45 protein-coding genes, 1 pseudogene and 1 riboswitch (2 of these 47 only partly in view) are annotated in these 57,671 nt (G+C 65.6%); of the genes and pseudogenes, 22 read left to right on the forward strand and 24 right to left on the reverse strand.

Annotation, left to right across the window (positions count from 1 at the left end):
• Positions 1–372, reverse strand: partial view of a sodium/proline symporter PutP gene (putP, locus tag ACFZCE_RS03265; RefSeq protein WP_390936017.1) — the 5' end (the start) only. The gene continues 1,119 nt to the left of window position 1, outside the view; only the first 372 of its 1,491 coding nucleotides appear in the window; its start codon is at positions 370–372; the stop codon falls past the left edge of the window.
• A gap of 306 nt (positions 373–678) precedes the next feature.
• On the opposite strand from putP, the gene putA reads away from it, so the two are divergent.
• The 7 genes from putA to ACFZCE_RS03300 all read left to right on the forward strand — a co-directional run bounded on the left by putA (position 679) and on the right by ACFZCE_RS03300 (position 16,921).
• The gene (gene putA / locus ACFZCE_RS03270; RefSeq protein WP_390936019.1) at positions 679–4,629 is read left to right on the forward strand and encodes a trifunctional transcriptional regulator/proline dehydrogenase/L-glutamate gamma-semialdehyde dehydrogenase; all 3,951 of its coding nucleotides are present in this window, start codon (positions 679–681) and stop codon (positions 4,627–4,629) included.
• Positions 4,630–4,829: 200 nt separating this feature from the next.
• Positions 4,830–7,382 carry a dermonecrotic toxin domain-containing protein gene (locus ACFZCE_RS03275; protein WP_390936021.1) on the forward strand — a complete coding sequence of 851 codons (2,553 nt, stop codon included), beginning with the start codon at positions 4,830–4,832 and terminating at the stop codon, positions 7,380–7,382.
• A gap of 70 nt (positions 7,383–7,452) precedes the next feature.
• Positions 7,453–9,195 carry a potassium/proton antiporter gene (locus ACFZCE_RS03280; RefSeq protein WP_390936023.1) on the forward strand — a complete coding sequence of 581 codons (1,743 nt, stop codon included), beginning with the start codon at positions 7,453–7,455 and terminating at the stop codon, positions 9,193–9,195.
• Positions 9,196–9,230: 35 nt separating this feature from the next.
• A complete protein-coding gene (mscK, locus tag ACFZCE_RS03285; protein ID WP_390936025.1) occupies positions 9,231–12,560 on the forward strand; it encodes a mechanosensitive channel MscK in 3,330 nt (1,109 codons plus the stop codon).
• Positions 12,557–14,020, forward strand: coding sequence for a protein adenylyltransferase SelO (selO, locus tag ACFZCE_RS03290; protein ID WP_390936027.1), 1,464 nt, complete (start codon positions 12,557–12,559; stop codon positions 14,018–14,020). The genes mscK and selO overlap by 4 nt, the downstream gene beginning before the upstream one ends.
• 81 nt (positions 14,021–14,101) lie before the next feature.
• On the forward strand, positions 14,102–16,300 hold the full coding sequence (gene yccS / locus ACFZCE_RS03295) for a YccS family putative transporter (protein WP_390936029.1): 2,199 nt from the start codon (positions 14,102–14,104) through the stop codon (positions 16,298–16,300).
• 75 nt (positions 16,301–16,375) lie between these two features.
• Positions 16,376–16,921 (forward strand): sce7726 family protein, encoded by a 546-nt coding sequence (locus ACFZCE_RS03300; RefSeq protein ID WP_390936031.1) that lies wholly within the window; start codon positions 16,376–16,378, stop codon positions 16,919–16,921.
• Here the strand turns inward: ACFZCE_RS03300 and ACFZCE_RS03305 are convergent.
• The 5 genes from ACFZCE_RS03305 to ACFZCE_RS03325 all read right to left on the reverse strand — a co-directional run bounded on the left by ACFZCE_RS03305 (position 16,918) and on the right by ACFZCE_RS03325 (position 22,279).
• Entirely contained in the window at positions 16,918–17,985 is a 1,068-nt protein-coding gene (locus ACFZCE_RS03305; RefSeq protein WP_390936033.1) for a hypothetical protein, read from the reverse strand. The two genes, ACFZCE_RS03300 and ACFZCE_RS03305, sit on opposite strands and share 4 nt — an antisense overlap.
• 454 nt (positions 17,986–18,439) lie before the next feature.
• The gene (locus tag ACFZCE_RS03310; RefSeq protein ID WP_390936034.1) at positions 18,440–19,195 is read right to left on the reverse strand and encodes a transporter substrate-binding domain-containing protein; all 756 of its coding nucleotides are present in this window, start codon (positions 19,193–19,195) and stop codon (positions 18,440–18,442) included.
• 87 nt (positions 19,196–19,282) lie between these two features.
• Positions 19,283–19,597 (reverse strand): helix-turn-helix domain-containing protein, encoded by a 315-nt coding sequence (locus ACFZCE_RS03315; protein WP_390936036.1) that lies wholly within the window; start codon positions 19,595–19,597, stop codon positions 19,283–19,285.
• Positions 19,598–19,610: 13 nt separating this feature from the next.
• Positions 19,611–20,114 (reverse strand): YgjP-like metallopeptidase domain-containing protein, encoded by a 504-nt coding sequence (locus ACFZCE_RS03320; protein WP_390936037.1) that lies wholly within the window; start codon positions 20,112–20,114, stop codon positions 19,611–19,613.
• A 29-nt stretch (positions 20,115–20,143) separates the two neighbouring features.
• Positions 20,144–22,279, reverse strand: coding sequence for an EAL domain-containing protein (locus ACFZCE_RS03325; protein ID WP_390936445.1), 2,136 nt, complete (start codon positions 22,277–22,279; stop codon positions 20,144–20,146).
• A 311-nt stretch (positions 22,280–22,590) separates the two neighbouring features.
• Between ACFZCE_RS03325 and ACFZCE_RS03330 the strand changes: the two genes are divergently transcribed.
• A complete protein-coding gene (locus ACFZCE_RS03330) occupies positions 22,591–23,280 on the forward strand; it encodes a polysaccharide lyase family 7 protein (protein WP_390936039.1) in 690 nt (229 codons plus the stop codon).
• Between the two features lie 111 nt (positions 23,281–23,391).
• Here ACFZCE_RS03330 and fba read toward each other — a convergent pair whose 3' ends face one another.
• The 7 genes and pseudogenes from fba to tkt form a co-directional block, all read right to left on the reverse strand.
• Complete coding sequence (gene fba, locus ACFZCE_RS03335) at positions 23,392–24,456, reverse strand: class II fructose-bisphosphate aldolase (protein ID WP_390936040.1); 1,065 nt, start codon at positions 24,454–24,456, stop codon at positions 23,392–23,394.
• Positions 24,457–24,566: 110 nt separating this feature from the next.
• Positions 24,567–24,896, reverse strand: a complete 330-nt coding sequence (locus tag ACFZCE_RS03340) for an MliC family protein (protein ID WP_390936042.1) — start codon at positions 24,894–24,896, stop codon at positions 24,567–24,569.
• A gap of 58 nt (positions 24,897–24,954) precedes the next feature.
• A complete protein-coding gene (locus ACFZCE_RS03345) occupies positions 24,955–25,170 on the reverse strand; it encodes a hypothetical protein (RefSeq protein ID WP_390936044.1) in 216 nt (71 codons plus the stop codon).
• A gap of 65 nt (positions 25,171–25,235) precedes the next feature.
• Positions 25,236–25,469, reverse strand: coding sequence for a hypothetical protein (locus ACFZCE_RS03350; protein WP_390936046.1), 234 nt, complete (start codon positions 25,467–25,469; stop codon positions 25,236–25,238).
• A gap of 5 nt (positions 25,470–25,474) precedes the next feature.
• A complete protein-coding gene (locus ACFZCE_RS03355; RefSeq protein ID WP_390936048.1) occupies positions 25,475–26,638 on the reverse strand; it encodes a phosphoglycerate kinase in 1,164 nt (387 codons plus the stop codon).
• Between the two features lie 3 nt (positions 26,639–26,641).
• A pseudogene (gene epd, locus ACFZCE_RS03360) lies at positions 26,642–27,707 on the reverse strand (erythrose-4-phosphate dehydrogenase).
• A gap of 61 nt (positions 27,708–27,768) precedes the next feature.
• Entirely contained in the window at positions 27,769–29,766 is a 1,998-nt protein-coding gene (gene tkt, locus ACFZCE_RS03365) for a transketolase (RefSeq protein WP_390936050.1), read from the reverse strand.
• A gap of 220 nt (positions 29,767–29,986) precedes the next feature.
• Between tkt and ACFZCE_RS03370 the strand changes: the two genes are divergently transcribed.
• The 5 genes from ACFZCE_RS03370 to ACFZCE_RS03390 all read left to right on the forward strand — a co-directional run bounded on the left by ACFZCE_RS03370 (position 29,987) and on the right by ACFZCE_RS03390 (position 34,757).
• The gene (locus ACFZCE_RS03370) at positions 29,987–31,003 is read left to right on the forward strand and encodes a metalloregulator ArsR/SmtB family transcription factor (protein WP_390936052.1); all 1,017 of its coding nucleotides are present in this window, start codon (positions 29,987–29,989) and stop codon (positions 31,001–31,003) included.
• The gene (gene metK, locus ACFZCE_RS03375) at positions 31,000–32,190 is read left to right on the forward strand and encodes a methionine adenosyltransferase (RefSeq protein WP_390936053.1); all 1,191 of its coding nucleotides are present in this window, start codon (positions 31,000–31,002) and stop codon (positions 32,188–32,190) included. The genes ACFZCE_RS03370 and metK overlap by 4 nt, the downstream gene beginning before the upstream one ends.
• Before the next feature lie 97 nt (positions 32,191–32,287).
• Complete coding sequence (gene ligB / locus ACFZCE_RS03380; protein WP_390936055.1) at positions 32,288–33,958, forward strand: NAD-dependent DNA ligase LigB; 1,671 nt, start codon at positions 32,288–32,290, stop codon at positions 33,956–33,958.
• 61 nt (positions 33,959–34,019) lie between these two features.
• The gene (locus ACFZCE_RS03385) at positions 34,020–34,376 is read left to right on the forward strand and encodes a DUF1090 family protein (protein WP_390936056.1); all 357 of its coding nucleotides are present in this window, start codon (positions 34,020–34,022) and stop codon (positions 34,374–34,376) included.
• 66 nt (positions 34,377–34,442) lie between these two features.
• On the forward strand, positions 34,443–34,757 hold the full coding sequence (locus ACFZCE_RS03390; RefSeq protein ID WP_390936058.1) for a DUF1090 family protein: 315 nt from the start codon (positions 34,443–34,445) through the stop codon (positions 34,755–34,757).
• Between the two features lies 1 nt (position 34,758).
• On the opposite strand, the gene ACFZCE_RS03395 is transcribed toward ACFZCE_RS03390, so the two are convergent.
• Positions 34,759–35,145, reverse strand: coding sequence for an MAPEG family protein (locus ACFZCE_RS03395; RefSeq protein ID WP_390936061.1), 387 nt, complete (start codon positions 35,143–35,145; stop codon positions 34,759–34,761).
• A 170-nt stretch (positions 35,146–35,315) separates the two neighbouring features.
• Between ACFZCE_RS03395 and ACFZCE_RS03400 the strand changes: the two genes are divergently transcribed.
• On the forward strand, positions 35,316–36,542 hold the full coding sequence (locus ACFZCE_RS03400; protein WP_390936063.1) for a cation:proton antiporter: 1,227 nt from the start codon (positions 35,316–35,318) through the stop codon (positions 36,540–36,542).
• Positions 36,543–36,740: 198 nt separating this feature from the next.
• Here the strand turns inward: ACFZCE_RS03400 and ACFZCE_RS03405 are convergent, their stop codons facing one another.
• The gene (locus ACFZCE_RS03405; protein WP_390936065.1) at positions 36,741–37,142 is read right to left on the reverse strand and encodes a hotdog domain-containing protein; all 402 of its coding nucleotides are present in this window, start codon (positions 37,140–37,142) and stop codon (positions 36,741–36,743) included.
• A 178-nt stretch (positions 37,143–37,320) separates the two neighbouring features.
• A riboswitch (S-adenosyl-L-homocysteine riboswitch) is annotated at positions 37,321–37,419 on the forward strand.
• A 22-nt stretch (positions 37,420–37,441) separates the two neighbouring features.
• On the opposite strand from ACFZCE_RS03405, the gene ahcY reads away from it, so the two are divergent.
• From ahcY to ACFZCE_RS03425, 4 genes are all read left to right on the forward strand, one after another.
• A complete protein-coding gene (gene ahcY / locus ACFZCE_RS03410; protein ID WP_390936067.1) occupies positions 37,442–38,851 on the forward strand; it encodes an adenosylhomocysteinase in 1,410 nt (469 codons plus the stop codon).
• 101 nt (positions 38,852–38,952) lie between these two features.
• On the forward strand, positions 38,953–39,798 hold the full coding sequence (gene metF, locus ACFZCE_RS03415; protein WP_390936069.1) for a methylenetetrahydrofolate reductase [NAD(P)H]: 846 nt from the start codon (positions 38,953–38,955) through the stop codon (positions 39,796–39,798).
• Between the two features lie 99 nt (positions 39,799–39,897).
• The gene (locus ACFZCE_RS03420; protein WP_390936071.1) at positions 39,898–40,641 is read left to right on the forward strand and encodes a transporter substrate-binding domain-containing protein; all 744 of its coding nucleotides are present in this window, start codon (positions 39,898–39,900) and stop codon (positions 40,639–40,641) included.
• Positions 40,642–40,896: 255 nt separating this feature from the next.
• The gene (locus tag ACFZCE_RS03425; RefSeq protein ID WP_390936072.1) at positions 40,897–42,822 is read left to right on the forward strand and encodes a DEAD/DEAH box helicase; all 1,926 of its coding nucleotides are present in this window, start codon (positions 40,897–40,899) and stop codon (positions 42,820–42,822) included.
• A 68-nt stretch (positions 42,823–42,890) separates the two neighbouring features.
• Here ACFZCE_RS03425 and ACFZCE_RS03430 read toward each other — a convergent pair whose 3' ends face one another.
• Positions 42,891–43,496 carry a YceI family protein gene (locus ACFZCE_RS03430; RefSeq protein WP_390936074.1) on the reverse strand — a complete coding sequence of 202 codons (606 nt, stop codon included), beginning with the start codon at positions 43,494–43,496 and terminating at the stop codon, positions 42,891–42,893.
• A gap of 37 nt (positions 43,497–43,533) precedes the next feature.
• Positions 43,534–44,085, reverse strand: a complete 552-nt coding sequence (locus ACFZCE_RS03435) for a cytochrome b/b6 domain-containing protein (protein ID WP_390936076.1) — start codon at positions 44,083–44,085, stop codon at positions 43,534–43,536.
• A gap of 215 nt (positions 44,086–44,300) precedes the next feature.
• Here ACFZCE_RS03435 and ACFZCE_RS03440 point away from each other — a divergent pair, with 215 nt between their 5' ends.
• Positions 44,301–45,707 (forward strand): adenosylmethionine--8-amino-7-oxononanoate transaminase, encoded by a 1,407-nt coding sequence (locus ACFZCE_RS03440; protein ID WP_390936078.1) that lies wholly within the window; start codon positions 44,301–44,303, stop codon positions 45,705–45,707.
• Positions 45,708–45,719: 12 nt separating this feature from the next.
• Complete coding sequence (locus ACFZCE_RS03445) at positions 45,720–46,439, forward strand: 16S rRNA (uracil(1498)-N(3))-methyltransferase (RefSeq protein ID WP_390936079.1); 720 nt, start codon at positions 45,720–45,722, stop codon at positions 46,437–46,439.
• A 226-nt stretch (positions 46,440–46,665) separates the two neighbouring features.
• Here ACFZCE_RS03445 and ACFZCE_RS03450 read toward each other — a convergent pair whose 3' ends face one another.
• Genes ACFZCE_RS03450 through ACFZCE_RS03480 form a run of 7 tightly spaced genes read right to left on the reverse strand, consistent with a single transcriptional unit; the run spans position 46,666 to position 56,183 of the window.
• A complete protein-coding gene (locus ACFZCE_RS03450; RefSeq protein WP_390936081.1) occupies positions 46,666–47,283 on the reverse strand; it encodes a hemolysin III family protein in 618 nt (205 codons plus the stop codon).
• A 53-nt stretch (positions 47,284–47,336) separates the two neighbouring features.
• Positions 47,337–47,813 carry a chemotaxis protein CheW gene (locus ACFZCE_RS03455; RefSeq protein ID WP_390936083.1) on the reverse strand — a complete coding sequence of 159 codons (477 nt, stop codon included), beginning with the start codon at positions 47,811–47,813 and terminating at the stop codon, positions 47,337–47,339.
• Entirely contained in the window at positions 47,806–52,710 is a 4,905-nt protein-coding gene (locus tag ACFZCE_RS03460; RefSeq protein ID WP_390936085.1) for a response regulator, read from the reverse strand. Before ACFZCE_RS03460 ends, ACFZCE_RS03455 begins: the two co-directional genes overlap by 8 nt.
• On the reverse strand, positions 52,707–54,767 hold the full coding sequence (locus tag ACFZCE_RS03465) for a methyl-accepting chemotaxis protein (protein ID WP_390936087.1): 2,061 nt from the start codon (positions 54,765–54,767) through the stop codon (positions 52,707–52,709). The genes ACFZCE_RS03460 and ACFZCE_RS03465 overlap by 4 nt, the downstream gene beginning before the upstream one ends.
• Before the next feature lie 27 nt (positions 54,768–54,794).
• On the reverse strand, positions 54,795–55,334 hold the full coding sequence (locus ACFZCE_RS03470) for a chemotaxis protein CheW (RefSeq protein WP_390936089.1): 540 nt from the start codon (positions 55,332–55,334) through the stop codon (positions 54,795–54,797).
• A 10-nt stretch (positions 55,335–55,344) separates the two neighbouring features.
• A complete protein-coding gene (pilH, locus tag ACFZCE_RS03475) occupies positions 55,345–55,710 on the reverse strand; it encodes a twitching motility response regulator PilH (protein WP_390936091.1) in 366 nt (121 codons plus the stop codon).
• Between the two features lie 35 nt (positions 55,711–55,745).
• Positions 55,746–56,183, reverse strand: a complete 438-nt coding sequence (locus ACFZCE_RS03480) for a response regulator (protein ID WP_390936093.1) — start codon at positions 56,181–56,183, stop codon at positions 55,746–55,748.
• A gap of 183 nt (positions 56,184–56,366) precedes the next feature.
• Between ACFZCE_RS03480 and gshB the strand changes: the two genes are divergently transcribed.
• Both gshB and ACFZCE_RS03490 read left to right on the forward strand, forming a co-directional pair.
• Positions 56,367–57,329 (forward strand): glutathione synthase, encoded by a 963-nt coding sequence (gshB, locus tag ACFZCE_RS03485; protein WP_390936095.1) that lies wholly within the window; start codon positions 56,367–56,369, stop codon positions 57,327–57,329.
• Between the two features lie 162 nt (positions 57,330–57,491).
• On the forward strand, positions 57,492–57,671 hold the start of the coding sequence (locus ACFZCE_RS03490; RefSeq protein ID WP_390936097.1) for a TonB family protein. It continues 723 nt past the right edge of the window; the window shows 180 of its 903 coding nt (coding positions 1–180); the start codon lies at positions 57,492–57,494; its stop codon lies beyond the right edge, outside the window.

Consider the following 57,671-nt stretch of genomic DNA (forward strand, 5'->3'; position numbering starts at 1 on the left):
CAGCCCACTGTGGTCATTGAAGCGCGCGGCGAAGTAATCCGGCAGGGTCAGCGCGTCGCCATGGTATTCGGTGTGCATCCGCAACCGCCCGGCCACCACGCGCCAGTTCAGGTAGGCGCCGATGATCAGGCCGATGGCGATCCATGCTTCGGACAACCCCGACAGGTAAATAGCCCCCGGCAGGCCCATGAGCAGCCAGCCGCTCATGTCTGACGCACCGGCCGACAGCGCGGTAACCAGGCTGCCGAGGCGGCGGCCGCCGAGGATGTAGTCCGCCAGGTTGCGGGTATGGCGGTATGCCGCCAAGCCGATCAGCACCATCAGGGTGATGTAGGCCAGGAAAGTGATGAAGGTGGGGTTGCTCAAATGCATGGGGGGCACCTTGTTGTTATGGGGAACGCTGCGACCGGGGTTGCACCGCCGGCGGTGATCCTAGGCCGCCGCCCCCGTTCGGCTCAACCAGGCAACAGAGGTTTACGCCGCTTCCCACGCATGTTTCAGACGTTTCCTACAAGAAAATGCCATTTTTTAGGAGAATCGCACAACTTCATGGGCAGCGGGTGCCCACAAACAACCCGATGAAACATCACATTATTTGGGTTGCACCTGGTTGCACCCGGACCATTACCCCGCTAATCTCTGGCGATTAGCCCGCGTATGCCGATAGAGGAACAACCCATGGCAACCACCACTCTCGGGGTCAAGCTCGACGACCCTACCCGCGAACGCCTCAAGGCGGCCGCGCAGTCGATCGACCGCACCCCGCATTGGTTGATCAAACAGGCGATCTTCAGCTACCTGGAGCGCCTTGAGAGTGGTGCCAGCCTGGCCGAGCTGGGCAATGGCCTGGCAGGGGCCGGCGATGACGCCGGCGAAGCCCCGGGCGACAGCGGCCACCAGGCCTTCCTTGAGTTCGCCGAGAGCATCCTGCCGCAGTCGGTGCTGCGTGCGGCGATCACCGCCGCCTACCGGCGCCCCGAGCAGGAGGTGGTGCCCATGCTGCTGGAGCAGGCCCGCCTGCCCCAGGCCACCGCCCAGGCTGCCAACAAAATGGCCGCAGGCCTGGCTGAGAAGCTGCGCAACCAGAAGAGCGCTGGCGGCCGCGCCGGGCTGGTGCAAGGCTTGCTGCAGGAGTTCTCGCTGTCGTCTCAGGAAGGCGTGGCGTTGATGTGCCTGGCCGAGGCACTGCTGCGCATTCCCGACAAAGCCACCCGCGACGCGCTGATCCGCGACAAGGTCAGCAACGGCAACTGGAAGCAGCACCTGGGCCAAAGCCCGTCGATGTTCGTCAACGCCGCGTCCTGGGGCTTGCTGATCACCGGCAAGCTGGTGTCGACCCACAGCGAAGCCACCCTGACCACCTCGCTCAGCCGCCTGATCGGCAAAAGCGGCGAGCCGGTGATCCGCAAGGGTGTAGACATGGCCATGCGCCTGATGGGCGAGCAGTTCGTTACCGGCGAAACCATCGGCGAAGCCCTGGCCAACGCTGCGCGCTTCGAGAGCAAGGGCTTCCGCTACTCCTACGACATGCTCGGCGAAGCCGCCCTGACCGAGGCCGACGCGCAGAAGTACCTGGCCTCCTACGAGCAGGCGATCCACTCGATCGGCAAAGCCTCCCATGGCCGCGGCATCTACGAGGGCCCGGGCATCTCGATCAAGCTGTCGGCGCTGCACCCGCGCTACAGCCGCGCCCAGTACGAGCGGGTGATGGATGAACTCTACCCGCGCCTGCTGGCGCTCACCCTGCTGGCCAAGCAGTACGACATCGGCCTGAACATCGACGCCGAAGAAGCCGACCGCCTGGAACTGTCGCTCGACCTGCTCGAGCGGCTGTGCTTCGAGCCGGCGCTGGCCGGCTGGAACGGCATCGGTTTTGTGATTCAGGCCTACCAGAAACGCTGCCCGTACGTGATCGACTACGTCATCGACCTGGCACGCCGCAGCCGCCACCGCTTGATGATCCGCCTGGTCAAGGGCGCCTACTGGGACAGCGAAATCAAGCGCGCCCAGGTCGAGGGCCTGGAGGGCTACCCGGTGTACACGCGCAAGGTGTACACCGACGTGTCTTACATTGCCTGCGCGCGCAAGCTGCTGGCCGTGCCGGAAGTGATCTACCCGCAATTCGCCACCCACAACGCCCACACGCTGTCGGCCATCTACCAGATCGCCGGGCAGAACTACTACCCCGGCCAGTACGAGTTCCAATGCCTGCACGGCATGGGTGAGCCGCTGTACGAGCAAGTGGTGGGCAAGGTCAGCGATGGCAAGCTGGGCCGCCCGTGCCGGGTATACGCCCCGGTCGGCACCCATGAAACCCTGCTCGCCTACCTGGTGCGCCGCCTGCTTGAAAACGGCGCCAACACCTCGTTCGTCAACCGCGTGGCAGACACCACGCTGTCGATCCAGGAACTGGTCGAAGACCCGGTCGTGGCCATCGAGCGCCAGAGTGCCCGCGAAGGCGCCATCGGCCTGCCGCACCCGCGCATCCCGCAACCGCGCGAGCTGTACGGCGAGCAGCGGCCGAACTCGGCCGGCATCGACATGGCCAACGAACACCGCCTGGCGTCGCTCTCCAGCGCCCTGCTGGCCACTGCGCATACCGCCTGGCAAGCCGGCCCGCTGCTCGGCTGCGAGGTCGCCGCCGGGGCTACCGCGCCGGTGCTGAACCCATCGGACCACCGTGACGTGGTCGGCCAGGTGCAGGAAGCCACCCTGGAAGACGTGAGCAACGCCCTGCAGTGCGCGCAGATCCACGGCGCCATGTGGCAAGCCACGCCGCCCGCCGAGCGCGCGGCGATCCTCGACCGCGCCGCCGACCAGATGGAAGCGCAGATCCAGCCGCTGATGGGCCTGCTGGTGCGCGAGGCCGGTAAAACCTTCGCCAACGCCATCGCCGAGGTGCGCGAGGCGGTGGACTTCCTGCGTTACTACGCCGCCCAGGTGCGCCACGACTTCGCCAACGAGAGCCACCGCCCGGTGGGCCCGGTGGTGTGCATCAGCCCGTGGAACTTCCCGCTGGCGATCTTCTCCGGCCAGGTGGCCGCGGCACTCGCCGCCGGCAACCCAGTGCTGGCCAAGCCGGCCGAACAAACCCCGCTGATTGCCGCCCAGGCGGTGCGCATCCTGCTCGACGCGGGCATTCCCGAGGGCGTGCTGCAACTGCTGCCCGGCCGCGGTGAAACCGTCGGCGCCGCGCTGGTGGGCGATGACCGGGTCAAGGGGGTGATGTTCACCGGCTCCACCGAAGTGGCGCGGCTGCTGCAACGCAACCTGGCCGGGCGCCTCGACGCCCAGGGCCGGCCGATCCCGCTGATCGCCGAAACCGGCGGCCAGAACGCGATGATCGTCGACTCCTCGGCGCTCACCGAGCAGGTGGTGATCGACGTGGTGTCTTCGGCCTTCGACAGCGCCGGCCAGCGTTGCTCGGCCCTGCGCGTGCTGTGCCTGCAGGAAGACAGCGCCGACCGGGTGATCGAAATGCTCAAGGGCGCCATGGCCGAGGCCCGCCTGGGCAACCCGGAAAGCCTCGCCGTCGACATCGGCCCGGTGATCGACGGCGAGGCCAAGGCCGGCATCGAGAAGCACATCCAGGCGATGCGCGACAAAGGCCGCAAGGTGTACCAGGTGGCACGCGTACAGGGTAACGAAGCCCAGCGCGGCACCTTCGTGACCCCCACCCTGATCGAGCTCGACAGCCTCGGCGAGCTGGGCCGGGAAATCTTCGGCCCGGTGCTGCACGTGGTGCGCTATGCCCGCAAGGACCTCGACAAACTGATTGGCCAGATCAACGCCACTGGCTACGGCCTGACCCTCGGCGTGCACACCCGCATCGACGAAACCATCACCAAGGTGGTGGAAAACGTCAACGCCGGTAACTGCTACGTGAACCGCAACATCGTCGGCGCGGTGGTCGGCGTGCAGCCGTTCGGCGGCGAAGGGTTGTCGGGCACCGGCCCGAAAGCCGGCGGCCCGCTGTACCTGTACCGCCTGCTCGCCACCTGCCCGAGCGACGCCGTCGCCCAAGGCATGGCCCGGCAAAACGCCGGCGAGCCGGACCGCCGCGTGCAGGCTGAACTGCAAAAGCCGCTGCAGGCGCTGAAGGCCTGGGCCCAGGGCAACCAGAACAGCGCGCTGGCCGAGCTGTGCGAGGCCTTTGCCGGGCAGTCGCAAAGCGGCCTGGCGCGGCTGCTGCCGGGCCCGACCGGCGAGCGCAACAGCTACACCGTGCTGCCACGCGAACAGGTACTGTGCCTGGCCGAGCAAGAAGCCGACCTGCTGACCCAACTGGCCGCGGTATTGGCCGTGGGCAGCCACGCGCTGTGGCCGAACACCGAGCTGGCCACCGCGCTGCGCGGCCGCCTGCCGAAAGAGGTAGTAGCGCGCATCCACAGCACCAGCGACTGGAAGCAGGACAGCGCGGCGTTCGACGCGGTGCTGCACCACGGTGACTCCGACCAACTGCGCCAGGTATGCCAGCAGGTGGCCCAGCGTGGCGGCGCGATCGTCGGCGTGCAGGGCTTGTCGCAAGGGGAAACCCACGTAGCGCTGGAGCGCCTGGTGATCGAACGGGCGCTGAGCGTGAACACCGCAGCGGCGGGGGGCAATGCGAGCCTGATGACCATCGGCTAACGCGCCACCGGCCCTTCGCCCGGCACAGCCGGCCTCCCACGGGTTCTGTGTTGCCTTGCAAATCAAGCGCTTACACATATCTGGTGGGAGGCCGGCTGTGCCGGGCGAAGGGCCCTCCCCCCCTTGGCAACGACATAACTACCACCCCCCTCCCCCTCAACCATCGCTCAATGCCCGCCCCTTGAAACGGAGCATTACCGATGGCCCTAGACCTCCAACGCATGGAACACAGCCTGGCTTCGCTCGCCGACGCCCGTGCCGTGATGCACATCGCCCAACGTTACCTGGCCGCCTGGCCAGACCTGCACCAGCTCGCCCGGCAAAAAGCCAGCGACTTCCTGTTCAAGCACACCGAACAACGGCCTAACCCGGACAAAGTCTGGTGGCACCGCTTTGACACCGCCAGCAGCAGCCCACGCGCCTTCACTGGCTGGGCGCACAGCGGGCACCCTGCGCAGTCACTGACCCTCAGCGAACTGGTCGTGCAGCGTTTCGATGAGGCGTCCCAAGCCGCCCCAGACACCCTCGACAACTACAGCGGGTTCTACTCGCAAGGCCCCGGCGCGCCTTTTTACGATGAGCGCAACGAGATCAAGCTGCTGCCCACCGCGCTGCTCGACGACTTCTGGGAAGAAGACTTCGCCGTTTCGGTGCGCACCCAGACCGCCCAGTTCTGGCAGCAGCACAGCGGCGATTTCACCCTGCTGTCGCGCCTGCACCTGCTGGCAAACATCAGCCGCAGCCTGGCGCAGGGCCTGCTCACCGAGGCCGACCAGGCCCACCTGCTCGGCTACATCGGCCTGGCGCCCGGGCAGCCAATAACCCTCGCCGCCCTGCAGGCGCCCCTGCCCACCAGCACGCTGGTGGTGACCCGCTACACCCTGAGCCGCCACACCCCGCTGTTCACCCTGCAAGCCGAAGATGGCCGGCTGATGCTGTTCACCCCCACCGCCACCCCAGCCCTGCGGGGTTTCAGCGATGCCGAGAACCTCAACCGTGCCGTCGCCGCGCAGTTGTCTTCCGCGGGGGGCGAAGCCTGGTTCAACGAGCTGTTTCGCGCCGATGCCACCAGCACCCCGGAAAGCCAACGAGCGGCACTGGCCGCGCTGCTCGATCAAATCGGCACCCCCGACGCGCCCCTCTGGCCGTTTGGCGACGGCACCCCACTCAGCCAACACCTGCTCGCCGACCTGCTGCAGCAGGCCCAGAGCGACTTGCAAGCCAGCCATCACGATCTGGTCAGCAACGGGGAATTGCACAAAGAATTGTGGCGCGGCTACCTGGGGGCGTTTCTGCATGTGTTCGGCGGCTTTGCCCTCGCCGGCTGGCCCCTGAGCCTGATCGTCGCCGGCGCCGGCATCGCCCGGCTGGGGCTGGACATCGACGCGGCGAACCGCGCGCGCTCGCCAGCGATATTCAAGAACGCCTTGGTCAGCGCCATCGCCGACTCGGTGCTGGTGGCGTTTTCACTGATCGACGTGGGCCTGGGCGTGCGGGCACTGCGCTTTCAGGCGCCGCCTCACGAAACCAGCGCCAGCCTGGGCACGTGGCAGCCTGAGCAATGGCCGGCGGGGTTTCTCGGCGACATCGAGATGCAGCCGCTGCCGGCCGCGCCCGCCGGTACCGAGGGCCGGCTGCAGGGGGTGCGCCTCACCGACAACGGCATCGCCTGGATCGAGCTGGGCGGGGCACCGTACCGGGTGCGCTACAGCGCCGAGTTGCACACCTGGCTGGTGGTACGCCCGCGTGCGCCGTTCAGCCTGGCGCCACTGCGCCCGGTACGCCTGAATGAAAACCAGCAATGGGAATGGCTGGTGCCGCCGCGCCTGTTGGGCGGCGACGGCGCCGAGCAAGACTCGCTCACCGAGGCGTTCTGGGACCCTTACATCAAAGGCGATGCCGCAGCCAACCGGGCGATGTACAGCGCCGCCCTGGAGCGCCAGACCGCCCTCTATGATCGGCAGCGCCTGCCGCAGTTGGCCGACGGCGCTGCCGCGACGGCCGACGAGCACGGTTACCTGTACGCCGCCGACGGCGACACCCGCCACTACACCTTTCGCCAGCAGAATTTCTACCGCAACGACCTGGTTGCGATCTACACCAACCCCATGCACTTCCCCAACCACCTGTTCCGCCTGGGCCGCAGCCAGGATTTCGAAGCCGCCGACGGCGACCTCTACGCTTACCTGAACACCCTTTTCGACAGCCTGGCGCCGCTACCGCGCAACAGCCGGGTGCCGCTGTGGCGGGGCGGCAGCGCCGGGCGCAACACCTCCGGGGAGTACCTGCGCCAGGGCAACGTGGTGGTCGGCGACATCCTGGTGAACACCGACATCACCTCGTTCAGCGAAAACCCCTTCGCCTTGAAACCCTTCATCGCCCCGCGCGTGCAGGGCAGCGACGGCACGTTCAGCAATGTGTTCGACCCGGGCTCGGTGGTGTACGAGCTGCCCGCCGGCGGCTACAGCAGCGCCACCCCGATCAGCCCGTTGTCGTTGATCGAGAGCGAAGCGGAGTCGGTGTTCACCCCTGGGCACTGTTTCAGGCTGGAGGCGATCAAGCCGATCGAAACCAGCACCTACAAGTTCGTCCTGGCGCGCCTGCGCGAGGTGCCCAAGCCGGCGAGCGGGCGCTTCTTCGACCTGCGCACCGGCGAGCCCTTCGACCGCGCGGCGTTCGCCGCGAAGGTCAACAACGATGCCCTGACCGAACGTTTGTTCCCCATTGCGCAGTGGGGTGAGCAAGGCCTTTGACAGATGCGGCAACACACGGGTTAGAATCGGTTGGCACGATCCATGCTGTCTAACCCAGGAGTATTGCCCTTTGACCGCCACCGCCATCAACAGCCTGTTTCTGATCGGTGCGTTGCTGGTGGGTGCGAGCATCCTGGTCAGCTCGCTCTCCTCACGCCTGGGCATTCCGATCCTGGTCATCATCCTCGCCGTCGGCATGGCCGCCGGCGTGGACGGCGGCGGGATCGTTTTCGATAACTTCCCCCAGGCCTACCTGGTCGGCAACCTCGCGCTGGCGGTCATCCTGCTCGACGGCGGCCTGCGCACCCGGGTGGCGAGCTTCCGCGTGGCGCTGTGGCCGGCGCTGTCGCTGGCCACGGTGGGGGTGATGATCACCACCGGCCTGACCGGCCTGCTGGCCGCCTGGCTGTTCGACCTGAACATCATCCAGGGCCTGCTGATCGGCGCCATCGTCGGTTCCACCGACGCCGCCGCGGTGTTTTCGCTGCTCGGCGGCAAGGGCCTGAACGAACGGGTCACCGCCACCCTGGAGATCGAGTCGGGCAGCAACGACCCCATGGCGGTGTTTCTCACCGTGACCCTGATCGACATGCTCGCCACGCACCAGACCGGCCTGCACTGGAGCCTGCTCGGGCACCTGCTGAGTGAATTCGGCATTGGCGCGGTGCTCGGCCTGGGCGGCGGCTGGGTGCTGTTGCAACTGGTGAACCGCATCAACCTGGCCCACGGGCTGTACCCGATCCTGGTGATCGCCGGCGGGCTGGTGGTGTTCGCCCTGACCAACGCCCTGCACGGCAGCGGCTTCCTGGCGGTGTACCTGGCCGGGCTGGTGCTGGGCAACCGGCCGATCCGCAGCCGCCACAGCATCCTGCACATGCTCGACGGCATGGCCTGGCTGGCACAGATCGGCATGTTCCTGGTGCTGGGCCTGCTGGTCACCCCCCACGACCTGCTGCCGATCGCGCTGCCGGCGCTGGGCCTGGCACTGTGGATGATCCTCATCGCCCGGCCGCTGTCGGTGTTCGCCGGGCTGTTGCCGTTCAAGGCCTTCCATGGCCGGGAAAAGGCGTTCATCTCCTGGGTGGGCCTGCGTGGGGCGGTACCGATCATTCTCGCGGTGTTCCCGCTGATGGCCGGGCTGCCCCATGCGCAGCTGTACTTCAACCTGGCGTTCTTCATCGTGCTGGTATCGCTGCTGGTGCAGGGCACCAGCCTGCCATGGATGGCCAAATGGCTGAAGGTCACCGTACCGCCAGACCCGGCGCCGATCTCCCGTTCGGCGCTGGAGGTGCACCACACCAGCGAGTGGGAGCTGTTCGTGTACCGCCTGGGCGCTGAAAAATGGTGCATCGGCGCCGCCCTGCGTGAATTGAAAATGCCCCAGGGCACCCGCATCGCCGCGCTGTTTCGCAACGAGCAACTGTTGCACCCGTCGGGCAGTACCGTGCTGGAAGTGGGCGACCTGCTCTGCGTGATCGGCCACGAGCATGACCTCTCCGCGCTGGGCAAGCTGTTCAGCCAGGCGCCGCAGCGCGGCCTCGATTTGCGCTTCTTTGGTGACTTCGTGCTCGAAGGCGACGCCGAACTGGGCGCGGTATCGGCGCTGTACGGGCTTCAGCTCGACGGTGTCGACCCGCAAACGCCGCTGGCGCGGTTCATTGCGCAGAAGGTCGGCGGCGCGCCGGTGGTGGGCGACCAGATCGAGTGGAACAACACCGTTTGGACGGTCGCGGTCATGGACGGGAACAAGATCGCCAAGGTCGGCGTCAGATTCCCGGAAGGAACCCGCCCGGGCCCGGGCTTGTTCCTCTAATATCCACTGCTTCGAAGCTCTCTGCCGTTCATATCATGCCGACCTTGCGCCATTTGCTCGGCACAGCCCTGTTGGGGCTGTGCCTGATTTCCTACACCGCCCAGGCGGCCGACCCACCCAGCGCCGAGGCGGTTCAGCAGAGCCTCGACCACATTGCCGACCGCAAGCTCTCCGACCCCGATCAAAAGGCCCTGGAGCAGGTACTGGAGCAAACCCTCTCGTACCTGGGCAGCGCCGATGACTACGCCAAGCAGCTGCAAGCCACCAAGCAGCAGATCGCCGACGCGCCGCGCCAAACCAACGACAACCAGCGCGAGCTGGAACGCCTCAAGGCCAGCAAGGTGGTGCCGATCACCCAACGCTACGCCAACCAGAGCGTGCCGCAGCTCGAACAACTGCTGGCCGAACGCGGCGCCCAGCAGGGCGACCTGCAAAAGCAGCTGGCCGACGCCAACAGCCTGATCATCACCTCGCAAACCCGCCCTGAACGGGCGCAAACCGAGATCAGCAACGCGCAAAGCCGCATCGGCCAGATCAACGGCATCCTCAAAAGCGGCAAGGACGGCGCCAAAACCCTTTCGGCGGACCAACGCAACCAGTACCTGGCCGAGCAGGCCTCGATCAACGCCCAGGTGGCCCTGCGCCGCCAGGAACTGTCGGGCAACAGCCTGTTGCAGGATTTAGGCAACAGCCAGCACGACCTGCTGATCGAAAAGGTCGGGCGGGTGGCGCAAGAGCTGCAAGACCTCCAATCGCTGATCAACCAGAAACGCCTGGCGCAATCCCAGCAAACCGTCAACGAGCAGTCCGCCGAGGCGCAAAAGGCGGGCACCAGCAGCCTGCTGGCCACCGAGAGCGCGACCAACGTGCGCCTGAGTGACTACCTGCTGCGCAGCACCGACCGCCTCAACGAGCTGACCCAGCAGAACCTCAAGGTCAAGCAACAGCTCGACGCGCTGAACCAGACCGACCAGGCGCTGGACGAACAGATCAACGTGCTGCGCGGCAGTTTGCTGCTGTCGAAGATCCTCTACACCCAGAAGCAGGCCCTGCCGCACTTGAAGGTCGACCGCACGCTGGCCGACCAGATCGCCGACATCCGCCTGTACCAGTTCGACGTCAACCAGCAGCGCGAGGCGCTGAGCAGCCCCGGTGGCTACGTAGACAGCCTGATTACCAACCACCCGGACGAACAGCTCACGCCGAACCTGCGCAAAAGCCTGCTCGACCTCGCGGTGACCCGCGCTGACCTGCTTGAACGGCTGAACCGCGAGCTGGCGGCGCTGCTCAACGAGTCGATCAACCTGCAGCTGAACCAGAAGCAGCTGCTCGACACCGCACAAAGCCTGCGCACCACCCTCGATGAGCAGATGTTCTGGATCCCCAGCAACAAGCCGCTGGACTTCGAATGGCTGGGCGGCGTGCCCAAGCGCCTGGCGGCCCAGGTGGCCACCCTGCCGTGGCGCTCCAGCGTGGCCCAACTGGGCGATGGCCTGGCGCAACGGCCGTTGTTCTTCCTGCCGCTGTTGCTGCTGATCGGCGGCCTGCTGTGGCGGCGCAAGTACCTCTACGGCAAGCTCAACCAGGTGCACAAGGACGTCGGCCACTTCAAGCGCGACAGCCAGTGGCACACGCCGCTGGCGATCCTGGTGAACATCCTGCTGGCGATGCCGGTGGCATTGGCCCTGGCGCTGTGCGGCCTGGCGCTGCAGATCGACGCCCGCGGGCAAAACGCCAGCCTGGGCTCGGCCTTGCTGCAGATCGCCCAGGCCTGGATGGTGTTCTACACCGCCTACCGGATTCTGGCGCCGGGCGGTGTGGCCGAGTTGCACTTTCGCTGGGACCGCACCCAGGTGGCCTTCCTCCAGGGCTGGGTGCGGCGCCTGGGTTTCGTGGTGCTGGCGCTGGTGTCGGTGGTGGCGGTGGCCGAGCTGCAGCCCTCGGCGCTGGCCGATGACGTGATCGGCATCGGCGTGGTGCTGACCTGCTTCGCGCTGATGACCCTGCTGCTCAGCCGCCTGCTGTTGAGCAGCCCGGCCCACGGCAACACCTCGCTGTTCCGCCGGCTGGTGGGGCTGGCCTTTACCCTGTTGCCAGTGGCGCTGTTCCTCGGCGTGTGCTTTGGCTACTACTACACCGCCCTCAAGCTCACCGACCGGCTGATCGCCACGCTTTACCTGTTGATGATCTGGCTGGTGATCGAGGCGATGTTCGTGCGCGGCCTGAGCGTGGCGGCGCGCCGGCTGGCCTACCAGCGCGCGCTGAGCAAACGCCAGGCGGCGAAGGACAACGGCGACGGCGACCCGATCCCCGAAGAGCCACAACTCGACATCGAGCAGGTCAACCAGCAGTCGCTGCGGTTGATCCGCCTGGTGCTGATCGGCGCCTTCATCGGCGTGCTGTACTGGGTGTGGGCCGACCTGATCACGGTGTTCGCCTATCTCGACAACATCACCCTCTACGAATACAGCAGCGGTACCGGCACCAGCATGAGCATGGTGCCGATCAGCCTCGGCGACCTGCTCGGGGCGATGGTGGTGGTGGCCATCACCTTCGTGCTGGCCGGCAACCTGCCCGGGCTGCTCGAGGTGTTCGTGCTGTCCAAGCTCAACCTCAAGCAGGGCAGCGCCTACGCCACCACCACGTTGCTCTCGTACGTGATCGCCGGGGTGGGCTTTGTTTCCACCCTGTCGACCCTGGGGGTGAGCTGGGACAAACTGCAATGGCTGGTGGCGGCGCTGTCGGTGGGGCTGGGCTTCGGCATGCAGGAAATCTTCGCCAACTTCATCTCCGGGATCATGATCCTGTTCGAGCGCCCGGTGCGCATCGGCGACACCATCACCATCGGCAACCTGTCCGGTACGGTGAGCAAAATCCGCATTCGCGCCACCACCATCACCGACTTCGACCGCAAAGACATCGTGGTGCCGAACAAAACCTTCATCACCGGCCAGTTGATCAACTGGTCGCTGACCGACACCGTGACCCGGGTCATCCTTAAAGTGGGCGTAGACTACGGCTCTGACCTCGACCTGGTGCGCAAGCTGCTGCTACAGGCCGCCCAGGAAAACCCACGGGTACTGAAAGACCCAGAGCCCCATGTGTATTTCCTCGCCTTCGGCGAAAGCAGCCTGGACCACGAGCTGCGCATGCACGTGCGCGACCTGGGCGACCGCAACCCGGCGCTGGATGAGATCAACCGCTTCATCAACAAGGAGTTCAAGGCCCAGGGCGTACGGATTTCCTTCCGCCAGGTCGAGGTCTACCTGAAGAACGCCCAGGGCGACGAGCTCGACCTGGGCCAACCGGAGCGCCCGGCACTGCCCGGCACGCCGCCACCGAACGCCACCCCAGGGCAGCCATGAAACCGCTCGACGAACTGACCTTCGACAACCGCTTCGCCCGCCTAGGCGACGCGTTCTCCACCGAGGTGCTGCCCGACCCGCTCGAGGCGCCGCGCCTGGTGGTGGCGAGCGAGGCCGCGCTGGCGCTGCTCGACCTCGCCCCCGCCGAGGCGAACACGCCGCTGTTCGCCGAGGTGTTCAGCGGCCACAAGCTGTGGGACCACGCCGAGCCGCGGGCAATGGTGTACGCCGGCCACCAGTTTGGCGGCTATACCCCGCGCCTGGGCGACGGCCGCGGCCTGCTGCTGGCCGAGGTGGTGAACAGCGCCGGCGAGCACTGGGACCTGCACCTGAAGGGCGCCGGGCAAACCCCTTACTCGCGCATGGGCGATGGCCGCGCGGTGCTGCGCTCGTCGGTCCGCGAGTTTCTCGCCAGCGAAGCGCTGCCGCTGCTGGGCATCCCTTCCAGCCGGGCGCTGTGCGTGGTCGCTTCCGACACCCCGGTGTGGCGGGAGCAACAGGAACGCGCCGCCACCCTGCTGCGGCTGGCGCCCAGCCACGTGCGCTTTGGCCACTTCGAGTACTTCTACTACACCCGCCAGCACGATGAACTCAAGCAACTGGCCGACCATGTGCTGGCCGCCCACTACCCGGCCTGCCGCGAGGCGCCCAACCCGTACCTGGCGATGTTCAGCGAAGTGGTCGAGCGCACCGCCGAGATGATCGCCGGCTGGCAGGCCTACGGCTTCAACCACGGGGTGATGAACACCGACAACATGTCGATCCTGGGGCTGACCTTCGATTTTGGCCCCTACGCGTTTCTCGACGACTTCGACGCGCGGTTCATCTGCAACCACTCCGACGACCGCGGCCGTTACAGCTTCAGCAACCAGGTGCCGATCGGCCACTGGAACCTCAGTGCGCTGGGCCAGGCGCTGGTGCCGCTGGTGGAAGTCGAAGCACTGCAAGGCGCGCTGGCCCTGTACTTGCCGATCTACCAAGCCAAATACCAAGACCTGATGCGCCGGCGCCTGGGCCTGACCACTGCCGAAGAGGCCGACCAGGCGCTGTTCGAGCGCTTGCTGCAACTGATGCAGAACAGCGCCGTGGACTACACGCTGTTCTTCCGCCGGCTCGGCGACACACCGCTGGAACAGGCACTGGAGGTGCTGCGCGATGACTTTATCGACCGTGACGGCTTCGACGCCTGGGGCGATGCCCTGCTCGCGCGGGTGCTGCGCCAGCCCCAGGAAACGCAAGCCGAGCGCCAGGCGCGCATGCATGGGGTGAACCCGCTTTACGTGCTGCGCAACTACCTGGCACAACAGGCCATCGAAGCCGCCGAACAGGGCGACTACAGCGTGGTGCGGCAGTTGCACGCGGTGCTGGCCAAGCCCTTCGAGGCGCAACCGGGCATGGAGCGCTTTGCCCAACGGCCACCAGATTGGGGCAAGCACCTGGAGATCAGTTGTTCGTCGTGAAGGCTGGCTTCACAGCGTTGCCCGTTCGGTACGCTGCTGGGCTATGATCGCCCCATCGACAACCCCGGGTTCCTTCGCTAGATGGCCAAGAAGTCTTTTCGGCAAACCCTGCGCCGGCTGTGGGCGCTGGACAAGTTCAGCTACAGCATCCGGGTGTTCATTGCCCTGACCGGCAGCATGGCGTTGTGCTGGTACCAGAACGAGATGCGCCTGCTGATCCCGTTGTTCCTGGGCATCATCGCCAGCGCCCTGGCCGAAACCGACGACAACTGGCAGGGCCGCCTCACCGCCCTGCTGGTGACCCTGGGCTGCTTCAGCGTGGCGGCGCTGGCGGTGGAGTTGTTGTTCCCCTACCCCTGGCTGTTCGTGGCCGCCCTGGCGCTGTCGGCGTTCTGCCTGACGATGCTCGGGGCGCTCGGCGAGCGTTACAACGCCATCGCCTACGCCACGCTGATCCTCTCGGTGTACACCATGATCGGCGTGGACCAACGCGGCGGCGAGGTGGCCAACTTCTGGCACGAGCCGATGCTGCTGGTGGCCGGCGCGGCGTGGTATGGCGCGCTGTCGGTGCTGTGGCAGGCGTTGTTCGCCAACCAGCCGGTGCAGCAGGGCCTGGCCCGGGTGTTCCGCGAGCTGGGGCTGTACCTGAAGATCAAATCCTCGCTGTTCGAGCCGATCCGCGGGCTCGACGTGGAGGGCCGGCGGCTGGAGCTGGCCAAGCAGAACGGCCGGGTGGTGGCGGCGCTGAACGCCTCGAAAGAGATCATCCTCAACCGCGTGGGCAGCAGCCGCGCCGGGGCCAAGACCAGCCGCTACCTGAAGCTGTACTTCCTCGCCCAAGACGTGCACGAGCGCGCCAGCTCATCCCACTACCCCTACAACGCGCTGGCCGAGGCGTTTTTCCACAGCGACGTGCTGTTCCGCTGCCAGCGCCTGCTGCGCCAGCAGGGCAGCGCCTGCCAGCGGCTATCGGAAAGCCTGCAACTGCGCCAGCCGTTCGTGTATGACGGCACCTTCGCCGAGGCGTTGGGCGACCTGCACGCCTCGCTGGAGCACCTGCGCATCCAGAGCAACCCGGCCTGGCGCGGCCTGCTGCGCTCGCTGCGGGCGCTGGCGAGCAACCTGGCCACCCTCGACCGGCTGCTGGGCGATGCCAGCAACCCCGACGCTCTGGCCGAGGCCAGCGACAGCAGCCTGCTCAACCGCGCGCCGCAGAACCTCAAAGACATGCGCGCGCGCATCCGCCAGAACCTTACGCCCACCTCGCTGCTGTTCCGCCACGCGTTGCGCCTGCCGCTGGCGTTGGTCACCTGTTACGCCATGGTGCATGCCATCCACCCGTCCCAGGGCTACTGGATCATGCTCACCACCTTATTTGTGTGCCAACCCAGCTACGGCGCTACCCGGCGCAAGCTGGGCCAGCGGATCGTCGGCACCGCCGCCGGGCTCACGGTGGGCTGGGCGCTGTTCGACCTGTTCCCCAGCCCGCTGGTGCAGTCGATGTTCGCGGTGGCCGCGGGGATGGTCTTCTTCGTGAACCGCACCACCCGCTACACCGTCTCTACCGCGGGCATCACCCTGATGGTGCTGTTCTGCTTCAACCAGACCGGCGACGGTTACGGGCTGTTCCTGCCGCGGCTGTTCGATACGTTGATCGGCAGCCTGATCGCCGGGCTGGCGGTGTTCCTGTTCCTGCCCGACTGGCAAGGCCGCCGGCTGAACAAAGTGCTGGCCGGCACCCTGGCCTGCAACGCCCAGTACCTGCGGCAGATCCTCGAGCAATACAGCCACGGCAAGCGCGACGACCTGGCCTACCGCCTGGCCCGGCGCAACGCCCACAACGCCGACGCAGCGCTGTCGACCACACTGGCGAACATGCAGCTGGAACCGGGGCACTTTCGCAAGGAAGCCGACATGGGCTTTCGCTTTCTGGTGCTGTCGCACACCCTGCTCAACTACCTCTCCGGCCTGGGCGCGCACCGCGGCAGCGACTTGCCCGATAGCGTGCGCGCCGAGCTGAACCAGGCCGGCGAGCAACTGGTGGGCAGCCTGCAGAGCATCTCCCAGAGCCTCGCCGAGCGCAGCCCAGTGGCCCTGGAGGACGACAGCGAAAAAGCCCTGGCCGAGCAACTGGAGCAAATGCCCGACGAGGTAGACGAAACCCAGCGGCTGGTGCAAACCCAGTTGGCGATGATCTGCCGGCAGCTGGCGCCGCTGCGCAATTTGGCGGCGCATTTGGTGAAGGATAAAGCCGAGCGGGCGGTGGCGAGGGTGGCGTAGGGGCTGGCGCAAACCCGCCGCTTCACGCACACATTTCAGGGTGAGTTCCCACCGGTGCCTGTTTATAATCAAGCCATGCTCAATCCCGATGAAATCCGCCCCCTGCTCAAACACTGGATTACCCACGCGATGCCCCATGAGGCCTGCGATGTGTTTATCGAAGAGCTGTGCTTCATTGATAAGGCCAGGCGCGCAGACTTGGTTCACGCCAACGGCAAACTTACGGCGTTCGAAATCAAATCTCACGCCGATACGCTGGCCCGATGGCAAGGCCAGCAAGAGGCTTACCTCGCATGCTTCGATGAAGTGTGGCTATGTTGCCATTCCAAGCATCTGGTCAAGGCGCTTGAGTCATCCCAAGCGCACATAGGGTTACTGGTGGTAGACGACTACTCAGGTTTGGCAATGATTCGCCGGGCCAGAGCTAACCGGGCTCAGAGCAAATTTCACCTGACAGGCTTCTTGTGGCGAGAAGAGCTCGATACGTTAGCCCTTGCGCATGGCGTACCCGTCAAGCGCCGCGAACTGATCAAGGAAGTCCGCCACAAGATCAGTGGCGCCCTCCAGTTATCAGACATCCGAGCGCATGTACTCCACTGCCTCAAACGCCGGTATGGTTAGAGCAAGTCGTCTGGGTCCAGTTCTTCAGCACCGTCGTTGAGAGCTTGTATCGACTGCAACATCGCGCAAATGTGCTGATTAATACGGTAACCGTTCCACACTCCGTTGTTTCCATAGTTGGCAGAAGTCGCGACAATCCGCGCGTACTCGCGAGTTGCCCAGCAGAAGTCGTCGCCATGATAACCAGGCAGGTTTCTGATCTCTTGAGCGATCTCGATATACTTTACAAACTCCTTATCCTCACCCTTGCGCCGCTGCCACCACTCCGTGGGCGTGTAATAACACGCAAAGGGCAGAACGGGCATGCCACGAATGTATTCCATCGGCGCGGTGGGGTTAGTCGCAGCATAGTCACCGTAGACCACGTTAGAGTTGATGTTACGGCGATCCACGCGGGATTGCCATGCCACATCATAGCAGGCTGAAGACCTCGAACTATTGGACGCAGGTTTGTCGATAGGAAAGGAAGTACTCAGCAATACTACACTTCCCACCTCATAACTATTCAACTGCCTCAGCGACACATCGAAATCAGCCCCGGAGGCGGTGCTACTTGGGCTGGTCGCGCCAAAATCCAGAATCACAGTTACTCTCTCTGGGCGCTCGAGCGCATCGAGAATTGCCAGCAGCCTGCTCCAAGAAGTGGTGGTGGGGCGGATCGGGCATGCCACCCTGATCGCGATGCGGGCAAAGTCTCGCTGCAGTAACAGGGCGCTTTGGATAACCTGCCGTTGGGGGTCGTCATCAAGCCATGACACCACTGGGATCAGGTTTTCATTGATGGCCGAAACCTCCCCGTAGAACTGGCGTTTACGTTCAAAGGCGTTGGCCGAGCTGTGTAAATCTCTCGAAAAGATAAACTCCTCGGCCATGTCTTTCGTGGCCCTGGACACATCCAGGAAATAGGGATGTTCAACCCACGCTTGCAAAAAAGCCTGCAGGTGCCTGTCGTCATTCCCTCGCATATCCAGCAGCGGAGCAACATCATCCCTCCGCGAATTTTCTAAATGGGTAAGGGCTTTGATGTCGTTCAAACCGACCCGTAAACACGCTACATACTGCATACACTATTCCTCGCCATCAAAAGGAAGCGACGACCGATCAAAGCCAATGAACGATACGATGGGCCGTGCGCTATGCATTTTCTGAGCAGGTGACGCACTCTTGGCTGTCCTGGAGTACGGCAACTCAAGCGATAGGAAACTAGACCAACTGTTGAACAGCAGTCAATGGCACCTCGGCACAACAGGCTTTCACCGAGGATCGCTTTTTAGGAATAAAAAAGTTTCAAAAAAAACACCAAAACTCCAGCCAACGCAGTGATGCTTATACCAAAACCGCTCTGGTATCGAATTTTAAAGCTGCGCCACCCTAAGAACTGACTCAGGGACAGCAGATTATTTATATTTCAAAAAATCTTATTGCATTGACCTGGATCATTGCATCGCCTTATGCAACACGCTGATTTTCGATATTTAATCAGCTACCAAAATATAACGATATATGTCTGCAGCAGGCTCAAAGCCCATACGCCCGCACCATCCGCTCAATCGTCCCATCGGCCTTCATCTGCGCGATCGCCTGGTCAAACCCCGCCACGATCCGCGGGTAGTCCGGCGCCCGGTGGCTGACCAGAATGTGCAGTGGGTTCTCGCTCAGCGGTGGGGCCACCCACTTGACCCTTTCCTGCAGCGCCTCGGGCTCCTGGTGCAGGTAGAAGCGCGCCACGTATTCGTCTTCGAGGGTCAGGTCTACCCGGCCGGCCATCAGCATGCGCAGGCCTTGGGAGAAATTGCGCACCGGCACCTTGTGCAGGCTGGCGTCGGCGTCGAAGCCGGCGGAGTAGGCGTAGTCGCGCACCACGGCGATGGAATAGTCGTGCAGCTCATCCAGCCGGCCTTTGAACACCACCGGCGTGGTGGCAGCTTGCAGCAAGCGGATGCGGTTGATCAGGTAAGGCGCGGAAAAGTCGCCAATGCGCGCGCGGGCTTCGTTGTACCAGGCGTTGACCAGCACGTCGTAGCGGCCTGCCTCGATGCCCTGCAGAGCGCGCGCCCAGGGCACTTGTTCGTAGGTGGTGGCGTAGCCGGCACGGGCCAGCGCCTGGCTGACGATGGCGGTGGCCAGGCCGTTGGTGGGCAGGGTTTCATCCGTGAACGGTGGCCAAGGGTCTGCGACCAAGCGCAACGTTGGCGCCTCGGCGCTCAGTGCGCACGCTGGCACCCAGGCGAACAACCACGCAAGCAAACATCCGCTTCGAAGCAACCGCCGCATGCCATCATTCCCTTTCCGGGCAGCCGATGCTCACAAGATGACATAAAAAAGCTGGCCAGATAATGGCCTTTATGCGGGCTGTCGTGCTCAGTGTTCTGCTTGCGACACCGGGTAGCCGAGCACCTGGCAGATCCGCCCAAGGTTGCCGGCCACCCACTGCGGGCTGATCGCGCCCCAGTCTAGAATGCGGTATTGGCCAATGTGGTTACGGCTGCCGGCGGCCTGCTCGAACGCACAGACGATGTCGAGCTCAGCCAGGGCGGCGATGGTGTCCTGGGCGGTGCGCCGGGGCATGCCGGTGGCTTCCATCAACGCCGGCACGCTGCTGGCCTGGCCACTGGCGATCAGGTGCGCCACGTACAGGCGGCGGTAGAAGCTGGTGCGGGTTTTGCTGATGTCCATGGGCGGGTTCGCTTCAGGTGGAGGTGCCGGCAAGGTCGCGGGCAGTCAGGTACAGGCGCAGGTCGAACTCCAGCTGCGCGTAGCCGGGCTGCATGTGCTCGCACAGTTGGTAGAACGCTTTGTTGTGGTCCGCCTCGCGCAGGTGCGCCAGCTCGTGCACCACGATCATCCGCAAGAACGGCGGCGGTGCCTGGCGAAACAACGCGGCGATGCGGATTTCCTTTTTCGCCTTCAGCCGCCCACCCTGTACCCGCGACACCGCCGTGTGCAGGCCAAGGGCGCGGTGGGTGAGGTCGAGGCGGTTGTCGAACAGTACTTTATCGATGGCGGGGGCCGAGCGCAGGAAGCGCTGCTTGAGTTCGGTCACGTAGCCATACAGGGCCTTGTCGCTTTGAATGGCATGCTGGCCGTCGTAGCGCTCGGCCAGGTAGGCCGCCAGCCGGCCTTGCTCGATCAGCTGGCTGACCTGATGCTGCAGGTGCGCGGGGTAAGCCTGGAGGTATTTGAGCGGTAGCATGGCCGGTTGCCCTGGAACGGGCGCCCAGTTTACCCCTCGATCTCCGGCTCGGCGAGTTGCCAGTCGAACACCGGCGGAAACTGCCCGGCCTCCTCGGCGGTCATCGGCCGCGCTACCAAAAAGCCTTGTACGTACTCGCAGCCGTGCTCCACCAACCAGTCGCGCTGCTCCAGGGTTTCCACCCCCTCGGCGATCACGCTGATGCCATAGCTCTGCGCCAGGCCGATGAGCATTTTCGCCAGGTCCGCGTCGCGGCGCGAGCCGGGCAGGCGGGCGATCAGTTTGCGGTCGAGCTTGAGGGTGTCGATCGGCAGGTCGCGCAGCAGCACAAGCGAACATTGCTCGGCGCCAAAGTCATCCAGTGCGATGCGCACGCCCAGCCCGCGCAGCAACAGCAGTTGCTGGCGCGCTTCATGGGCGTTGTGCAGCAGCGACGGTTCGGTGATCTCCACCTCGACCTGGCGCGGCACCAGGCCGTTCATGGCGATGGCGCGCTGCAGCTCCGAGACCAGGTTGGGCATGCTGAACTGGGCGTTGCTCAGGCTGATGCTGAGCACTACGTCCTGGGCGAAGGCCTGGGCCCAGGTGCGGCGCTGGGCGGCGCCTTCGTGGTAGATCCAGGTCGCCAGGCGGCTGATCAGCCGGGCTTCCTCGAGCAGCGGGATGAACAACCCCGGCGGCACGTCGCCAACGCTCGGGTGGCACCAGCGCAGCAACGCCTCGAAGCCCCTTACGCGGCCGTCTACCAACGACACCTGGGGCTGGAACGCCAGGGAAAAGTCCTTGTTCTCGATGGCCTCGGACACGCTTTCCTCAAGCAACAGCCGCGAGCGCGCGCGCACGTTGAGGTCTTGGTCGTAATAGCGGTACTGGCGTTTGCCGGCCTGCTTGGCGGCGTACATGGCGATGTCTGCCGCGCGCAGCAGGTGGTCGAGGTTGGCCCCGGACTCGGGGTAGGTGGCGATGCCGATGCTTAAGCCGAGCGATACTTCGATGCCGTCGACTTCCTGGCAGATGCGCACCCGTTCGAGGATTTTTTCCGCCACTTTGGCAGCTTGCTCGGGGTAGTCCAGGGTGTCGAGCAGGGCGGTGAACTCATCGCCGCCCATGCGCCCGATGATGTCGTAGGGGCGCAGGCACTCTTTCAACTGCCCGGCGACCCAGCGCAGCACCCGGTCGCCAGCATCATGGCCGTGGCTGTCGTTGATGCGCTTGAAGCCGTCCATGTCCATGTACAGCAGCGCCTGGCTTTTTTCCGGGCGCTCGTTGCGCAGCAGCGCGCTTTCGACGGTTTGGTGAAAGCCGCGGCGGTTGAGCAGGCCGGTCAGCGGGTCGGTCACGGCCTGGAATTCCAGCTGTTGGTGCAGGTTGCGCACTACAGACATGTCTTGCAGGGTGATCACCATCGCCTTGTCGCCGGCCAGCGGCGCGCACGACAGCGACACCGGCAACGATTGCCCGGCGTAGGTGCGCAGCACGGCATCGTGCACGCGGTGGATGTCTTGCAGGGTGTAGGCGCGGAAAAACTCCGACTCGTGCCAGCTGGCCACGGCGGGTTTTTCAATGAAATCGAGCAAGCGCGCGCTTTCGAGCTCGTCGACCGTGGCCCCGAGCAGGCGCGAAATCGCCGGGTTGGCGAAGCGGATATTGCCCACCTCATCGACTACCAGAATACCTTCAGCGGCGTGCTCGAGCACCGAGGCGTTGAAGGCCCGGGCCGATTCGAGGTCACGCGTGAGCCGCTGCAGCTCCTTGCGGTTGCGCTGCTGCTCGAGCAACGCCTGTACCTTGGGCTTGAGGATTTGCGGGTCGAACGGCTTGAACAGGTAATCCACCGCGCCGTTGGCATAGCCCTTGAGCACGGCGGCCTGGGACTGCTCGTTGGCGGTCAGGAAGATGATCGGCGTGAGCCGCGTGCGCTGGCTGCCGCGCATCAGCCGCGCGACCTCGAAGCCGTCCATGCCCGGCATCTGCACGTCGAGCAATACCAGGTCGACATCGTGCTGGAGCAGCATCCCCAGCGCTTCGACACCCGATGCCGCGGTGACCACTTCCCAATCTTGCCGCTCAAGCAAGGCACGCATGCTGAGCAGGTTTTCAGGGTAGTCATCGACGACTAATAGCACCGACCGGTTTTCGGCCTGACTCGACTGCGCGCATTCCATGCTGCTACTCAACGTAATAATGGCCTGATGCCAGAAACTACCCACGGGCTACAGACAGCCTAGACGGGCTTTTGCTCCGCCGCAGATAAAAAAACCCGTTGGATCCTATCACCACCGACTAACGGTCGGCTGCTGAAACATCTGTAATCAATAGCTTACATATAGCCGACAAACGGATGGCGTCAATCCCTGGTCGCGGCCGATAACTCGTGTATCTTCCGCGGCACATGCAGGGCAGCGCCCCTCACCCGCGCCGGGAAGTGCGACCGTTTTCAAACACTTAGTGACCCCCTCTTACGAAGGTGAACCTCATGATCGATTTGAATACCTGGAACCTCAGCGTACCCGTTGGCACACCAGCGACCACCATTGACACCCCTGCCCTGGCTGCGGGCTTCACCGATAGCTACTTCCACGCCGACTCCGGCACGCTGTTTTTCTGGGCGCCGGTAACCGGCACCGTCACCGCGAGTGCCAAGTACCCCCGCTCCGAACTGCGCGAAACCTATTCCAACGGCACCGTGCACAACTGGAAGTACCCCGACGCCAACAACACCCTGACCGCCAACCTGAGCGTGAACCAGGTACCGTCGTCCGGCAAGGTGGTGATCGGGCAAATTCACCAGTACGGCAGCAACGAGCCGCTGATCAAGGTTGAGTATCAGTACAAAGAGAAAACCAAGCTGGGCAACATCGTGGTCAAGTTGCGCAAGTCGCCGGACCAGGACGAGCCGACGGTGATCACCGTGGCGCAGAGCGTGCCGATGAGCAAGCGCTTCGACTATGTGATCGGCCTGACCCAGGCGGGCGTTTTGTCGGTGACCGCGGCCAATGTGGCGTGGAGCTACACCATCAGCAGCGCCTGGAAAACCAAGGACCTGTACTTCAAGGCGGGGGTGTATGTGCAAGACAACACCGGCTACGCCACCGAGGGCGGCCAGGTGACGTTCTACAAACTTGCCATCAAGCATGCCAAGCCGGCCACGGTCGCGGGCTTGTAAGTTTCGCGCTCATAAAAAAGGCGGCCATCGGGCCGCCTTTTTTTGCCGGGCTCGCTGCGCAAGCGCTTGCGGGCCCTTCGCCCCTCCAGAGGTACAGGAGGGGCTGCCAGGTCAGTTGACCTTGGCGTCCAACTCACCCTTGGCATAACGCTCGAACATCACATCCAGCGAAACCGGGCGGATTTTCGAGGCGTTGCCGGCGGTGCCAAAGGCTTCGTAACGGGCGATGCACACATCCCGCATGGCATCGACGGTTTTGGCGAAGTATTTGCGCGGGTCGAACTCGCTCGGGTTCTGCGCCATGAAGCGGCGGATGGCACCGGTCGAGGCCAGGCGCAGGTCGGTGTCGATGTTGACCTTGCGCACGCCGTACTTGATGCCTTCGACGATCTCTTCGACCGGCACCCCGTAGGTTTCCTTGATGTCGCCACCGTACTCGTTGATGATCGCCAGCCAGTCTTGTGGCACCGACGACGAGCCGTGCATCACCAAGTGGGTGTTGGGGATGCGCTTGTGGATTTCCTTGATGCGTTCGATCGACAGCACGTCACCGGTCGGCGGCTTGGTGAACTTGTAGGCGCCGTGGCTGGTGCCGATGGCGATGGCCAGGGCGTCGACCTGGGTTTTCTTGACGAAGTCGGCGGCTTCTTCCGGGTCGGTCAGCAGTTGGCTGTGGTCGAGGGTGCCTTCGGCGCCCACGCCGTCTTCTTCGCCGGCCTGGCCGGTTTCCAGCGAGCCCAGGCAGCCCAACTCACCCTCAACCGACACGCCGCAGGCGTGGGCGAAGGCAACGGTTTGCTGGGTTACGCGGACGTTGTACTCGTAGTCGGACGGGGTTTTACCGTCGGCCTTCAGCGAGCCGTCCATCATCACCGAGCTGAAGCCCAGTTGGATGGAGCGTTGGCACACGTCCGGGCTGGTGCCGTGGTCCTGGTGCATGACCACCGGGATGTGCGGGAATTCTTCGATGGCGGCCAGGATCAGGTGGCGCAGGAACGGCGCGCCGGCATATTTGCGGGCACCGGCCGAGGCCTGGACGATCACCGGGGAATCCGTTTTGTGGGCGGCTTCCATGATCGCGCGCATTTGCTCGAGGTTGTTCACGTTGAACGCCGGCACGCCGTAACCGAATTCGGCGGCGTGGTCCAGCAACTGGCGCATGCTAATCAGTGCCATGGTTTGTTTCTCTCCCGCTCCAGGGTCGTTTATCGTGCAGTTCCACCCCGCAGGGGGCGGCTGCCATTCATGCCTTTCAATTCGTGGCCAGCCAAACGCTGGCCATTGCCTCAGCGAGCCTTGCAGCCCCGACCGATCAGGTCGTTGGTCGCGACCCAGTACAGCAGCCCTTCGTCACCGCGCTTATTGAACGCCAACACGCCGTCGGTGAACAGCACGCCATCGGCGGCACCCGGCGCGGCGGCCAGTTGGTAATCCTGCTGGCTGCCACCCAGGCGTACCTGCACGGCACTCTGCGCGGCATTCAGGTAGCGCCATTGGAAGCTGACCTGGCTGTCGCACACCCACTGGGTGGGCGCCGCCGGTGCGGCCTCCTTTGGCTCGAGCCAGGCACAACCGCCCAGTACGGCACAACACATCAGGCCGGCAATGCCCTTCATAGCCTCTCCTACTGCACTCTAGAGGCGCCGAAACCCGCATGGCAGCCGGCTCGGCACGTTACTGCGACTCGCAATTCTGCATTTTGTTGCCGCCTCCGGTCGGGTCGCCGGTGGCATTGGTTTGCACCCGTTGGTTGTCTTGGCTGGACGGCGTGGCCACCGAAGCGGGGCTGAACACCTCGCAGGTTTTCTCGCCGTCGCCGCCAAACACCGAACACCCGGCCAAGGCCATGGCCCCCGCCAATACCGCCGCTGCTGCTGTATACGCCTTCATGGTGAGCTCCTTTCACGAAACGTGAGTGACACTCACCTGAAGACCACATCGCAGCGGCAGGGTTGCTACGGGCAATCGCCCGCGGCGGCCGGGTTGTCTGCGTCGTACCGCTCCAGGGCCTCCTGGCCCTGGCGCTTGTTGATCACCGGCGCGGTTTCAGCCTGCCAGTTCGCCTGCTTGCAACCGCTGGCCGGGGCCTGGGCGTGTGCCGCCGGGGCTGGCTGGGGCGCTTGTGGCGCAGGGCTGGAACACGCGGCCAGGCAACTGGCCAGGGCAATCATTGCCCACTGCTTGGCCATGGGGCTTAACCCTTGGCCCGCAGCTCGAGCACTTCCACCGCCGGCAATACCTTGCCTTCGACGAACTCGAGGAACGCGCCACCGCCGGTGGAGATGTATGAAATATCCTTGCTCACGCCGTATTTGTCGATGGCCGCGAGGGTGTCACCGCCACCGGCGATGGAAAACGCCGGGCTTTCGGCAATCGCCTTGGCCAGGGTTTTGGTGCCTTCGCCGAACTGGTCGAATTCGAACACGCCGACTGGGCCGTTCCACAGGATGGTTTTCGATGCCTTGAGCAGCTCGGCGAACTGCGCGGCGGTTTTCGGGCCGATGTCGAGGATCATGTCGTCATCGGCGACTTCGTCGATGCCCTTCACGGTGGCTGCGGCGTTTTCGGCGAAGGCCTTGGCCACTACCACGTCAACCGGCAGCGGCACGCTGACCTTGGCGGCGATGGCGCGGGCGGTGTCGAGCAGGTCGGGTTCGTACAGCGACTTGCCTACCTTGTGCCCGGCCGCGGCCAGGAAGGTGTTGGCGATGCCGCCGCCGACGATCAATTGGTCGCACACGGTGCTCAGGCTGTTCAGCACGTCGAGCTTGGTGCTGACCTTCGAGCCGGCGACGATGGCTGCCATCGGCTTGGCCGGGGCCTTCAACGCCTTGCCCAGGGCGTCGAGCTCAGCCGCCAGCAGCGGGCCGGCAGCGGCGACCTTGGCAAACTTGGCCACGCCGTGGGTCGAGCCCTCGGCGCGGTGGGCGGTGCCGAAGGCGTCCATCACGAACACGTCGCACAGGGCGGCGTATTGCTGGGCCAGCGCATCGGCGTTCTTTTTCTCGCCGGGGTTGAAGCGTACGTTTTCGAACAGCACCAGGCTGCCGGGGGCAACCTCGACGCCGCCCAGGTAATCCTTGACCAGCGGCACGTCACGGCCCAGGGCCTTGGCCAGGTATTCGGCCACCGGCTTCAGGCTGTTTTCTTCGGAAGGCTCGCCTTCGGTCGGGCGGCCCAGGTGCGAGCAGACCATCACCGCCGCGCCTTTTTCCAGCGCCAGCTTGATCGTGGGCAGCGAGGCGAGAATGCGCGCGTCGCTGGTCACCTTGCCATCCTTGACCGGAACGTTGAGGTCTTCGCGGATCAGCACCCGCTTGCCGGCCAGATCCAGGTCGCTCATTTTCAACACAGTCATGTGTCAGTCCTTAGGCATTCTTTGAGTTGGGTTTGACGATGCCCAGCAAGTGCGCCGCGACATCGAGCATGCGATTGGCAAAGCCCCATTCGTTGTCGAACCAGGCCAGCAGGTTGACCAGCCGCGGGCCGGACACCCGGGTTTGGCTGGCATCGACGATCGCCGAATGCGGGTCATGGTTGAAATCACAACTGGCGTGCGGCAGTTCAGTGTAGGCCAGCAGGCCCTTGAGCGAGCCGTTGCTGGCGGCCTCGCGCAGCACCTGGTTGACTTCGCGCGCGTCGGTGTCGCGGCCGACCTGCAGGGTGATGTCCAGGCACGACACGTTCACCGTGGGAACGCGTACCGCTTTGGCCTGGATTCGCCCGGCAAGTTCCGGAAGCAAGCGTTCGATACCGCGCGCCAGCCCGGTAGACACCGGAATCACCGACTGGAACGCCGAACGGGTGCGGCGCAGGTCTTCGTGGTGGTAGGCGTCGATCACCGGTTGGTCGTTCATCGCCGAGTGGATGGTGGTGATCGAGGCGTACTCGATGCCAAACGCCTGGTCGAGCAAACGCAGCAGCGGCACCGCGCAGTTGGTGGTGCACGAGGCATTCGAGACCAGGCGCTCGGCGCCGGTCAGTTGTTGCTGGTTGATGCCGTACACCACCGTGGCGTCGACATCCGCCTCGCTGGCCATCGGCTGGGAAAACAGCACCCGCGGGGCGCCGGCGGCGATAAAGCGCTCGCCGTCGGCACGGGTGTGCCAGGCACCGGAGCACTCCAGCACCAGGTCGAGGCCCAGGGCCTGCCAGTCGATGCCTTCGGGCTCGGCGCTGCGCAGCACGCGCAGGCGATCGCCCTGGATGCGCAGGTGGTCGCCATCGACGCTGACCTCGCCGGGAAAACGCCCGTGGGTGGAGTCGAAGCGAGTGAGGTATTCAAGGCTGGGCAGGTCGGCGAGGTCGTTGAGCGCGACCACTTCGATGCCGTCCCGCTCGCCACGTTCATACAACGCGCGAAGCACGCAGCGGCCGATACGGCCATAGCCGTTGAGGGCAACTTTATAGGGGCGCTTAGAGGGCATTGAACAGACTCGGCGTAAAAATCGGCCCGCTGGCGGGGTGAGCCGCCAGCGGGGAAGTGCGTCAGTCTTCGAGCAGTTCGTTCGCGGTGGACAGGACGTTGTCCAGGGTGAAGCCGAACTCTTCGAACAGCGCGGCGGCCGGCGCCGACTCACCGAAGGTGGTCATGCCGATCACGCGGCCTTCGAGGCCCACGTACTTGTACCAGAAGTCTGCGTGGGCAGCTTCGATGGCGATACGGGCGCTGACTTCCAGCGGCAGCACGGCCTGCTTGTAGGCGGCGTCCTGGCGGTCGAACACGCTGGTGCTCGGCATCGACACCACACGCACCTGGCGGCCCTCGGCGGTGAGGGCATCGTATGCCTGCACGGCCAGGCCCACTTCGGAACCGGTGGCGATGAGGATCAGCTCCGGCTCGCCGGCGCAGTCCTTGAGCACGTAGCCGCCCTTGGCGACGTCGGCCAGTTGCTGGGCATCGCGCGCCTGGTGGTTGAGGTTCTGCCGCGAGAAGATCATCGCCGACGGGCCATCGTTGCGCTCGAGCGCGAACTTCCAGGCGACCGCCGATTCCACGGCATCGGCCGGGCGCCAGGTGTCGAGGCTCGGCGTGCAGCGCAGGCTGGCCAGTTGCTCGATCGGCTGGTGGGTCGGGCCGTCTTCGCCGAGGCCGATGGAGTCGTGGGTGAACACGTACAGCACGCGTTTTTTCATCAGCGCCGACATGCGCACGGCGTTGCGGGCGTATTCCATGAAGATCAGGAAGGTCGCGCCGTACGGCACGAAGCCGCCGTGCAGGGCGATGCCGTTCATGATCGCGCTCATGCCGAACTCGCGCACGCCGTAGTACAGGTAGTTACCGGCGGCGTCTTCGGCGCTCACGCCCTTGCAACCCTTCCACAGGGTAAGGTTGGAACCGGCGAGGTCCGCCGAGCCACCGAGCAGCTCGGGCAGCAGCGGGCCGAAGGCGTTGAGGGAGTTCTGGCTGGCCTTGCGGCTGGCGATGGTGTCGCCCTTGGCGGCCACTTCGGCGATGTAGGCGGCGGCTTTTTCCGAGAAGTCGGCCGGCAGTTCACCGCTGATACGGCGGATCAGCTCGTTGGCCAGCGCCGGGTAGGCGGCGGAGTAGGCGGCGAAGCGCTGGTCCCACTCGGCTTCGGCGGCGGCGCCTTTTTCGCGGGCGCTCCACTCTTTGTAAATGTCTGCCGGGATCTCGAACGGGCCGTGCTTCCAACCGAGTTTTTCGCGGGTCAGGGCGATTTCATCGGCGCCCAGCGGCGCGCCGTGGCACTCCTCTTTACCCTGCTTGTTCGGCGAGCCGAAGCCGATCACGGTTTTGCAGCAGATCAGCGTAGGCTGCTCGCTTTTGCGCGCGGTTTCGATGGCGGTCTTGATCTCGTCGGCGTCGTGGCCGTCGACGTTGCGGATCACCTGCCAGCCATAGGCTTCGAAGCGCTTGGGGGTGTCGTCGCTGAACCAGCCTTCGACTTCGCCGTCGATGGAGATGCCGTTGTCATCGTAGAAGGCGATCAGTTTGCCCAGGCCCAGGGTGCCGGCCAGCGAGCACACTTCGTGGGAGATGCCTTCCATCATGCAGCCGTCACCCAGGAACGCATAGGTGTGGTGGTTGACGATGTTGTGGCCAGGGCGGTTGAACTGCGCGGCGAGGATTTTTTCCGCCAGGGCGAAGCCCACGGCGTTGGCGATGCCCTGGCCGAGCGGGCCGGTGGTGGTCTCGACGCCCGGGGTATAGCCGTATTCCGGGTGGCCCGGGGTGCGGCTGTGCAGCTGGCGGAAGTTTTTCAGGTCGTCGATGGCCAGGTCGTAGCCGGTCAGGTGCAGCAGGGAGTAGACCAGCATCGAGCCATGCCCGTTGGACATGACGAACCGGTCGCGGTCAACGAACGCGGGGTTGGCCGGGTTGTGCTTGAGAAAGTCACGCCACAGGACTTCGGCGATATCCGCCATGCCCATGGGAGCGCCAGGGTGGCCGCTGTTGGCTTTCTGGACGGCATCCATGCTCAGGGCACGAATGGCGTTGGCACGCTCACGACGGCTAGGCATCGTTTGTCTCCACTAAATAGATGAAACGGCAAAGGCCGGCATTTTCCCTCACCGGCGCGGTTGGGGGCAATCGAAGATGACCCCGTAGCGGCAAGTGTATCGTTTCAGCGCCTATCCCGTTACCGCCATGCGCCAATGCCCGCACAGGCCCAAGGGCTATATCAAAACTTTTTGATATAGCCCTTGCGGTCGTCGGGTAGCGACCTTAGACTGCTAACGCATGAACCTGCCCCTCCCCGCGCTGCCCCCGGCGCCGTTCGACGAACTGGCAACCCTGGCCAAGGCCGCGGGCGACCCGCTGCGCCTGCATGTGTTGCGGGCCCTGGCCAATGCCTCGTTCGGCGTGCTGGAACTGGCGCAGATCTTCGCCATCGGCCAGTCGGGTATGAGCCACCACCTCAAGGTGCTGGCCCAGGCCGGGCTGGTGACCACCCGCCGCGAAGGCAACGCGATCTTCTACCGCCGCTCGCTGCCTGAAGCCGGCCAGCTCGGTGGGCGCCTGCACCAGGCCTTGCTCGACGAAGCCGACGCCCTGGCGCTGCCCGCCGAGCCGCTGGCGCGGATGGCCGCGGTGGAGCGCCAGCGCGCCGCGGCGCGCAAGGATTTCTACTCGCGCATGGAAGACAAATTCCGTGCCCAGCAAGATTTGATCGCCGGCCTGCCGCAGTACCGCGACAGCCTGCTGGCGCTGCTCGACAAACGTGCCTTCGGCCCCGCCGCCACGGCGCTGGAAGTGGGCCCGGGCGACGGCGGGTTCCTGCCGGACCTGGCCGGGCGCTTTGCCCAGGTCAGCGCCCTGGACAACGACGCCGCCATGCTCGACATGGCCCGCGCGCTGTGCAGCCGCCACGCGCTGGGCAATGTTGACCTACAGTTGGCCGACGCCCTCGGCGACGGCCCGGCCAGCGCCGACTGCGTGGTGCTGAACATGGTTCTGCACCACTTCAGCGACCCAGCCGCCGCCCTGCGGCGCCTGGCCCGCCGGGTCAACCCCGGGGGCAGCCTGCTGGTCACGGAGTTGTGCACCCACCACCAGGATTGGGCCCGCGACGCCTGCGGCGATCTCTGGCTGGGGTTCGAACAGCAAGACCTGGCCCGCTGGGCCACCGCCGCGGGCCTCGTGCCCGGGGAAAGCCTCTATGTAGGCTTGCGTAATGGTTTCCAGATCCAGGTCCGCGATTTCCAGCGGCCGGCTGGCGACACTCACCATCGGTATCATCAGGAAGCCTCGAGATGAGCGAATATTCCATTTTCACCTCCGAGTCCGTGTCTGAAGGGCACCCGGACAAGATCGCCGACCAGATCTCCGACGCGGTGCTGGATGCGATCATCACCCAGGACAAACACGCGCGCGTGGCCGTCGAGACCCTGGTCAAAACCGGTGTGGCCATCGTTGCCGGTGAAGTCACCACCAGCGCCTGGGTCGACCTCGAGCAGATCGTCCGCGACGTGATCTGCGACATCGGCTACACCAGCTCCGACGTCGGCTTCGACGGCGCCACCTGCGGCGTGATGAACATCATCGGCAAGCAGTCTCCAGACATCAACCAGGGCGTAGACCGCGCCAAGCCGGAAGACCAGGGCGCGGGCGATCAGGGCCTGATGTTCGGCTATGCCAGCAACGAAACCGACGTGCTGATGCCGGCGCCGATCCGCTTCTCCCACGCTCTGGTCGAGCGCCAGGCCGACGCGCGTAAATCCGGCCTGCTGCCGTGGCTGCGCCCAGACGCCAAGTCTCAGGTCACCTGCCGTTACGAAGGCGGCAAGGTGGTGGGCATCGACGCCGTGGTGTTGTCGACCCAGCACAACCCGGAAGTGAAATACAGCGACCTGCGCGAAGGCGTGATGGAACTGATCGTCAAGCACTGCCTGCCGGCCGAGCTGCTGCACAAAGACACCCAGTTCCACATCAACCCGACCGGGCAGTTCATCATCGGCGGCCCGGTGGGCGACTGCGGCTTGACCGGCCGCAAGATCATCGTCGACAGCTACGGCGGCATGGCCCGCCACGGCGGTGGCGCGTTCTCCGGTAAAGACCCGTCCAAGGTCGACCGTTCCGCCGCCTACGCCGGCCGCTACGTGGCCAAGAACATCGTCGCCGCCGGCCTGGCCGACCGCTGCGAAATCCAGGTGTCGTACGCCATCGGCGTGGCCCAGCCCACCTCGATCTCGCTGAACACCTTCGGCACCGGCAAGCTCAGCGATGACAAGATCATCCAACTGGTCCGCGAGCATTTCGACCTGCGCCCGTACGCCATCACCCGCATGCTCGACCTGCTGCACCCGATGTACCGCGCCACCGCGGCGTACGGCCACTTCGGCCGCAACCCGCAACAGCTGACGGTCGGTGATGACACCTTCACCACCTTCACCTGGGAACAGACCGACCGCGCCGAAGCGCTGCGGGCCGCCGCCGGGCTGTAACGCCCACGCCGGAAACACCCTGTGAAAAACCTCCCCTCGGGGAGGTTTTTTTCGTTCTAGGCTTTCGCACCCCCCCATACGAGCAAGGATGCTCAACATGTACCGATTGTGTGTTGCGGCACTGGCGCTGCTGCTGGCCCTACCGGCCTGGGCCTGCCCCGCGTGGGGCCCGGCCACCGCCGAGCAGCGCTTGCAGGCGCTGGATGCGCAGCTGCGCCAGTGGCAGCAGGGTTACCACCGCGACGGCCAAGCGCAGGTGGCCGATGAACTGTACGACCAGGCGCTGGCGCGCTTCGAGGCCTGGCAGCGCTGCTTCCCGGCGGTAAGCCTGGCGCCCCAGGCGCCGCTGGCCAGCGCGCGCGGCCCGCTTGTTCACCCCACGCCCCATACCGGGGTGCACAAGCTCGCCGATGAAGCGGCGGCCCGCGCCTGGCTAAAGGGCCGCGAAGGCGTTTGGGTGCAGCCGAAGGTCGATGGCGTGGCGGTCACGGTGGTGTATGAACACGGCCAACTGGCCCGGGTGATCAGCCGCGGCAACGGCACCCACGGCCATGACTGGACGGCCAACGCCCGGGCCATCCCCGCGCTGCCGGCGCGCCTGCCGGGGGCACCCTCACTGGTGCTGCAGGGTGAGTTGTTTTTGCTGCGCGAGGGCCACGTGCAAGCCCGCGATGGCGGCGCCAATGCCCGCGGCCAGGTGGCCGGCTGGATGGCCCGGCACCAGCCGGCCGCCGAGCTGGCGCAGGTAGGGTTCTTCCCCTGGGGCTGGCCCGCGGGCCCGGCTGAATTGCCCGCGCGCCTGGCCGAGCTGGCGCGGCTGGGCTTCGACCTGCCACAGCGCTACAGCCACCCCGTCACGGGCCTGGCCAGCGCCCAGCACTGGCGCGAGCAGTGGTACCGCGGCCCGCTGCCGTTCGCCAGCGACGGGGTGATCCTGCGCGACAGCCGCCGGCCGGCCCCACAGCACTGGAAGGCCCAGCCACCGTACTGGATCGCTGCCTGGAAATACCCGCCGCGCCAGGCCCTGGCCACGGTGCGCGGGGTGACCTTCGAAACCGGCCGCACCGGCAAGGTTACGCCCATGCTGGAGCTGGAGCCGGTGCGGCTCGATGACCGCAGCGTGCGCCGGGTCAGCCTGGGCTCGGTGCAACGCTGGCAGGCCCTGAACGTTCAACCGGGCGACCAGGTGGCCATCCAGTTAGCCGGGCAAACCATCCCGGCGCTGCACAGTGTGGTGTGGCGGCTGCCCGAGCGCGTGGCCCAGCAGGCACCCGCTGCCGCCCAGGGCCCGCTGGCCTGCCTGCGGCCCAGCCCCGGCTGCCGCGCGCAGTTTCTGGCGCGCCTGCGCTGGCTGGCCAAGCCCGCGCAGTTGGGTTTGCGCGGGGTTGGCCCGCGCACCTGGGAGCGGCTGCTCGACGGCGGCGCCCTGCCCCATCTGTTCGCTTGGCTGAACCTGCAGCCCAGCGAACTGGCGGCCATGCCTGGTATCGGCCCGGCCACCGCGCACACGCTCGCCGGGCAATTTGCCCAGGCCCGCGGGGCCAGCACCTTGCAGTGGCTGCGCGCGATGGGCCTGCCGCCCATCGGGCAAGCTGCCTTGCCCAGCGCCTGGCGAACATTGGCCAGCCGCAGCGCTGCCGACTGGCAAACAGAACCCGGCGTCGGGCCGCTGCGCGCGCAGGCGCTGGAAGCCTTCTTCAACGCCGCCGAAACTCAGGCGCTGGCGGCCTACTTGGCGGAAAACGGCCTTTCAGAATTCGCCCTGTAGGCATTCATGCCCCATATTGATCCAATGCGCAGAATTTTTTCGTTACATACGGGGTGTACTCATGAAATCCATCGTTTGCGCGATGCTACTGGCCGGCCTGGCCTCGTCCTCTGTTTATGGCGCCCAGCCCACGGGCTGCGCGGCCCAGGAACAGGAGATCCGCAACAAGCTGGCCACCGCCAGCCCTTGGGCCAAGCCTGGGCTGGAAAAGGCCCTGGGTGAGCAGCAAGAGCACTGCAGCGACAGCAACCTGCGGGCCGAGCGCGAAGCCAAGGTCAACGCCGCCCAGGCCAAAGTGCAAACCCGCCAGCAAAAGCTAGCCGAGGAGCGCGACCCCAAGGACATCCCCAAACGCCAGGCTGAACTCAAAGACGCCCAAGGCAAACTCGAGGCCGCCCAGCGTGAGCTGAACCGCTAGTGCATGGAATTTATTTCGCCGATCCGGTCCAATAGGGCCTCTGCCGTTAGCGCCTTTGGAGCCTGCATGCGCCTTACCGTTCTCCTGCCATGGCTGGCCAGCCTGTGCCTGGCCGCCCCGGCGCTGGCCGAAGACGCCGATGAACCGCCCAAGGGCTGCGCGGCCCTGCCGGCCGAGCAACAGGCCGGCTGCAACGATGGCGCCTTGCATTCCACCCGGGAAACCACCGTGCTCAACGCCAAGCGGCAGGTCAGCCAGCGCCAGGCCGACCTCGACAAAGCCATGAAAAAGGGCGACCCGGAGAAGATCGACCAGCGCAAGGAAGACCTCGCCGGCGCGCGCAAGGCGCTGCAAGAGGCGGTCGACGACCTCGACCGCTGACTCAGGCCGCGACCACGAACAGCGCGACGATCAACGCCAGCCCAACGAACCACACCAGCGAGCGCAGCCGCGCCCAGTCCCCCAGGTAGCAGGCGATGTATGCCAGGCGGGTGAGGATGAACGCCAGCGCCAGGCCATCGAGCGTGCCCTGCGCCGCGCCGCCCTCCAGATGGGCGATGACCACCGCGCCGATAAACGCCGGCAAAATTTCAAAGCTGTTCAACTGCGCCGCATGGGCCCGCCGCGGCAGGCCCTCGAGGGTTTCCTGAAAGGCCCGCGGGTCGTGGTTGGCGCGGCGGTTGAAGCGCTTGCTGGTGACTTTGGCGATGGTCGTGCACACGTACGGCAAGATGATCGCGACCAGTACGCATCCATAGGCGAGGGTCATCGGCGGGCTCCATGCAGTCAAAGGGCCTTCACCCTAGCGCGTTCTCTGCGCGGCGAACACTCCCCTGGGAAACCTGCCGGGCAAAACGCTGTCAATGTGCCCCCAGGTGGCTCGAAACCATCCCACCCCTATAGCCACCTTATTTTTCGGACTATTGAACGGGACGCCGAATGCTGGAAATCGTTGCTACGTTTATCTGCCTCACCACCCTGCTCACCTATGTGAACTACCGCTTCATCGGCCTGCCCCCGACCATCGGGGTAATGGTCACCGCGCTGCTGTTCTCGCTGATGCTGCAAGGCCTGAGCCTGGTCGGTTACCCCGGCCTGGAAGAGCGCGTGCGCGAGCTGGTCAGCCAGATCGACTTCAACGATTTGCTGATGAACTGGATGCTGGCCTTCCTGCTGTTCGCCGGCGCCTTGCACGTGAACCTGGCCGACCTGAAAAGCTACCGCTGGCCCATCGGCCTGCTGGCGACCTTCGGCGTGCTGATCGCCACCTTCATCATCGGCAGCCTGGCGTTCTACATCTTCGCCATGTTTGGCTGGCACGTGAGCTTCCTCTACTGCCTGCTGTTCGGCGCGCTGATCTCACCCACCGACCCGATCGCCGTACTGGGCGCGCTGCGTACGGCCAATGCCTCCAAGCCGCTGAAGATGACCATCGTCGGCGAAAGCCTGTTCAACGACGGCACGGCGGTGGTGGTGTTCACCGTGCTGCTGGGCATCGCCCAGCTCGGCGAGGCGCCGACCCTCGGGCAGACCGCGCTGCTGTTCGTGCACGAGGCGATTGGCGGCGCGCTGTTCGGCGGCCTGATCGGTTACCTGGTGTACCGCATGATCAAGGGCGTGGAGCAATACCAGGTGGAGGTGATGCTGACCCTCGCGCTGGTGATCGGCGGCTCGGCGATGGCCTATGAGTTGCACGTGTCGGCGCCGATCGCGATGGTGGTGGCGGGGCTGATCATCGGCAACCTGGGGCGCAACCTGGCGATGAACGAGATGACCCGCCGCTACATGGACGGTTTCTGGGAACTGCTCGACGACATGCTCAATGCCGTGCTGTTCGCGCTGATCGGCCTTGAGCTGTTGCTGCTGCCGTTCTCCTGGAGCCACCTGGCCGCGGCGGGCATGCTGGCGGTAGCGATCTTGCTGTCGCGGTTCCTCACCGTGGCCCCGGCGATCGCCCTCGCGCGGCGCTGGCGCAGCATCCCCGCCGGGACCATCCGCGTGCTGACCTGGGGCGGCCTGCGTGGCGGGGTGTCGGTGGCGCTGGCGCTGGCCCTGCCCAATGGCCCCGAGCGCGACCTGCTGCTGTCGATCACCTACATCGTGGTGCTGGCGTCGATCCTGCTGCAGGGGCTGACAGTGGGCAAGGTGGTCAAGGCGGTGGCCTGAAGCCTGAAAGAAGAAACATATCCGGCACCACCGAGGTCTACCGAACGAACCCGTTCTGGAGCAAGGCCATGCTGAAGTTTCTCGGTGGTACCGTGGGTATTATCTTCCTGATCGGCCTGGTGGTCGTGATCATGCTGTTCAAGCTGGTGTTCTGACACCCCTCCCCGCCGGCGCACGGCCGTGCGCCGGCCTGGCGGCTCAGTTCTGGGTTTCGCCGCCGAACTGGTCCTTGATGTAGCGGATTTCCGTGCGCCCGTGGGGTGCTGGCAGGCCGTCTTCGCCCAGGTTGACGAACACCAGCTTGTCGACGGTGAGGATGCTCTTGCGGGTGATCTTGTTGCGCACTTCGCAGGTCAGGGTGATCGACGTGCGGCCGAACTCGGTGGCGGTGATGCCCAGTTCGATGATGTCGCCCTGGCGCGAGGCACTGACGAAGTTGATCTCGGAGATGTACTTGGTCACCACCCGCTGGTTGCCCAACTGCACGATCGCGTAGATCGCCGCCTCTTCGTCGATCCAACGCAGCAGGCTGCCGCCGAACAAGGTGCCGTTGGGGTTGAGGTCTTCGGGTTTAACCCACTTGCGCGTATGGAAGTTCATGGCCTGCTCCTGCAGTCGGGGGACGAGGGCACCATCATGGCAGAGGCCGCGGCAGGCCTCTACACGGTTAAGCCAATGGTCGCGATAGCCCCGCCCGGCAATCGACACCCGTGCCGGGCTTCCCCTATAATCTGCGCGTTTACCCCGCGCCCGCCTCCGTTGCGAGCGTTCCCGCCACCTGTCCGAGGGGCGCTGCAGCAGGTTTACCTGTCAGGCTCGGATGGGGCGTGTAGCGGCCCATGCCTGTGGGCCATACGCACAACGGCGCCCATTCGCACCTTACGAATGGAGACTCTTCAATGAGTGCTGTACTGACGCCTGCCGGTTTTTCCGACTTCAAGGTCGCCGACATTTCCCTGGCCGCCTGGGGCCGCCGTGAAATCATCATCGCCGAATCGGAAATGCCCGCGCTGATGGGCCTGCGCCGCAAATACGCCGGCGAGCAACCGCTGAAGGGCGCGAAAATCCTCGGCTGCATCCACATGACCATCCAGACCGCCGTGCTCATCGAGACCCTGGCCGCGCTGGGCGCCGAAGTGCGCTGGTCGAGCTGCAACATTTTCTCCACCCAGGACCAGGCCGCCGCGGCCATCGCCGCCGCCGGCATCCCGGTGTTCGCCTGGAAGGGTGAAACCGAAGCCGAATACGAGTGGTGCATCGAGCAGACCATCCTCAAGGATGGCCAGCCATGGGACGCCAACATGGTGCTCGACGACGGCGGCGACCTGACCGAAATCCTCCACAACAAATACCCGGCGATGCTCGACAAGATCCACGGCATCACCGAAGAAACCACCACCGGCGTGCACCGCCTGCTCGACATGCTCGCCAAAGGCACCCTGAAAGTGCCGGCGATCAACGTCAACGACTCGGTCACCAAGAGCAAGAACGACAACAAGTACGGCTGCCGCCACAGCCTGAACGACGCCATCAAGCGCGGCACCGACCACCTGCTCTCCGGCAAGCAGGCCCTGGTAATCGGCTACGGCGACGTGGGCAAGGGCTCGGCGCAGTCGCTGCGCCAGGAAGGCATGATCGTGAAGGTGTCGGAAATCGACCCAATCTGCGCGATGCAAGCCTGCATGGACGGCTTCGAGGTGGTTTCGCCTTACCTCAACGGCCTGAACGACGGCACCGAAGCGAGCATCGACGCCGCGCTGCTGGGCAAGATCGACCTGATCGTGACCACTACCGGTAACGCCAACGTGTGCGACGCCAACATGCTCAAGGCGCTGAAAAAACGCGCGGTGGTGTGCAACATCGGCCACTTCGACAACGAGATCGACACCGCCTTCATGCGTAAGCACTGGGCCTGGGAAGAGGTCAAGCCGCAGGTGCACAAGGTCCACCGCACCGGCGCTGGCAGCTTCGACGCGCAGAACGACGACTACCTGATCCTGCTGGCCGAAGGCCGCCTGGTGAACCTGGGCAACGCCACCGGCCACCCGAGCCGGATCATGGACGGTTCGTTCGCCAACCAGGTGCTGGCGCAGATCCACCTCTACGGCCAACAGTTCGCTACCCTGGCCGCCGCGGCCAAGGCCGAGCGCCTGACCGTTGAAGTGCTGCCGAAAAAACTCGACGAAGAAGTCGCCCTGGAAATGGTCAGGGGCTTCGGTGGCGTGGTCACCCAGCTCACCGCCAAGCAGGCCGAATACATCGGCGTGACCGTCGAAGGCCCGTTCAAACCCGAGTCGTACCGGTACTAAGCTGCAAGCTACAAGCTACAGGCTACAAGTGGGGGGCGTTGCTGCGCCCCACTTGCGGCGTGTGGCTTGGCGCTTGCCGCTCTCCTTAGAGAGTTGCAATCATGTCTGCCAAACAAAGCTTCAGTTTCGAATTCTTCCCGACCAAGACCGACGCCGGGCATGAAAAACTGATGACCGTGGCCCGCCAACTGGCCGGCTACCACCCGAGTTTCTTCTCCTGCACCTACGGTGCCGGGGGTTCTACCCGTGATCGCACCCTGGGCACCGTGCTGCAGCTGGAACGTGAAGTGAACGTACCCGCCGCGCCGCACCTCTCCTGCGTGGGCGACAGCAAGGCCGAACTGCGCGCCCTGCTGGCCGAATACAAAGCCGCCGGCATCAAGCGCATCGTCGCGCTGCGCGGCGACCTGCCCTCGGGCATGGGCATGGCCGTGGGTGAATTGCGCTACGCCAGCGACCTGGTCGAGTTCATCCGCGAGGAAACCGCGGACCACTTCCACGTAGAAGTGGCCGCCTACCCCGAGATGCACCCGCAGGCGCGCAACTTCGACCACGATGTGGCCAACTTCGTGCGCAAGGCCAAGGCCGGCGCGAACAGCGCGATCACCCAGTACTTCTTCAACGCCGACAGCTACTTCTACTTCGTCGAGCGGGTACGCCAGCAAGGGGTCGAGATCCCGATCGTGCCGGGCATCATGCCGATCACCAACTACAGCAAGCTGGCGCGGTTCTCTGACGCCTGCGGCGCGGAAATCCCGCGCTGGGTGCGCAAGCAGCTCGAAGCCTATGGCGACGACGTGAAAAGCATCCAGGCATTCGGCGAGCAGGTGATCACCGAGATGTGCGAGAAGCTGCTGGCCGGCGGCGCGCCGGGGCTGCACTTCTACACCCTGAACCAGGCCGAGCCGAGCCTGGCGATCTGGAACAACCTCAAGCTCAGCGCCTGAGGCCAGAGGGTTCAGCCAGGCGCCCGCCTGGCCGCGCCGCCGCGCCCGGCGGCGCATTTTTCAGTAGGAATAGCCCGCCTGGCACAGTAACCTGCCGCCATGTTCGCCCTCGCTCGCTGGCTCAGTGCCACCCTCCTTTGCTGCCTTGCCCTATTGGCCCGGGGTGAGCCGCTGCGCCTGGTCACCGAGCCGTGGGCACCCTATGTGTACGAGCACGATGGCCAGCCCACCGGGCTCGACTACCACACCGCCAACGAAGTGTTTCGCCGCCTGGGCATCGAGGTGCGTTGGGAGTTTCTGCCGTGGCGGCGCTGCCTGATGATGCTCGAACAAAACAGCGCCGACGGCGTGCTCGATATTTTTCATACCGCGCAACGCGAAGCCCTGCTGGTCTACCCGGAGCAGCCGTTGTCCACGGTACAGTTCGTGCTGCTGCAGGCCAACCGCCGGCCCCACCCCGCCACCCGCCTCGCCGACCTCGCCGGGCTGACGGTCGGCACCCAGGCCGCCTTCGCCTATGGCGAAGCATTCAACCAGGCCCGCCACTTCAGCCGCGAGCCAGGCCCGACGCTGGAGGCGAACCTGGGCAAGCTGATGCTCGGCCGGGTCGACCTGGTGATCACCGACCGCCAGGCCGGGCGCTTTGCCGTTCAGCAACTGGGCCTGGCCGGGCAGGTCAGCGAGCTGCCGCTGGTGGTGGCGGAACACCCGCAGTACCTGGCCCTGCGCCGCAACGCGGGGCTCGAGCAGGTGATGCAACGCTTTGACGCGGAACTGGCGCGTTACCGCCAAGCGCCGGAATACCAAGCGCTGCTGCAACGTTTTACCGACGTATCGCACTGAATTGCGCTTTTTTTAGCGCCCAAGCCAGTACAATCCTTTGTCAAGGCTCTGTTATACTCGGCCTTCCCGCCAGGCTTACGCCCGGACGCTCGACCTCGCACTCAGGCACACTTGCCCCCCGCTCGCGCTCGCGCAGCCACCCACGCAGGTGTGACCGGCAGATCCAGCAGTACCGGACGCGACCGTGTCTTCACACCCGTCGCGCCAGGCAAGATCATTCCCCGGGCGCTAGCCCCACACTGAACAGGATTGCCCATGTCCTTTGCTTCCCTCGGTCTCTCCGAGGCTCTAGTCCGCGCTATCGAAGCCGCGGGCTACACGCAGCCCACCCCGGTGCAGCAGCGGGCCATTCCCGCCGTGCTGCAAGGTCGCGACCTGATGGTGGCAGCCCAGACGGGTACTGGTAAAACCGGCGGCTTCGCCCTGCCGATCCTCGAGCGCCTGTTTCCCGCCGGCCACCCAGACAAATCCCAGCGCCATGGCCCGCGCCAACCGCGGGTGCTGGTACTCACGCCTACTCGCGAACTGGCGGCCCAGGTGCACGAGAGCTTCCGCGTGTACGCCCGCGACCTGAAGTTCGTCAGCGCCTGCGTATTCGGCGGTGTGGGCATGAACCCACAAGTGCAGGCCCTGGCCAAGGGCGTCGACGTGCTGGTGGCCTGCCCTGGCCGCCTGCTCGACCTCGCCGGCCAAGGCAGCGTCGACCTCTCGCACGTTGAAATCCTCGTGCTCGACGAAGCCGACCGCATGCTCGACATGGGCTTTATCCATGACGTGAAAAAGGTCCTCGCGCGCCTGCCCGAGAAGCGCCAGAACCTGCTGTTCTCGGCGACCTTCTCCAAAGACATCACCGACCTCGCCGGCAAGCTGCTGCACAACCCCGAGCGCATCGAGGTCACCCCGCCGAACACCACCGTCGAGCGTATCGAACAACGCGTGTACCGCCTGGCTGCCTCGCACAAGCGCGCGCTGCTGGCGCACCTGATCACCCAGGGCGCGTGGGAGCAGGTACTGGTGTTCACCCGCACCAAGCACGGCGCCAACCGCCTGGCCGAGTACCTGAACAAGCACGGCCTGACCGCCGCGCCGATTCACGGCAACAAAAGCCAGAACGCCCGCACCAAGGCCCTGGCCGACTTCAAGGCCGGTACCGTACGGGTGATGGTCGCCACCGACATCGCCGCCCGCGGCCTGGACATCGACCAACTGCCCCACGTGGTCAACTTCGAGCTGCCCAACGTCGAGGAAGACTACGTTCACCGCATCGGCCGTACCGGCCGTGCCGGGCGCAGTGGCGAGGCGATCTCGCTGGTCGCCCCGGACGAAGACAAACTGCTCAAGGGCATCGAGCGCATGACCCGCCAGCGCATCCCGGATGGCGACCTGATGGGCTTTGATGCCAGCACGGTCGAAGCCGAGAAGCCAGAAGTGCGCGAGCCGCGCCAGCCGCAAGGCCGCGGGCGTGGCCAGAACGCCAGCAACGCCGGGCGTAAAGACAAACCGCGCAAAGACAAACCCCGCGACAAGGCCCCTGAGCAAGCCGCCAGTGGCGACGCCGCGCCGGCCGGTGACCAGCCCGCCCGCCAAGGCCGCAACCGCAAGCCGCGGCCGAAAAAACCCGCCGGTGCCGCAGCCTCCGCGGCCGCGCCCGCGCAAGGTGGCTTGCCAGCCGTGCCGGCTGGCCGTGACCCAGAAGAATTCCGCGACGACGAAGTGGATAACTTTGGTAACCGCGCCGACTACGTAAGCCCCTACAAGAACGAAAAGGGCGGCAACGGCCGCAACCGTCGTAACGGTAGTGGTGCTGCGGCTGGCGCTGGCGCCGGCGGCGGCCAAGGCCAAGGCCAGCGCCGCCAGGGCGCCAACCCGCGCAATGGCGGTGGCGGCGGTGGTGGTGGCGGTGGCAGCAACGGTGGTGGCGGCGCGGGCAACAACCGCCGTGGCGGCCGTAACGGTGGTGGTGGTGGCCAAGGCCGCCGTGACGCCGGCAGCCGCCGCCTGCTCACCGGCGACGCGCCACGCAGCGCCGATTCGATGATGCCGCCGCGCAAAGACGCGCCCAAGCCGAAAATCATCCACAAAGAGTCGCGGCTTAGCTCGCTGACCCTCGAGCAACTGGATGAGCTGCAACGCAAGCCTAAAACCGAAAAACCAGCCCTGCTGACCCGCAGCGACAGCTGATTCTCCGGCCATAAAAAAACGCCGCGCCCTGCACTTGCAGGCCGCGGCGTTTTTTTTGCTGCCGCCGCTTACTTGGCCTTCACGCCTTCGAAGGTGAAGTACAGGGTCACGGTGTCGGATTGCGGGCCCAGGTCCATCGACTTGGGTGCGAAATCCTTGCGGTTGATGGTGGTGTTGCCTTCGAAGCCGGCGCGGTAACCGCCCCATGGGTCTTTGCCTTCGCCGAGGAAGGTGGCCTTGATCACCACCGGCTTGGTCACGCCGTGCAGGGTCAGGTCGCCGGCGACGTCCGCGGTCAGCTTGCCGTCGGCGCCTTTGCCGGTCGGGGTGACCTTGGTCGACTTGAAGGTGGCTTCCGGGAAGTTGGCCACGTCGAGGAAGTCTTTGCTGCTGATGTGCTTGTCGCGCTCGGCATGGTTGGTGAACACGCTGGCGGTTTTCAGGGTGACTTCGACCGACGAGTTCTCGGGCTTCTCGGCGTCCCATACGAACGAGCCGTCGAAGTCCTTGAAGGTACCGGTGATGAAGCTGTAGCCCAGGTGGCTGATCTTGAAGTCGACGAAGGCGTGCTGGCCTTCCTTGTCGATCTTGTAGTTAACCGGCGCCGCCATGGCCTGGCCAGCGGCCAACAGGGCAGAGCCGACTGCCAGGGCAGCGAGGGTTTTCTTCAGCATAGCGATGTTCCTTTTGCTTGGATCAGTGAGAGAAGTTTCAGGCCTTGCGGCCCAACATACGAATGAGGGTGGCATCACGATCGATAAAATGGTGCTTGAGTGCCGCCAACCCATGCAAAACCGCGAACACCACCAGCACCCAGGCCAGGTACAGGTGCACCGTGCCGGCCACCTCGGCCTGGTTGTCGGAGCCGGTGAACAGCGCTGGCACCTCGAACAGCCCGAACACCGGGATGCCCACACCGTCGGCGGTGGAGATCAAGTAGCCGGTGATCATCACCAGGAACAGGTCAGCGTAGAGGAACAAATGCCCGCCCGCCGCCGCCAGCCGGGTCAGCCGGCCTTGGTTGGGGGTGGGCGGTGGCGGCGCGCTGACAAAGCGCCACACCACCCGCAGCAGCATGAACAGGAACAGCGTCAGGCCGATGCTTTTGTGCAGGTCTGGGCCGGCCTTGCGCCAGGGGTCGTAATACCCCAGGCCGACCATCCAGAGCCCCAGGGCGAACATGCCGAACACCGTGAGCGCGGTGCCCCAGTGCAGGAACAGGCTGACCGCGCCGTAACGCGAAGGTGAATTTTTGAACTGCATCGAAGGCGTCCTCGAACTTTGTAAGCGCAAGACTACCGGCTTACCTATCGAAAAAAAGCTGAAAATTTTGCTTTGATCTATCGGATACAACGATGAAAAGTCTGAAAGCGGGGCGTTAAAGAACTATTAACAGCGGTTGCCCCAAACGCCCACGGCGCATAGGCTTGCGCCTCACTTTCGGCCAGCACGCCATATTGGTGCCAGGAGAAACGCCCATGGGCCTGAACGATCACTGGATGCAACGCGACCTGTCGGTGCTGTGGCATCCCTGTACCCAGATGAAAGACCACGAACAACTGCCGGTGATACCGATCAAGCGCGGCGACGGCGTGTGGCTCGAAGACTTCGACGGGCGCCGCTACCTCGACGCGGTCAGCTCGTGGTGGGTGAACGTGTTCGGCCACGCCAACCCGCGCATCAACCAGCGCATCAAAGACCAGCTCGACCAGCTCGAACACGTGATCCTCGCCGGCTTCAGCCATGCGCCGGTGATCGAGCTGTCCGAGCGGCTGGTCAAGCTCACCCCGGCCGGGCTGAACCGGGTGTTCTATGCCGACAACGGCTCCTCGTGCATCGAGGTGGCGCTGAAGATGAGCTACCACTATTGGCTCAACCGCGGCCAGCCGGGCAAAAAGCGCTTCGTCACCCTGACCAACAGCTACCACGGCGAAACCATCGCGGCGATGTCGGTTGGCGATGTGCCGTTGTTCACCGAAACCTACAAGGCGCTGCTGCTCGACACCCTCAAGGTGCCGAGCCCGGACTGCTACCTGCGCCCTGAAGGGGTGAGCTGGGAGGACCATTCGCGAACGATGTTCGCGGCCATGGAGCAAACCCTCGCCGAGCACCACCAGAGCGTCGCGGCGGTGATCGTCGAGCCGTTGATCCAGGGCGCCGGCGGCATGCGCATGTACCACCCGGTGTACCTCAAGCTGCTGCGCGAAGCCTGCGACCGCTACGGTGTGCACCTGATCCACGACGAAATCGCCGTGGGCTTCGGCCGCACCGGCACGATGTTCGCCTGCGAGCAAGCGGGCATCCGCCCCGACTTCCTCTGCCTGTCGAAGGCGCTGACCGGCGGCTACCTGCCACTGGCGGCGCTGCTGACCACCGACGACGTCTACCAGGCCTTCTACGACGATTACTCCACCCTGCGCGCCTTCCTCCACTCGCACAGTTACACCGGCAACCCGCTGGCTTGCGCGGCGGCCCTGGCCACCCTCGACATCTTCGAGCAGGACGACGTGATCAACCGCAACAAGGCGCTGGCCGCGCGCATGGCCAGCGCCACCGCGCACCTGGCCGACCACCCGCACGTGGCCGAAGTGCGCCAGACCGGCATGGCCCTGGCCATCGAGATGGTCCAGGACAAACCCAGCAAAACCCCCTACCCCTGGCAGGAGCGCCGCGGCCTGAAGGTGTTCGAGCACGGCCTGACCCGCGGCGCGCTGCTGCGCCCGCTGGGCAGCGTGGTGTACTTCCTGCCGCCGTACGTGATCACCCCCGAGCAGATCGACTTCCTCGCCGAGGTGGCCAGCGAAGGGATCGACATCGCCACCCGCGCGCGGGTGAGCGTGGCCGTCAACAACGATGCACACCCCGGCTTTCGTGACCCGGGTTGAGGATGTAAAGCGATGAGAGTGTCCCGTTTTTTCATTGACCTGCCGCTGGCCTTGGGCGAGGTCGAACTGCCCGAGGCCCAGGCCCATTACGTTGGCCGGGTGTTGCGCCTGGCCAGCGGCGATGCCGTGCAGTTGTTCGACGGCAGCGGTTTCGAGTACCGCGGGCAGTTGAGCGAAGTGGGCAAAAAACGCGTGGTCGCGCACTTGGCCGAGCAACTGCCCGGGCAGCCGGACTCACCGCTGGCGGTGCACCTGGGCCAGGGCCTGTCGCGCGGCGAGCGGATGGACTGGGCGATCCAGAAAGCCACTGAAATGGGCGTGAGCGAGATCACCCCGGTTGTCAGTGAACGCTGTGAGGTGCGCCTGAACGACGAGCGCGCCGACAAACGCCTGGCGCATTGGCGCCAGGTGGCGATCAGCGCCTGCGAGCAGTGCGGGCGCTCCAGCGTACCGCTGATCCACCCGCCGCTGGCGCTGGCGCAGTGGCTGCAGCAGGTAGAGGCCGACTTGAAGCTCGTCTTGCACCCGGTTGCCGAGCCCTTGGCCAGCCACCCCAAGCCCGGGCGCCTGGCGTTCCTGATCGGGCCCGAAGGCGGCCTGAGCGACGCCGAGGTGCAGCAGGCCCAGGGCAGCGGCTTTTTACCGGCGCGGCTGGGCCCGCGGGTGCTGCGCACGGAAACCGCGCCGGTGGTGGCGCTGGCGTTGGCGCAGCAGTTGTGGGGGGATTTTTAGGGTTACCCGATCAAAGGCCCTTCGCCCGGCACAGCCGTAATGCTGTTTACTTAAGCCATCTCACGGCTTCATGGAGGGGATCAATCTGTGAGCTCTGCTGATTTTGTGCATGAGCTTCAGGGCCCATCGCCCGGCACAGCCGGCCTCCCACCAGATTTGTGTAAGTGATTGATTTACTGAGCAATACAGAGCCCGTGGGAGGCCGGCTGTGCCGGGCGATAGGCCGCTAGATCACATAAAAGAAAATCGCCACGAAGTGCATCAGGCTCCCGGCGATCACGAACAGGTGCCAGATGCCGTGGGCATGGCGTAGGCGGTTATCCAGCGCGTAGAAGATGATCCCGATGGTGTACAGCAGGCCGCCGCCGACCAGCCAGAGGAACCCGGCCGTGCCCAGCGCGCGCAGCAGCGGGCCGACGGCGACCAGCACCACCCAGCCCATCACCGCGTAGATCACCACCGACAGCACCCGCGCCGGCGAGCGGGGCTTGAGCTCCTGGATCATGCCGATCACCGCCAGCGCCCAAACGATACCAAACAGGCTCCAGCCCCAGGGCCCGCGCAGCGACACCAGGCAAAACGGCGTGTAGCTACCAGCGATCAACAAGTAGATGGCCAGGTGGTCGAGCTTCTGCATCACCCGCTTCGCCTGGCCGCGCACGCTGTGGTACAGGGTTGAGGCGGCGTACAGCGCCAGCAGCGTAACGCCGTACACCGAGGCGCTGACGATCTTCCAGGGGTTGCCCTCGAGGCTGGCGCTGACGGTCAGCCAGGCGGCGCCGGTCACAGCCAGCACGGCCCCGACCAGGTGGGTCCAGGCGTTGAGACGTTCTCCGTGGTACATAGGTAGCGGCCCCTTTCGCGTTGGCGGGGGCCCATGCTACACAAAAAAACCCTTCAACGAGGTGACAGTGGCTCGGCCAGCCGTTGTTGCAACAGCCGCTCCAGGCCGTCGAGGTCGGGCACCTTGGCCACCGCGCCGGCCACCTGTACCGCCGCCAGTTCGAAGCGGTCCAGCGGCACATCTACGTAGCTGAGCTGGCTGTCGACCTTCACCGAGCGGGGGATGCCCTGCACCAGCATGGCGTAGAACGGCAGGGTGCCGCCGCCAATGCCATTGAGCACGATGATGTGGCTGCGCTCGCCCTGGGCTGGCGCGGTGCCGCAGGCGGCCTCGAAGCAGATCAGCGGCAGCTCGCGGCGGCGCCAGGCAATGTTGCCCAGGTGCCACGACGGCGCCGCGGGCTCGGCGATGCCGGGCCGGTAGTCGATCAACTCGGCCACCGCCACGTTAGGCAGCAACAACTGGCGGTCGGTCAGCGGTAGCAACAGCGCGGTCAGGGTGTGGCGCCGCTCGAGGTGGCGGTCAGGCATGGCGGCGGCTCCATTTGCCAATGCTGGCCAGCAGCTGGGTTTCCTGGAACGGCTTGCCCAGGTACTCGTTCACGCCAATGGCCATGGCCCGCTCGCGGTGTTTTTCACCGGTGCGAGAGGTGATCATGATGATCGGCAGGGTTTTCAGGCGGCTGTCCTGACGCACTTTGCTGGCCACCTCGAAGCCGTCCATGCGCGGCATTTCGATGTCGAGCAGCATCACGTCGGGGCGTTGCTCCTGAAGGATCAGCATCGCCTCGACGCCGTCGCGGGCGGTGAGCACGCGCATGCCATGGCGCTCGAGCAGGCGGCTGGTGACCTTGCGCACGGTCACCGAGTCGTCCACCACCAGCACCAGCCGCGGCCGCCCCTGGGCGCCGTCGGCAAAGGCCTCGGCCGGCGCCGCCGGCAGTGCCGGGCGCAGGTGCTGGGCGCGGATCTGCCCGAGCAGGTCGAGAATCAGCACCACCCGGCCATCGCCCAGAATGGTCGCGCCGTTGAGCCCCGGCACCGCGCTGAACTGCGGCCCCAGGCCCTTGACCACGATCTCTCGCGAGCCGCTGATGGCATCGACCTGCACCGCCACCTGGTGGTCGTGGGCGCGCACCAGCAACACCGGCAGCGGTTGTTCTTCACCGAGCAGGGCGGGCCGTTGCGCGCCGCTGAGCAGCTCGCCCAGGTAACGCAGCTCGTGGCTGATGCCGCCGTAGCGGTAGCGCGGCGGCTGTTGCCGGTAGTAGGCGTCGAGGTCTGCCGGCTTGACCCGCACAATGCCCTCGATGCTGTTCAGCGGGATCGCGTAGAGCTCTTCGCCACACGGCACCAGCAGCGCGCGGTTGACCGACACCTCCAGCGGCAGGCGGATCTGAAACCGCGCGCCGATGCCCCGGCGCGAGTCGATGGTCATCGAGCCGCCGAGTTGCTTGACCTCTTCATGGACCACGTCCATGCCCAGGCCGCGCCCGGAAATCTGGGTGATCTTCTGCGCGGTGGAAAACCCTGGCTGCAGAATGAACTGCATCACGTCGCGGTCGCTCATGTCGCTGTCGGCCGCCAGCAGGCCGCGCTTGATCGCCTTGCTGCGCACTGCGTCGAGCGGCACGCCAGCGCCGTCGTCGGCCAGTTCGATCACCACCTCGGCGCCTTCGTGGGTCACTTCCAGGGCGATCAGCCCGACCTCCGGCTTGCCGGCCGCGAGGCGCGCCTCGGCCGGCTCCAGGCCGTGGTCGACGGCGTTGCGCAGCATGTGCTCGAGCGGCGCGATCATCCGCTCGAGCACCGTGCGGTCGATTTCCGCGTCGGCGTGGCCGGTTTCGAACACCACCTGCTTGCCGAGCTCTTCGGCCACCTGCCGGACGATCCGCTGCAAGCGCGGCACCACCCGCTCGAACGGGACCATGCGGGTGCGCATCAGCCCTTCCTGCAACTGCGAGCTGACCCGCGCCTGGTGCGCCAGCAGCGCCTGGGCTTCGTGGGTGCGGTCGTCGAGGGTGTCTTTCAGGTCGAGCAGGTCGGAGACCGACTCGAACAGCGCCCGGGTCAGTTGCTGCAACTGGGAATGGCGGTCCATTTCCAGCGGGTCGAAGTCTTCATAGGTGCTTTCCGCGGCTTGTTCGCGGCGCCCGGCCTGGGTTTCGCTGTCGAGCCGCAGCAGTTGGTCGCGCATGCGCTGCAGGGTGACTTCCACCTCGTGCAAGGTGCTGCGGGTGTCATTCACCTGCTGCTCGACCCGGCCGCGGGCGATGGCCGCCTCACCGGCGAGGTTGCCAAGCTCTTCAAGGGCCAGCGCGGTGACCTTGACCATGTCCACCGAACCACGCTCGAGCAGCGCCGGGGCGGGCTCCGGCGCGGCCGGCCGCGGTTCGGCCAAGCCGGCGGCCGGGCCTTGGGCCTGGCCAAAGCGGTTGATTTGCCCGAGCACGGTTTCATCGGCCTGCACCGCCTGGCCCGAGCGCAACGCGTCGAGCATCTGGCCCAACCGGTCATGGCCCTTTTGCAGCAGTTTGAACAACACCGGGCTGGCCTGCAGGGTGCCGCTGGAAAGCCGCTCGTAGAGGGTTTCCAGCTCGTGGGCAAGGTCGCCGATCGGGGCAATCTCGACCATCCGCGCGCCGCCCTTGAGGGTGTGCAAGTCGCGCAGCAGGTTCTCGACTTCCAGCGTGTTGCCGGGCTCGGCCTGCCAGCGCAGCAGGGCCGCGCCGGTGCTTTCAACGATGTCGAAACCCTCGTCGAGAAACACCTGCAGCAGCTCCTGGTCGGCGCTGGCGGCTTGCTCGGCGGCGTCTTCTTCATCGCCGGCCCACTGCCGTAGCTGGCCGCTGGCGGGGTCGAGCACGCCCATGGCCTCCGGCGCCAGCGCCTGGTCGACCAGGCTGCGCAGGGCCTGCACCCGCTCGGGCGCGGCCTGCACGTCTTGCCCGGCGGCCAGTTGGTCGAACATGTCGATCAAGGCTTCCTGAGCCAGCTCGGCCTCCTCGAAGAACACCGGGCCCACGCCAAGGCTGGCGTCTTCGACGGCGCCGTAGAGGTCCAGCAGGGCTTCGCAGAGGTCGTCCACGGCGGGCTGGTCATTGGCGTGGGCGGCATGCGCCAGGGTGGTCAGTTCATCCAGCAACGGGCCGAGTTCGCCACGCTGTTGGGGTTGCTCGCGCCAGGCGCGCAGGCGCGCCTCGGCGTCGAGCAGGGTGTCCATGCCCTGGTTGAGAAAAGCACTGAGCTGGGCCGGTTCGCGCGGCGCTTCGGCCGCCACCGCGCCGCCGGCCAGGCGCTGTTCGGTGCGGGCGGCAAGCCGGTTGAGCAAACCCTCGGCTTCCGGCGGCACCGGCAGTTGCGCCAGCATCGTGCCGAGCTCGGCCTCGGCACTGGCCAATAGCGCGCAGTCGGCCGGCTCCAGCGGCAGTTGCCGGGTGCGGTATTCGCGGCAGAGGGTGTCGAGTGCCGCCGCCAGCCGCGCGATCGGGTCGGCGCCGGCCATGTAGGCGCTGCCCTTGAGGGTGTGCAGGGCGCGGTGCAAAGCGTCGCTGGGCACCTGCCCGCCCGCCTCGCCGGCCTCGGCCAGGCACTGGCTGAGCACCGCCAGATGGCCCAGCGCTTCTTCGTGGAAAATCGCCAGCAGCGGTTCGGCGGCGCTGCGCTCACCCTCCAACACCGCCTGTAGCTGTTCGCTCACCTGCGGGTTGGCCAGCGGCTGGAGGTCTTCGAGCATCATCGCCTCGGCGGGGCTCAGGGCCTCGCTGAGTTCTGGGATCGGCTCATCATCGGCCAAGCCCAGGCCCAGGCCAGCAAGGGCATCGCGGGCGTGATCAAGGCTGCCGGCATGGGCCAGGCCGCGGTCGAGCAGCAGCCGCTGCAGGTGGTACTCCAGCGCGCACAAGGCCTGGGCGAACAGTGCCAGCGCCTCGGCGCGCGGCGCGTCTTCATGCAATTGGTTGGCGACCCAGCGGTTGGCCAGGCCGAGCAAGGCGCTGGCGCGCGGCAAGGGGATGATCGCCAGGGCACCGCGCAGCGGGTCGAGCAGCTCGAACAACGCCTGCAGGCGCGCCGCCGACCACCCCGCCTGCTGCGCCTCCTCGACGCTTTGCCGGGCCTGCTCCAGGCCCACCAGCACTTCGCGGTACACCAGTTGCTGGATGTGCTGCAGGTCCGTGGTGGGCACGTCGCTGGCGCTGGCCTCGGCCTGCCCGGCGATGCCGGCCAGGGTGTTCTCGACGTACACCAGCGCGCTGGCCACATCCATCAACTGGGCGTCGAGCACTGGCGCCTGGGCCTGGGCGAGGGCCTGGATCACCCCCAGTTGGTCGATGATCACCCGCCGTGGCTGCTCGAAGCCAAGCACCGCGAGGGTGTCGGCGATCTGCCGCAGCGGTGGTAGCAACTCCGCCAGCTCGGCCGAGTCGCGGCGCTCGCCCAGTTGCTCAAGGCGCTGCTTGTGCCGCACCAGCTCATCGCACAGCGCCACCACCACCGTACGCAGGGCGTCGCGGTCGGGGCCGTCGAGGTATTCGCGTTCCTGGTTGACCCAGGCGCTGTCCAGCGGGGCTTCGTCCAGGCCGTGATGGCGGGCGATCGCCTGCAAGCGCGGCGCCGGCCCGCGGGCCTTGGCCAGGTGGCTGCGCAGGCCGGCGAGCAGCTCGGGGTTGGCCGCGCGGTTCAGCCCCGCCACGCCTTCGTCGGCCAGGCGCGCCAGTTCCCGCTCGGTGGCGCGCAGCAGGTCGTACAGCGAGCGGCTGTCGGCCACCACGCCCAGCGCCACGGCTTCGGTGACCGCCGCGGCCAACTGCCACAACGGCAGCATTGGTGCCTGCGCGGCGAGGGTTTCGAGGTGGCCGTATACCTGGCCGAGGTGTTCGAGGTGCGCCGGTTCATCCGGCTCGCGCAGCAGCCCGACCAAGGCGTTCTGCAGGGCCTGGCGCCAGCGCCGCAGTTGCCCGGGCAACTCCGGGCTGTCGCGCTCGGCCAATTGCCGGGCATCCAGTGCCGCCGGGGCGGCCAGGTGCGCCGGCACCAGCTCGGCTTCTTCCAGCGGCGCGGCGCCACGGGCGGCGCGTAGTTCACTGATCAACGGCAGCAACACCAGCGGCAGGTCACGCCGCGCCAGGTGCACCCGCTGCAGGTACACCGGCAGTTGCAGGGTGGCCCGGCGCAGCAGTGCCGGGGCTTGCGCCGCGGTGGCCTGGCCGGCCGCCATGGCCTGGGCCAGGCGTTCCATTTCCCGCGCCAGCACCACCGCGCCGGGCACTTCGAGCACCTGCAGGGCGCCGTGGGCCTGGTGCAGCAGTTCATGGCACAGCTGCGGGCCGTGGTGGGCCATCTCCAGCGCTTGGCGGGCCTGGCCGAGGGTGCCTTGCAGCTCGCCGGTCAGCCATTGCAGGGCGACGAAATCGATCGCGCTGCTCATGTCGGCTCCGTGCCGCTGCCGCGGGCGGTTTTCGCCGGCAAGGTGAAGCCCGACACCGAACGGCGCATTTCACTGGCCATGTGCGCCAGGGTGGCCATGCTGTCGGCGGTGGCGATGGAGTCGGTGGAGGTTTGCGTGGTGATCTGCTGGATCACCGCCATGGTGTGGGAAATCTGCCCGGCCGAGGAGGTTTGCTGTTGCGCGGCGTTGGAAATCCGCTGGATCAACGCCGCCAGGTCTTGAGACACGCCTTCGATTTCTTCCAGCGCCACGCCGGCGTCTTCGGCCAGCCGCGCGCCGCGCACCACCTCGTAGGTGGTCTGCTCCATCGACATCACCGCCTCGTTGGTGTCGGCCTGGATCGCCCGCACCAGCAGTTCGATCTGGCGCAGCGCCGACGACGAACGTTCGGCCAGCCGCTGCACTTCGTCGGCCACCACGGCAAAGCCGCGCCCGGCCTCCCCAGCCATCGACGCCTGGATCGCGGCGTTGAGGGCGAGGATGTTGGTCTGGTCGGCAATGTCGTCGATCAGGCTGACGATGTCGCCAATTTCCTGGGAAGACTCCCCCAGCCGCTTGATCCGCCGGGAAGTGTCCTGGATCTGCTCGCGGATGGTTTCCATGCCGCGGATGGTGTTGTGGACCATCTCGCTGCCCTTGTTGGCAATGTTTACCGAGCGCTCGGCGACCTTGGCCGACTGGTAGGCGTTGCTCGACACATGGTCGATGGACTGCGCCATGTCGCTGATCGCCAGCGAGGCCTCGGTGATCTGCTGGGCCTGGTGTTCAGAGGCCTTCACCAACTGGTAGGCGTTGCCTTCGGTGTGCATCACCGCCGAGGCCACCCGCTCGGCCGCGCCGTTGATGGTCGAGACCAGGTCGCGCAGTTGGTCTACCGCGTTGTTGATCGAATCAGCGATGGTGCCGGTGAATTCTTCGGTGACCGAGGCGGTCACGGTCAGGTCGCCGGAGGCGAGGTCTTCGATTTCATCGAGCAGGCGCATGATCGCTGCCTGGTTGCGGTCGTTCTTCTCGGCGGTTTCGCGCAGCCGGCGGTTGGTTTCGCGCACCATCACCTGGCCGATCAGGATGATCGAGGCCAGCGCCAACAGGCCCAGCACATAGCCGCCGAGGGTGTCGACCGAACGCCCGCCGGCCAGTTGCTCAAACCCGGTGGCCAAGCGCGAGGCTTCATCGAGCAGGGTTTGCGAGAGGTTGAAGATGCTCGTGGCGGCTTCGCGCACTTTGAACAGTGCCGGCGAGGTTTCGAGGATTTCATCCACCGAGCCGGACACGAACGCGAACAGCTCGGCGATTTCCTGCAGGCGGGCGCGGGCCTCGGGGTCTTGCACCTGGCTGATCTGCTGGCCGGCGTTGCCCGCGAGCATGCCATTGAGCACCACGCCGAAGCGGTTGGCGTCACGGCCAAAGGCTTCGGCGGCCTGGCTGGCGTTCTCGTCGCCGGCCAGCACGGTGTTCACCGAGCCGAGAATGCGTTCGGCCAGCAGTGACTGGCGCTGGGCCATCGCCACCTGGTTGGCCGGCGCGCCGCGGCGCAGCAGGATGTCTACGACCTTTTCCGACTCTAACTGCAGTTGCGGCACGGTTTCGCTGAGGGTGGCCGCCACCTGGTGCAGCGACAGCACGGTTTGCTCGCTGGCCAGGATGGTGTCGGCGTTGCGCCGCAGGCGGTCCCAGTCGGCCTGCACGGCACGCATTTCCTCGGCCACCTCGTGGGGGGCCGGCGGCAGGCCGGTGTGGCGGTCGCCTTCCTGGAGGATGCGCCAGCGCCGCTCGAAATCATTGCGCGCCTCGCTCAACTGGCGAAACGCCTCGGCCTTGCCGGTGGCGGCCTCGGTGGCGTTCTTGGCGATGCGCTGCGACACCACGCGCAGCTCGCCGGCGTGGCCGATGTACTGTTTGTCGTAGTTGGCGCGGGTGTTGAGGTACGCGAAATTGGCGAACAACAACATGATGAAGATGATCAGCGCAACGAACAGCCCGGCGATCTGCGCCGTGCTGCGCGAGCCCTGGGCACCGGGGGCGAGTTTGATCATGCCGGCCACCGCCGCGCACTGCCTGGCTCAGAGGGCCACATTCATGAACTCCGCAACGTCGGTGAGCGCCAGCGGGCTGAATACCGCCCAGTTGCGCTCACGCTGAAAATGCCCCTGCACAAAGGGCTGCATGTTGCCCGGCAGCCCCTCGGGCAGGGTGGGGTCCAGGCGCAGCAGGGGGAAGTGCTGCAAGCCCGGGACTTCATCGACCAGCAGCCCGGTGAACAACTCGTCGTGGTCGATCACCAGCACCCGCCGCTGCTTGCGCACCGAACTGCGCTCGATACCGAAAAACCCGCAGAGGTCGAGCACCGGCAGCAGCCGCCCGCGCAGGTTGGCCACCCCCCGCACCCAGGGGTGCACCCCAGGTACGCGGGTCAGGCGCGGCTCGGGCAGCACTTCGACCACCTCGGCCATGGGCGCGACGAACCAGCTCGAGGCCAGGCGAAAACCAATGCCGCTCCAGCTTTGCAGGCGCGCGTCTTGCGACGGCAGCGCCGCGGCATGGGCGCGGCAGCGGCGGTCGATCTCCAGCAGCAGTTCGAAGGCGGTGCGGGCCTGGTTCATCGGCGGCGCTTCAACCGGCCAGCACCGCGTTCAGCTCGCTGATCAGCGAGGTTTCTTCCAGCGGTTTGACGATAAAGCCCCGCGCGCCCTGGCGCTGGCTCCACACCCGGTCGGTTTCCTGGTCCTTGGTGGTTACCACGATCACCGGGATGGCGCTGGTTTCTGGGTCTTTGGCCAGTTGGCGGGTGGCCTGGAAGCCATTGAGGCCGGGCATGACGATGTCCATCAGCACAGCGTCGGGTTTTTCCTGGCGGGCCAGGGCCACGCCGTCGGCGCCATTCTCGGCCTTGAGCACCTCGTGGCCGTGTTTTTCCAGGATGCCGGTGAGTTTGTACATTTCAGTCGGCGAGTCGTCGACGATCAGGATACGCGCCATGTTGTGCCTCGTACGGTGTGCGGCCAGGCCGCTGATTATGGCTGCCCCTGCCGAAGTTGCCCCTCTGGCAGGGGGCCTTGCGGCACGGCGAACCCCGGAACCAACGCCCGGATCGCGCCCAGCAGCTCTTCTTTGTTGAAGGGTTTGGTGAGGAACTGGTCGGCACCGACCACCCGCCCCCTGGCTTTGTCGAACAAGCCATCGCGCGACGACAGCATTACCACCGGCGTGGCGCGGAACTGGCTGTTGTGCTTGATCAACGCGCAGGTTTGGTAGCCGTCCAGGCGCGGCATCATCACATCGAGAAAGATGATGCGCGGGTGCTGGTCGACGATACGGGCCAGGGCATCGAAGCCATCGACCGCGGTGATGACCTCGCAACCGGCGTCCTGCAAAAGCGCTTGGGCCGTGCGGCGGATGGTTTTCGAGTCATCGACGACCATCACCTTGAGGGCCTTGGAATGCTGCTCCATGATTGCTCTGACAGGCTAGGTGCGAACGGGAGGCGCTAGCCGCAAGGGCTGCCCACGTGATCCTTCCGGCTTTTTAGCACACTTACCGGGCGCATTCCATGACCGGCACCTTGACCGGCGGCGCGCCTGGGATCACCCTGATCGCCCTTTTTCAACGCCACGGCACAACAGAGGATTCCCCCCATGAGCGTACGCCTCGGGATCGTCATGGACCCTATCGCGGACATTTCCTACAAAAAGGACAGTTCCCTGGCCATGCTGCTCGCCGCCCAGCAACGCGGCTGGGAGCTGGTGTACATGGAACAGCCGGGCCTCTACCAAAGCCTGGGCGAACCCCGCGCCCGCGCCCGCGCCTTGAAGGTGTTCGCCGACCCGGCCCACTGGTTCGAGCTGGGCGAAGAGCAAGACATCGCCCTGGCCGAACTCGACGTGGTGCTGATGCGCAAAGACCCACCCTTCGACATCGAGTTCATCTATAGCACCTACCTGCTCGAAGCCGCCGAGCGCCTGGGCGTGCTGATCGTCAACAAGCCGCAAAGCCTGCGCGACTGCAACGAAAAGCTGTTCGCCACCCAGTTCCCGCAGTGCAACCCGGCCACGCTGGTCAGCCGCCGGCAAGACATCCTGCGCGATTTCGCCCGCCAGCATGGCGATGTGATCCTCAAGCCGCTGGATGAAATGGGCGGCGCGTCGATCTTCCGCCACCGCGATGGCGACCCGAACCTGTCGGTGATCCTCGAAACCCTGACCCACCACGGCAAGCACCAGATCATGGCGCAGGCTTACGTGCCGGCGATCGTCGATGGCGACAAGCGCATCCTGATGATCGACGGCGAGCCGGTGGATTACTGCCTGGCGCGCATCCCGGCCCAGGGCGAAACCCGTGGCAACCTGGCCGCCGGCGGCCGTGGCGAAGCCCGCCCACTCACCGACCGCGACCGCTGGATCGCCGCCCAGGTAGGCCCGGCCCTGCGCGAGAAGGGCCTGCTGTTCGTTGGCCTTGACGTGATCGGTGACTACCTCACCGAAATCAACGTGACCAGCCCGACCTGCATCCGCGAGATCGACGCGGCCTATGGCACCGACATCGGCGGCAAGCTGATGGATGCGATTGCGCGCAAGCTAGGCGCGGCCGGGGCCGCGTAGGGGCAAGCGAGCAGCTGCAAGCCGCAAGTGGGGTGGGCTTGCGCCTTGCAGCTTGAAGCTTGCCGCTCCTCCCCCTTGCAGCTTATCGCTTGTTGCCTCCCCCCAGCCTCTTGCCCCCCCTCCTATCTGCTATCATCCCGCCCGTTCGTTCACGGGGCCGCCATGACCAGCTTTACCCAGTTTCCTTCCCAACTGTCTCGCGTTGCCCAGCGCCCGGCCGATCGCCTGGGCCTGGCCTTGGTGATCACGGCATTGCTGCACCTGGCGGTGATCCTCGGCGTAAGCTTCAGCCCCACGCCGCCCCCGGCGATCAGCCAGACGCTCGAGATCACCCTGGCCAAC

It is taken from the genome of Pseudomonas sp. NPDC007930 (assembly GCF_042958985.1).
GTDB lineage: Bacteria > Pseudomonadota > Gammaproteobacteria > Pseudomonadales > Pseudomonadaceae > Aquipseudomonas.

Coding starts and splice junctions, on each gene's coding strand:
- pilH (WP_390936091.1), bottom strand. CDS start 55,710: ATGGCGCGTATCCTGATCGTCGACGACTCGCCGACTGAAATGTACAAA.
- yccS (WP_390936029.1), top strand. CDS start 14,102: ATGGCCAAGAAGTCTTTTCGGCAAACCCTGCGCCGGCTGTGGGCGCTG.
- ACFZCE_RS03405 (WP_390936065.1), bottom strand. CDS start 37,142: ATGAACTTCCATACGCGCAAGTGGGTTAAACCCGAAGACCTCAACCCC.
- ACFZCE_RS03315 (WP_390936036.1), bottom strand. CDS start 19,597: ATGGACATCAGCAAAACCCGCACCAGCTTCTACCGCCGCCTGTACGTG.
- ACFZCE_RS03385 (WP_390936056.1), top strand. CDS start 34,020: ATGAAATCCATCGTTTGCGCGATGCTACTGGCCGGCCTGGCCTCGTCC.
- ACFZCE_RS03355 (WP_390936048.1), bottom strand. CDS start 26,638: ATGACTGTGTTGAAAATGAGCGACCTGGATCTGGCCGGCAAGCGGGTG.
- ACFZCE_RS03470 (WP_390936089.1), bottom strand. CDS start 55,334: ATGAACCAGGCCCGCACCGCCTTCGAACTGCTGCTGGAGATCGACCGC.
- ACFZCE_RS03305 (WP_390936033.1), bottom strand. CDS start 17,985: ATGCAGTATGTAGCGTGTTTACGGGTCGGTTTGAACGACATCAAAGCC.
- ACFZCE_RS03480 (WP_390936093.1), bottom strand. CDS start 56,183: ATGGAGCAGCATTCCAAGGCCCTCAAGGTGATGGTCGTCGATGACTCG.
- ACFZCE_RS03420 (WP_390936071.1), top strand. CDS start 39,898: ATGTTCGCCCTCGCTCGCTGGCTCAGTGCCACCCTCCTTTGCTGCCTT.
- ACFZCE_RS03275 (WP_390936021.1), top strand. CDS start 4,830: ATGGCCCTAGACCTCCAACGCATGGAACACAGCCTGGCTTCGCTCGCC.
- ACFZCE_RS03310 (WP_390936034.1), bottom strand. CDS start 19,195: ATGCGGCGGTTGCTTCGAAGCGGATGTTTGCTTGCGTGGTTGTTCGCC.
- ligB (WP_390936055.1), top strand. CDS start 32,288: ATGTACCGATTGTGTGTTGCGGCACTGGCGCTGCTGCTGGCCCTACCG.
- ACFZCE_RS03435 (WP_390936076.1), bottom strand. CDS start 44,085: ATGCAGTTCAAAAATTCACCTTCGCGTTACGGCGCGGTCAGCCTGTTC.
- mscK (WP_390936025.1), top strand. CDS start 9,231: ATGCCGACCTTGCGCCATTTGCTCGGCACAGCCCTGTTGGGGCTGTGC.
- ACFZCE_RS03465 (WP_390936087.1), bottom strand. CDS start 54,767: ATGATCAAACTCGCCCCCGGTGCCCAGGGCTCGCGCAGCACGGCGCAG.
- ACFZCE_RS03345 (WP_390936044.1), bottom strand. CDS start 25,170: ATGAAGGCGTATACAGCAGCAGCGGCGGTATTGGCGGGGGCCATGGCC.
- ACFZCE_RS03440 (WP_390936078.1), top strand. CDS start 44,301: ATGGGCCTGAACGATCACTGGATGCAACGCGACCTGTCGGTGCTGTGG.
- ACFZCE_RS03395 (WP_390936061.1), bottom strand. CDS start 35,145: ATGACCCTCGCCTATGGATGCGTACTGGTCGCGATCATCTTGCCGTAC.
- ACFZCE_RS03340 (WP_390936042.1), bottom strand. CDS start 24,896: ATGAAGGGCATTGCCGGCCTGATGTGTTGTGCCGTACTGGGCGGTTGT.
- ACFZCE_RS03330 (WP_390936039.1), top strand. CDS start 22,591: ATGATCGATTTGAATACCTGGAACCTCAGCGTACCCGTTGGCACACCA.
- ahcY (WP_390936067.1), top strand. CDS start 37,442: ATGAGTGCTGTACTGACGCCTGCCGGTTTTTCCGACTTCAAGGTCGCC.
- ACFZCE_RS03350 (WP_390936046.1), bottom strand. CDS start 25,469: ATGGCCAAGCAGTGGGCAATGATTGCCCTGGCCAGTTGCCTGGCCGCG.
- ACFZCE_RS03425 (WP_390936072.1), top strand. CDS start 40,897: ATGTCCTTTGCTTCCCTCGGTCTCTCCGAGGCTCTAGTCCGCGCTATC.
- ACFZCE_RS03430 (WP_390936074.1), bottom strand. CDS start 43,496: ATGCTGAAGAAAACCCTCGCTGCCCTGGCAGTCGGCTCTGCCCTGTTG.
- selO (WP_390936027.1), top strand. CDS start 12,557: ATGAAACCGCTCGACGAACTGACCTTCGACAACCGCTTCGCCCGCCTA.
- ACFZCE_RS03445 (WP_390936079.1), top strand. CDS start 45,720: ATGAGAGTGTCCCGTTTTTTCATTGACCTGCCGCTGGCCTTGGGCGAG.
- ACFZCE_RS03450 (WP_390936081.1), bottom strand. CDS start 47,283: ATGTACCACGGAGAACGTCTCAACGCCTGGACCCACCTGGTCGGGGCC.
- tkt (WP_390936050.1), bottom strand. CDS start 29,766: ATGCCTAGCCGTCGTGAGCGTGCCAACGCCATTCGTGCCCTGAGCATG.
- ACFZCE_RS03320 (WP_390936037.1), bottom strand. CDS start 20,114: ATGCTACCGCTCAAATACCTCCAGGCTTACCCCGCGCACCTGCAGCAT.
- ACFZCE_RS03300 (WP_390936031.1), top strand. CDS start 16,376: ATGCTCAATCCCGATGAAATCCGCCCCCTGCTCAAACACTGGATTACC.
- putA (WP_390936019.1), top strand. CDS start 679: ATGGCAACCACCACTCTCGGGGTCAAGCTCGACGACCCTACCCGCGAA.
- metK (WP_390936053.1), top strand. CDS start 31,000: ATGAGCGAATATTCCATTTTCACCTCCGAGTCCGTGTCTGAAGGGCAC.
- ACFZCE_RS03455 (WP_390936083.1), bottom strand. CDS start 47,813: ATGCCTGACCGCCACCTCGAGCGGCGCCACACCCTGACCGCGCTGTTG.
- gshB (WP_390936095.1), top strand. CDS start 56,367: ATGAGCGTACGCCTCGGGATCGTCATGGACCCTATCGCGGACATTTCC.
- ACFZCE_RS03400 (WP_390936063.1), top strand. CDS start 35,316: ATGCTGGAAATCGTTGCTACGTTTATCTGCCTCACCACCCTGCTCACC.
- ACFZCE_RS03370 (WP_390936052.1), top strand. CDS start 29,987: ATGAACCTGCCCCTCCCCGCGCTGCCCCCGGCGCCGTTCGACGAACTG.
- ACFZCE_RS03460 (WP_390936085.1), bottom strand. CDS start 52,710: ATGAGCAGCGCGATCGATTTCGTCGCCCTGCAATGGCTGACCGGCGAG.
- fba (WP_390936040.1), bottom strand. CDS start 24,456: ATGGCACTGATTAGCATGCGCCAGTTGCTGGACCACGCCGCCGAATTC.
- ACFZCE_RS03325 (WP_390936445.1), bottom strand. CDS start 22,279: ATGGAATGCGCGCAGTCGAGTCAGGCCGAAAACCGGTCGGTGCTATTA.
- ACFZCE_RS03390 (WP_390936058.1), top strand. CDS start 34,443: ATGCGCCTTACCGTTCTCCTGCCATGGCTGGCCAGCCTGTGCCTGGCC.
- metF (WP_390936069.1), top strand. CDS start 38,953: ATGTCTGCCAAACAAAGCTTCAGTTTCGAATTCTTCCCGACCAAGACC.